The organism is Brucella ciceri, assembly GCF_041930145.1.
GTDB lineage: Bacteria > Pseudomonadota > Alphaproteobacteria > Rhizobiales > Rhizobiaceae > Brucella > Brucella intermedia.
This window is the reverse complement of the sequence record NZ_JBHEEV010000003.1, coordinates 172,663-229,415: the sequence shown is the minus strand read 5'-3', so window position 1 is coordinate 229,415 and position 56,753 is coordinate 172,663. Positions and strand designations below refer to the sequence as shown.

Sequence of the window (56,753 nt, the reverse complement as noted above, 5' to 3'; positions counted from 1 at the left end):
CGACACGCCGCACAAAAGGAGAATCATACTGGCCGATCAGGATCATGGGTATAGCTCGCCGCGAACGTTAAACGTCCTGCCATGCTACTCCATGCCAATTCCGCCGCAAGAGCAGCAAGAATGAATTGTGGTGACGCTTCCATTCAATCCGTTGAATGGAAGCGACGACTTAATGTTTCAGCAATTCGGGCAGGCCGGCCACGCTATCCAGCACGATATCGGCGTGGGGTTCCAGTGCTTCGCGAGGACTGTTGCCCGATAGAACGCCGACTGCCAGTCCCGCACCGGCTGCGTGGGCTGTCTCCAGGTCATGAAGATTGTCGCCGACCATGGCGATCTCATGCGGAGCAAGCCCCAGCTTTTCTGCAAAATAAAGCAGGGGATCGGGATAGGGTTTTGGACGCGCCGCCGTGTTGTAGCCGATCACGACGTCGAAAAAACCGTCGACACCCAGCGCTTTGGCCGTGGCGTGCGCGCCAGCCTCGGAATCGTTGGTGGCGATACCTAGCCGGAACCCCATGGTGCGAAGCGTTTCGAGCGTTTCATGCAAAGCTTCTACGGCCACAGCAGAACGTGCGCCTTCGGTGACGCAGTAAGCGTCATATTCTTCGATAAGCTCGCGCGATTGCTCGGACACCACATCAGGGTGCCAAAGCGAAACAATGTCTTCGACCGTACCGGCCGCGATGACTGAATTGGCCCGGAAACGCTCGGTCAGCCAGTCATAGCCCCCAGCGTCGAGCAATGCGCGGGCCCGCAGTTCATCCCCCTTTGCGGCTCGCTGCGCAAGCTGCCAGGAGATTGAAAACCAGGTCCGGTCGAAGTCGATCAAGGTGCCGTCCTTGTCGAAGAGGACGGCACGGATTGATCTGATGCGTTCTTCGGAAAGCTTTTCGCTCATGCTTCAAGCGCGCCGGCACGCTTCTTGACGGCAGAAGGCTTCACCCCCAGCAATTTGAGAAGATCATCGCCACGGCGCACATAGCGCAGCGAACGACGGGTCAAAATGCGCCCGTCCTGCGGTGCCGTGAGCGTAATGTCGCCTTCCGGTTCACCCGGTTTCGTAACCACCGTGACGAGCTTCGCGCCTGCTTTGACTTCATCGCCGGGCGCTACATGATAGAGCACCATGCCGCCCTCCGGCGCCCGCAGCATCTCGACATGCGAGAGCGGCGTGACAAGGCCCTTATACTCGGTTTCGAGCTTCACATTGTCGTCGCGAACGACACCGCGATGTACGAGGAATTTATACAAGCCCTCGGCGTCGCCCTTGCCCATATCGGGATAAACATCGCTCAAGCCGCGAAATTCGACTGTCGTCACCGCGCGGCGCTTCATGTTGCGCTTGTCCGCTGGCAATTGCAGGACAGGATGCGCGCAGGCTTCCTCAAAAGCTGCGTCGGCAGTCGTATCCCATGCGAGGATCGCCGTCGAATTGAGCGCGATGGCCAGATCTTTCATGTCCTCGGCAAATTCTTCAGCGATGTAGACGTAGTTTTCGCTCTCGTCGTCGCAATGCAGATCGAGAACGATGTCGTTCGGCAGAGCCAGCTTCAAAAGCGTCGCCTTCAGGCGCTGTGCCAGTGAGATCGGCGCATCCGGCTCCGGCAGTTCAGACGTGTTGAAATCCGGCAGCAGCGGGAAGGCGCGGTTGAAATTGGTCAGCGAGAAAGTTTCGAAGCGACCGAGATGCTGATGGGCCTGCCACTGATTGGAGCCGATCGGATTTGCCTGTGGAACAACGGTGATATTGCCGAGAACGCGCCCTTCCTCGGCCGCTTTCTTCAACATCGGAACCAGGAAATGAAGAGCCGCCTGCCCCGGAAGTTCGGCACCGTGAAGCGACGATTGCAAATAGGCGGAAGGCACATCGCTGTCCTTGCCGGCAAAGCGCAGCACGCGCAACTCGATGGCATTTCCCGGTACATCGCCGGCAAATTTCACAATCTCGGTTTTCATTTCATGTCCCATTCTATTCCTCATGAAGAGAGCCGGATTACGAACCCGGCTCTCTTTCATTTCTAATTGTGCAGAGAATGCCGTCAAGCTTTCCTTCGCGCATGCAGATGGGCGACAAGCCCTTGTGTGGAAGCGTCGCGACCATCGCTGGTTTGCTCGCCTGAGACAACCGGCAAGAGTTCGGTGGCAAGTTCCTTGCCAAGCTCGACGCCCCATTGATCGAAAGCGTTGATGCCGAAAATCTGCGCCTCGACGAAAACACGATGCTCATAGAGCGCGACCAGACGCCCGAAAGCGAACGGGTCAAGCTTGTCGTGAACCAGCGTCAACGAAGGACGGTTGCCCGAGAAGACGCGATGGGGCGCAATGCGTTCCACTTCGCTTTCGGCAAGGTTCTTCGCCTTCAACTGCGCCCGCGCTTCGTCCAGCGTGCGGCCCTTCATCAAAGCTTCCGACTGCGCAAGGCAGTTTGCGAGCAGCATTTCATGCTGGTGGTCAAGGTGCTTTTCATGACCTTTCGCCGCAACGATGAATTCAAGCGGGATGGTGTCGGTACCCTGATGCAGAAGCTGGAAGAAGGCGTGCTGGCCGTTGGTGCCGGGCTCGCCCCATACGACCGGGCCGGTCGGGCCGGAAACCGGCTTGCCATCGACCGTGACGCTCTTGCCATTCGATTCCATATCCAGTTGCTGCAGATAGGCAGGCAGGCGGGCCAGACGCTGATCGTAGGGAATGATCGCACGGCTGCCATAGCCGCAGATGGCGCGGTGCCAGTAACCGATGAGGCCCAGCCAAATGGGCAGGTTTTTTTCCAGCGGCGCATCGCGGAAATGCACATCCATCGAATGTGCGCCTGCCAGAAACTTGCGGAAGTTGTCCGGTCCAATCGCGATCATGACCGGCAGGCCGATGGCCGACCACACCGAATATCGTCCGCCGACCCAGTCCCAGAAACCAAAAACCCGATCTTCGGCTATGCCAAAGGCGGCTACCTTGTCCAGCGCCGTCGAGACTGCGGCGAAATGGGCGCCTACGGCTGCTTCGCCAAGCGCTTCGGCTATCCATTTGCGCGCGGTCTGCGCATTGGTCATGGTTTCGATGGTCGTGAACGTCTTGGAAGCGATAATGACGAGCGTCGTCGCGGGATCAAGGATGCCGAGCGTATCGGCAATATGAGCGCCGTCGATATTGGAGACGAAATGCGCGCGCGGGCCATCATGATAGGGAGAAAGCGCGAGCGTCGCCATGACGGGACCGAGATCGGAGCCGCCAATGCCGATATTGACGATATCGGTGATCTTCTTGCCGGTTGCGCCCTTGATAGCGCCCGACCGGATGCCATCCGAAAATGCCGCCATACGGTCCAGCACTTCCTTCACGTCCGGCAGGACATTGTGTCCGTCGACGAGCACTTCCTTCGAGGAAGTATCGCGCAGAGCGACGTGGAGAACGGCACGATCCTCGGTATTGTTGATATGCTCGCCTGCAAACATCGCCGCGCGACGGCCTTCAACATCGGCAGCACCGGCCAGCTCCTTGAGGAGCCCGATCGTTTCGTCATTGACCCGGCATTTCGACCAGTCGAACAGAAGGTCATCCAGGGACAACGAATACCGCTCGAACCGACCCGGATCCGATTTGAACGCTGCCCGCATGTCCTGCGGAGCCGAATCTGCCCAATGCTTTTTCAGCTTTGCGACCGTTGCTTCAAGCTTCGTCGCGTCTCTTGCCATGATGCTACTCCCGAATCAAATCGATTTAATTGCGGACATTAAGCGCTTTAGAGAGGATTTGCGGCAAATAAATTACCGAACTTCCAATTTGGACAGGGTGTCATATACACCATATTGATCAATTTAGGGTGATCCACCTCGGAGTGAACCATGGACCTGACTGGAGAAGAGCGGATAGCGGCACCGAGACAAGCAGTCTGGGATGCGCTGAACGACATTGAGACGCTGAAATCCTGCATTCCGGGCTGTGAAGATATCGAGCGAATTTCGGACACGGAAATACGGGCTGCGCTCAAGGTGAGTTTCGGAATCCTGAAGGTTCGCTTTCACGGGATTCTGGAATTGTCGAATATGAAACCGCCGATCTCCTATACGATCTCCGGCCACGGTGAAGGTTCCATAGCCGGATTTGCGCATGGGGCGACCGATGTGCGGCTGGACGAAGATGGCGAGGATACTATTCTGTCCTACGCCATACGTGGCGATGCGGGCGGCAAGGTAGCGCAGATCGGCACTAAACTGCTCGGTTCGGTCGCACGCAAGATCGCAGACCGCTTCTTCGCCAATATCGCAGAAGCGGCGTCGAACGCCGCCGCAAAAACGACCTGATCAGGCTTCATTCTTGTAAAGCTGTAACGTTCTTCCTTAACAACCAAGTATTCAAAGTTTCGAATACTTCCTGAAAGTCCGCTGGCATGAAACCCAGAGATATCGCGACCTATGTTTTTCTTTCCGTAGCATGGGGGTTATCGTTCCTCGTGGTCTTGCGCGTCGTAGAAGCCTTTGGCTGGGTCGGCGCGGTGGCTTTCCGTTCCTTCATTGCGGCCGGAACGCTCTTTGCAATTGCGAAACTCTCCGGCCGCAGGCTGGATTTTCATGCTGGCTGGAAACCTTTCGCCGTGGTTGGCGCAACCACGGTTGCGGGCCAGCTGATCGGCCTTTCTTACGGCACCCCGCTGATCGGAACGGCGATGGCCGCGATCTGCGTGGCATCCATTCCGCTCTTCTCGATGATCATCAGCCAGTTCTGGGGGCTTGAGCGCATTACGTCGCGCGGGCTTGTCGGGCTGCTGCTTGGCGTTACCGGCATCGTGCTCTTGGTTGGTTTCCCGGCTGTTGCCGTCACGCCCGCCTTCATCATGGGCTGTGTCGCCGTGCTTTTCTCCTGCTTTTCCGCAGCTTTCGGCAGCAACTATGCCAGCCGCCGCCTTTCCGGCACCGGTTCGTGGGAAACCACCATCGGTGCATTCGTTTTTGGCGGCATCCTCTCCTTGCCGCTCATTTTCGCGGTGCCTGTGCCAGCCATGCCGGGGTTGGCTGATTTTGGATATCTGCTCATCTCGGCCTGCGTGATGAGCGCCCTCACCTATGTGCTCTATTTCAAGCTGGTCGGAAGTGTCGGGCCGACGAAGGCCATCAGCGTCGAGTTCGTCGTGACGGTCATCGCGGTTCTGGTAGGCGCCGTCTTCCTGAAGGAGCAGCTTTCCCTGATCCAGTTCGTCGGTGCCGCCGTCATCATCGGTGGTTGCGCCCTGGTGCTAAGCTCTCGCCCTGCACTTCCCAAGGAGACGGAAATTCTCCCTGAGCAGACAAGCGCGATAGAGGCAAGAAGCGGCCTCAAGTCCGACCCGTTGTGATCCCGCATTTCTGCCGAACATTGAAGGCCCGTGCTTCCAAAGCCGGGCCTTCCGTCCTGAACGCGCCCATTTCCATAAATTGACCAGATGATAAAAAATTTGACCTTCCGAGAAAATCTGTCATCCTGTCCTTAACGGGCATCATGCGGCGGCAAAGATCGCGGCCCGGTACATAGTTGCGGCGCGCAAAGGGAACCCGCGCCTGAACAAGCAAAAATGGGAGATGCGGTCGATGAGATCAGCAGAGAATTCGCCTATTGATGCAATAGATAATCCGGGACACGCAAACGGGCCTGACATCCGTGGGGCAAGGCTTGACAAGGCCGACTATGCGCATGTTTTCGACGATCTGCATCCACCGCTTACCAAGCACGAAGCCCTGGTCGAGTCCGATCGCTGCTATTTCTGCTACGACGCTCCGTGCATGAATGCCTGCCCGACGGGCATCGATATTCCGATGTTCATTCGACAGATCAATGCGGGCAATCCGGTTGGGGCAGCGAAGACCATCCTTTCGGAAAACATTCTGGGCGGCATGTGCGCTCGCGTATGCCCGACAGAAACGCTCTGCGAAGAAGTGTGCGTTCGCGAAATTTCGGAAGGCAAGCCGGTCAAGATCGGTGAATTGCAGCGCTATGCCACCGACGTTTTGATGGAAACCGGCAATCATCCATTCAAGCGCGCGCCTGAAACCGGCAAGCACATTGCCGTGGTTGGCGCGGGTCCGGCAGGTATCTCCGCTGCCCATCGCCTTGCCATGCATGGCCATAAGGTGACCATCTTCGAAGCCCGGCCCAAAGGCGGCGGCCTCAACGAATATGGTATCGCGGCCTACAAGACGGTCAATAATTTCGCGCAGCGCGAACTCGAATTCGTGCTCAAGATCGGTGCGATCAATGTCGAATATAACCAGACGCTCGGTCAGGACATCACTATCGAGGCGCTGAAAGCTGGCTATGACGCGGTCTTCCTCGGAATGGGCATGCCGGGCGTCAATGATCTGGGCCTTTCTGGCGAAGACGCGCCAAACGTTATCGATGCGGTCGACTACATCGCCAATCTGCGCCAGGCAAAAGACCTCTCATCCCTGCCCGTCGGCCGCAACGTGGTGGTCATCGGCGGCGGCATGACCGCAGTGGACGTAGCGATCCAGACCAAGAAGCTCGGCGCTGAAAACGTGACCATCGTCTATCGCCGCGGTCAGGAGAACATGAATGCCAGCGCCTATGAACAGGAACTGGCACAGATTCACGGCGTGGTCATTCGCCACTGGCTGCAGCCCCACGCGCTTGAACGGAACGAAGACGGCACCGTCAATGCCGTGGTGTTTGAATATACCGCTATCGAAGACGGCAGGCTTTCCGGCACCGGGGAATATCTCATTCTTGAAGCCGATCAGGTCTTCAAGGCTATCGGCCAGAAGTTCGAACCGGAACCGCTGGCGGGTTCGGGCATCGGGCTTTCCAGGGGACGGATCAGCGTGGACGACGAACGTCGCACGTCGGTCGAGGGCATATGGGCAGGCGGTGATTGCGTGGCAGGCGGCAAGGACCTGACCGTCGCATCGGTGGAAGATGGCAAGGTCGCCGCTGAATCGATCCATGCAACGCTGATCAAACGCCCCCAGGCAATCGAAGGCTTTGCCGATGCAGTGCTTTCAGGAGGCGCGCTCCATGCCCCGGCATCGGCTGTGCGGGACCGCGGCGTTCATCTGGGCCAGGAACAGGGCTGAGGAGATAGAAAATGGCTGATCTTTCAACGAATTTCCTCGGCATCAAGTCTCCCAATCCCTTCTGGCTGGCTTCTGCCCCGCCGACCGACAAAGCCTATAATGTGGAGCGTGCCTTCAAGGCCGGCTGGGGCGGCGTGGTCTGGAAGACGCTTGGCGCGGAAGGCCCGCCGGTGGTCAATGTCAATGGGCCGCGCTATGGCGCGATCCATGGTGCCGACCGGCGCCTGCTCGGTCTTAACAATATCGAGCTGATTACCGACAGGCCGCTCGAAGTCAATCTGCGTGAAATGAAGGAAGTGAAGATGCGCTGGCCCGACCGCGCATTGATCGCTTCGATCATGGTGCCATGCGAGGAAGAGGCATGGAAGGCCATCCTGCCTCTGGTGGAAGAAACCGGCGCTGACGGCATCGAACTGAACTTCGGCTGTCCGCACGGCATGAGCGAACGCGGCATGGGTGCGGCTGTCGGTCAGGTGCCGGAATATGTCGCCATGGTCGTCAAATGGTGCAAGCAGTATAGCCGGATGCCGGTGATCACCAAGCTGACGCCGAACATCACCGATATTCGCAAGCCTGCCCGTGGCGCCCATGCGGCGGGGACCGATGCGGTGTCGCTGATCAACACGATCAATTCCATCGTGTCGGTCGATCTGGACAGCATGTCGCCGGTCCCGTCCATTGACGGTCGCGGCAGCCACGGCGGCTATTGCGGCCCTGCGGTCAAGCCGATTGCGCTGAACATGGTGGCGGAAATCGCACGCGATCCTGAAACGCGCGGCCTGCCGATTTCAGGCATCGGCGGCATCACCACCTGGCGCGATGCGGCAGAATTCATCGCGCTCGGCTGCGGCACGGTGCAGGTCTGCACGGCGGCGATGACCTATGGCTTCAAGGTCGTTCAGGAAATGATCGACGGTCTTTCCGACTGGATGGACAGCAAGGGTTATCAGACGCTGGATGATTTCCGCGGCATGGCCGTTGGCCACGTCAGCGACTGGCAATATCTCAACCTCAACTACGTCACCAAGGCGCGGATCAATCAGGATCTCTGCATCAAATGCGGGCGTTGCCATATCGCCTGCGAGGATACCTCGCACCAGGCGATCACCAATCTGGTCAATGGCGCGCGGCACTTTGAGGTGATCGACGAGGAATGCGTTGGCTGCAATCTTTGCGTCAATGTCTGCCCGGTCGAGGACTGCATCACGATGGAGCAGATCGGCGGTTTCGATCCGCGCACCAAGGCGCCGATCCCGGCGCAATATGCCAACTGGACGACTCATCCGAACAATCCGATGGCGGTGAAAGAGGCTGCGGAATAAAACAAAACGCCGGGCAAAAGCCCGGCGTTTTCATTTTGATATTTGGTTTTTAGCTGCTGACGCGCATTCCCTTTTCCGGCTCGAACACATGGCTCGTGGCCGGATCAATGGCAATGGTCAGCACATCGCCGGGGCGCACCGTCAGCCGCTCGCGGAACAGGCAGGTAACCGGCTGGTCGCCGAGCTTGCCCATCACCATGATTTCCGAGCCCGTCGGCTCGACGATTTCGACCGTGACCGGCACGCCCTTATCGGCGATCTTCATATGCTCGGGGCGCATGCCATAAACGGCCTTGCCCGAAAGGCTTGCATAATCGCCTTCAGGAAGCGGCATACGGAAGCCGCCATCGGCCACAAACGAGCCTTCCTCGATCTTGCCGTTGACGAAGTTCATCGATGGAGACCCTATGAAGCCCGCGACAAACATATTGGCCGGACGGTCATAAAGATCGAGCGGTGCGCCGATCTGCTCCACCAGACCATCGCGCATGACGACGATCTTGTCCGCCATGGTCATCGCTTCGATCTGATCGTGGGTCACGTAGATCGTGGTGGTCTTCAGGCGCTGATGCAGACCTTTGATCTCACCGCGCATCTGCACACGCAGCTTGGCGTCGAGATTGGACAGCGGCTCATCGAACAGAAACACTTGCGGGTCACGAACAATCGCACGGCCCATGGCCACGCGCTGGCGCTGGCCGCCGGAAAGCTGGCGCGGGAAGCGGTCGAGCAGCTTGTTGAGGCCGAGGATTTCAGCGGCGCGCGCCACACGGCTGTCGCGTTCTTCCTTCGGTGCATTCTTCAGCATGAGCGCGAAGCCCATATTGTCGGCCACCGTCATATGCGGATAGAGCGCATAATTCTGGAACACCATGGCGATATCGCGTTCCTTGGCGCGCAGGTCGTTGACCACGCGGGGACCGATGGCGATTTCGCCGTCGCTAATTTCCTCAAGCCCTGCGATCATGCGCAGAAGCGTCGATTTTCCGCAGCCCGACGGGCCGACCAGCACGACGAATTCACCGTCCTGGATATCCACTGACACGCCATGCAGCACGCCGACATTGCCATATTTCTTGATTGCATTTCGGATGGATACAGATGCCATCTTGAACCTCGACTCTTATTTGACGGCGCCTGCGGTCAGACCTGCAACGATCTGGCGCTGTGCGAAAACGGTTAGCAGCAGGACCGGCAATGTGACCACGAGGGCGGCGGCTGCAAGCGGACCCCAGCTGACCTGTTCAAAGGACAGCATGTTATAAACTGCGACCGGCAGGGTACGTGTCTCGCGGCTTGCGAGCACGATGCCGAAGACGAAATTGTTCCACGAGAAGATCACCGCCAGAATGAGCGAAACCACGATGCCGGGCTTGGCAATCGGCAGGGCGACTTTCATGAACACCTGCCACGAGGAAGCACCGTCGATAATGGCGGCTTCTTCCAGTTCCATAGGTGTCGTCTCGAAATAGCCGATCATGATCCAGATCACGATTGGAACGGTGACGACCAGATGGATGATGATCTGCGGCCAGAGCGTGCCGAGCAGACCGAGCGTCTGGAACAGAAGGAACAGCGGGATCAGGTAGGACAGACCCGGCGTCATGCGGGCAATCATGATAACGATCGCCGATTTGTGCGCCTTGAGCCGCGCAATGCCATATCCCGCCGGAACACCGACCAGCAGCGCAAGCAGGGTCGCCATGCCGGTCACAATAAGGCTGTTCCAGAAATAGAGCAGAAAGTCGTTCGCGGCGAAGATCTCGGTATAGTTCGACCAGGCGAAACGCTCCGGGATCAGGATTGGCGGATAAGCGCCATTGTCGATTTCATATTTCAGCGAAAGCGACAGCATCCAGACGAAGAAGAAGATCGCAGGCGACACGATGATGAAGACCAGAAGTGCCGTGCCAAGCTTCGAAAGAATTGATTTGCGTGCCATGGTCGGTCCTCAGGCGTTCCACTTGGTCCGCTGACGAAGAGCCAGGAGGACCAGCGACATGGCGATAATGACAATGAAAAACACCACGGCAATCGCCGATGCATAGCCTATGTCGTAATAGGAGAACGCCACATTATAGAGATAGATATTGATGGTTTCCGACGCGGTGCCCGGACCGCCCTGCGTCATCGCATAGATGATGTCGAAGCTTTTCAGCGCATCGATCGAGCGGATGATGACAGCCACCATGATGAAGGGCAGGATCATCGGGAGGGTGATGTAGCGGAATTTCTGCCAGCCATTGGCGCCATCGATTTCCGCGCTTTCAAAGGGATCGCGCGGCATGGAAGCAAGGCCACCGAGCACGATCAGCATGACAAGCGGCGTCCACTGCCAGGTTTCAACAGCCACCAGCGAGGGGATGACCGTGTTCTGGTTGAATATCCACTCCTGGGGCGGAATGCCGACCAGCGACAGAAGATAGTTCAGAACGCCGAGCTGCGGGTGATACATCATCGTCCAGACCAGAGCGACGGCAACCGGTGTGGCCATCATCGGCATGACGAAGATGCCGCGCAGGAGCCCGCGCATCGGCAGCTTGCTGTCAAAGACCAGCGCTGCGATCGTGCCCAGAACCATCGGGGCCACGACCGACAGAACCGTATAGACAACCGTATGCCACATGGATTCCCAGAAGCGCATATCGGCGGCAAGACGCAGATAATTGTCGAAGCCGACAAAGCTCTGCTCGCCGCCCAGCTGCCACTGGTTGGTACTCATCCAGAGCGTAAACACCCATGGGAAGACGATCACCGCCCCGACGGTGATCAAGGCTGGAAGAACAAACGGCCAGTAGCTTGGCCGCAAGCGGCTCTTGCCAGTCTTGGTGGGGGAAGCTGCCGCAGCAACTCCCGTTTTTGCTCCTGTCGGGGCGGCAGATGTCATTTTCCTTCGCTCCGTGCGAGGACCGGACGGAATTCTTCCGTCGCGCGTTTCATTTCAGCTTCCGCGTCGGCGCCGTTCAGCAGATTGGTGAGGCCCACGCCGATGATGTCGCGGAATTCCGTGACAGGCACGATGACCGGCAGGCAGAGCTGGCTGATCGGGGCTGACTTCGACAGGGCTTCCACCCAGCCTTCCGGCATGGTGACGCCCTTGCGCACGGCTTCATCGTCGATGACCGACTTGCGGAACGGAACGCCCGACCCCGACTGCAACAGGCGAGCGCCCATTTCCTTGGAAATGGCCCACTGGCAGTAGAGATATGCGGCTTCCTTGTTCTTGGAGGCTTCGGTCACGCCGATGCCGTCGCCGGTCGTCGGTGCTGCCTGTGCATTCGGGCCTGCCGGCATGACGCCATAGCCGACCTTGCCGACGACGCGCGACTTGTTCGGATCTTCGAGCGGCGGGGCAAAACCGATACCGTCGAGCCACATGCCGACGCGACCCTGCAGGAAGTTCGACTGGCATTCTGCCCAGTTGAAGCCCGCAACGCCGGGAGGTGCCGATTTGGTCATCAGGCGCTGATAGAGCTTTGCGGCTTCGATGCCTTCAGCCGAATCCGTCTGGAGGTTGCCATCGGCGTCAACCGACTGCTTGCCATAGCCGAGCAGGAGGCTGGTATAGACCGGCGCATTGGCATTCTTCATGCCACGCGCGACGAAACCATAGGTGTTGGTCGATGGATCGGTGAGCGCTTCGGCGGCTGCGACCAGTTCTTCGAAGGTCTTCGGAAATTCGATGCCCTTGGCGGCAAAGAGTTCCTTGTTCCAGTAGATGATCCAGTAATCGACCGAGAATGGCAGCGCGCCGAAACGGCCATTGGCGTCCTTGGCGAAGGTCAGGCCGGCACTTGCGAAATCATCTTCCGTGAGCGATGCGTCCGTCAGCGTCGGGTCTTTCAGGAATGGATTGAGGTCGGCAAGCCAGCCGCCCTTTTCGAACTGGCGCTTCTGGACGTGATAGCTGATATGGATGACGTCGAAGCTCGGGCGGCCGGACGTCAGCTCGATCACCGCCTTCTGGCGCTGCTGCTGTTCGGGCATCTGTTCGGAATGCACCTTGATGCCGGTCAGTTCCTCGAATTCCTTCTGGTATTTCTGAAGGATTTCACCACGCGGGCTCTTGATGAGGTTTACTTCAAGCGTGGTACCGGCAAACTTTTTCCAGTCGACTTTCGACTGGGCGAAAGACGGGCTGATGCCCGTCATGCCCGATGCAGCGATTGCCGCCGAGCCCGCCAGGAACTGGCGACGTGTTGGACGTAATAGATTCATTGCATGCTCCTCCCCAAATTTCCGTCGGCCCGGCAACTCCTCTTGCCCGGGCTCTGGTCGTTAAATCTGCAAAGCCAGTTTCCGTGCATTGTTGATGTGAACGGCAATGGCATCCATGGCTGTCTGCGGATCGCGTGTTTCGATTGCAGCCAGGACGGCCAGATGCTCCTGCATGACCGGAATGACGCGACCGGTGATGCGGAAACGTTCCTGATTGATCAGGCGCATCTTGATCGTGTTGGTCTGATAGGCGCGCCAGATGATTTCATTATCGAGCGAGCCGACAATCGTATCGTGCAGGCTCCAGTCGATAGTCTGCGCCCGCGCCTCCAGTTCCGGTGTTTCACCTTCCGCCATCGCGCGTTCCAGAGTTTCCTCATGTTCCGCACGCAATGCGCGCAGCAATTCGTCGGACGCTGATTGGCAAAAAATCGCCACCGACTCTTTCTCGATAAAGAGGCGGAACTGAAACGCTTCGCGGATCAGATTGAGATCAATATGCGCGATCTGAAGCCCGCGCTGCGGCACGGTCTTGATAAGGCCTTCCGCTTCAAGGCGCGGGATCAGTTCGCGGATAGCGCCGAGCGGCAAGCCCGTCATGGTGACGAGCTGGCGCTGCGAAACGAACTGGCCCGGATGAAAATCACGCGCCAGCAAATGCTGGGTGAAGCTCTGATAAGCCTTGTCCCGCAATTTTACCGGTTCGTTGTGATCTTCCGCCAAATCCGTTCCCCCTCTATCCTTTCAGGCTTATGCCGCCTTCAGGCCGCTTTTGCCATATGCAAACGGTCGAATACACTACCAATTGCATCACAGTCCGCATCATTGAGTGAAACGAGCGGTGCGCGGACACGCCGCCATTCCTTGTCACCCGTATGGCGCGCCACCATGGCCTTGACCGCTGGCGTTACCGGATAGTTCAGCAATTGCTGTACTGCAGCCACCAGTTCGGCATCGTCCTGTCCGTCATTGATCATGCGCAGAAGACGGTCGGGGAACAGATTGGCCATGCCGGAAATCGCGCCCTGCCCGCCGAGACGCACACCGGCTGCAAGGTCACGCTCGTCGCCGATCAGGATCGCGATGTCCTTATGCGCAGCAAGCAGTTTTTCGGTATAGGCCCAATTGCCGGAAGAATCCTTCACGCCAATGATGATGCCACCAAAAGCTGCACGCAGGCGGCTGATAAGATCGACGGAAAGCTCGACCGCTGTAACCGACGGGATATTGTAGAGAATGATGCCGCGAGCATCTTCACCCAAACCTTTGAAGACGGACGAGAACCAGTTGAACAGGCCTTCATCGGAGAGGTTCTTGAAATAGGAAGGCGGCGCGAGAAGAATGGCCTTGCAGCCGCGGCGCAGCGCGTCGCCAGCCTGGAGGACAGCGTCGGCAACCGAGTTTTCCATCACGCCCACGACAATGCTGAAGGCCGGAAAACCGCCTACCACAAATGCATCCAGAAGAGCGGCGCGCTCGGCATCAGCAATCGACGACCCTTCGCCGGTGGTGCCAAACAGGGTCACGCTCGAGCAGCCATTATCGAGCCGCGCGCGGGCATGCTTCAGCGCACGGCTGACATCGATCTTGCCATCTGCGTCGAATGGCGTGGTGAGCGCTGCAGAGAGACCGAAACGCTCCTGCCCGGAATGATTATGTGCCAAGACTGGCTCCTCCCAAATTTGAACTTTAAGCTGGCACATACTAACATGTTAGTAAAGAGTCAATTCGTGTTCAGTGCGTAATTGCATGATTTTCGGAGAACGGGAGAGAAAGCAAATTACCTGAACCGCGAGCCAGTTCAGCGCGCTGACATCTCCCTCCCTCATCCTGAGGAGCTGTTGAAAACAGCGTCTCGAAGGACGAGGGCGAGGTCCGGAGACGGTCAACTTATCGGGTCGGAACAATACCGGTTTCGATGAAGGAAAGCACTTCCTGTGGGCGCGGCGAACCGGCCCGCCCGCCGAAGCGCGCGCATTTGATCGCCGCAGACGCATTGGCAAAGCGAATGATGTCCGTCATCGGCTTGCCTTCCACCAGACCCCATGCAAAAGCGCCATGGAACACGTCGCCTGCGGCCAGCGTATCCACTGCATCGACCTTGAAACCGGGCAGGTGAGAAACCGGTTTGCCAGCGCCTTCGCTCCAATAGCAGCCTTCCGCTCCGGCGGTGACCGCTGTGAACACATCATGGCGGTCAGCTAAAATGCGGACACATTCACGCAAATCCGTCGTGCCCGCGACGCTGATTGCAGCGGGTTCCGATGCAACGATATGGGTTGCAAGCGGCAGCAGCGTTTCGAGCAATTCAACCGGCGCGGTATCCGCGTCCAGTATGGCCGGAATACCGGCATCGCGCGCGGCACGCAGCGCAGTCTCAGCAGCCCATGGCCAGCGCACATCGGTCATCACGGCGGCATAGGCCCCCGCTGCGATGGGCGGCACCACATCGGACGGGCTTGCCAGCCTACGATCATAAAAAGGCACGATGATGCGTTCGCCGCTCGCATCAACGAGGATTGACGAAAATGCCGTGCGGGCGTCTTCCAGCCGCCGGATATAGGCACAATCGACGCCTTCGGCTTGAAGCTCCGCGACGGCACGATCCCCAACGGGATCAATCCCCGCAGAAGCCCAGAGCGCCACATCGCCGCCAAGCCGGGCAATCGCCGCGGCTGCGCTCGAAGCCATGCCGGCTGCTATTTCGACGGCCTCGCGCGGCAGGTATTTGCCTGCCGCATGAGGAAGCGCATCGAGGCGCAAGATGGTGTCCATGGTAAGGGCACCGACACAGAGAATTCTGGATGCCATGATTACGAAATGAGACCTTCCGAGCGAAGCATCGTCCAGAATTCCTCGGGGATCGACTGCTCGAACCAGACCACGTTCTGCCTGATCTGTTCCGGCGAGCGGACACCGATCAGAATGGAGCTGACGGCCTCATGTCTCATCGGGAACTGCATGGCGGCGGCGGCGAGCGGCACATGATACTCATCGCAAATATCGTGCAGGCGATTGGTGCGCGCGATGATTTCGGCAGGCGCATCGGCATAGTCGAACTTCTGTTCGCCGCCGCGCGGTGCCGCGAGAATACCGGAATTGAAAACACCGGCAATCACCAGCGCCATGCCACGCTTCTGCGCCAATGGCAGGAATTCCTTTTCCGAAACCTGATCGAGCAGCGAATAACGGCCAGCCAGAAGCGAGCAGTCGAGATCGGCTTCTTCAAGCGCATCGCGAATGATCTGCCATTCGTTTACGCCAAGACCGAAGCCCTTGATATTTCCCGCCTCGCGCAATTCGGTGAGCGCGCGGAAACCGCCGCCCTTGGTAAGCGCGTTCCAGTGGATTTCTTGCCGGTCGCCATGGGTCACACGGCCAATATCGTGGACATAGAGCAAATCGATTTCAGGAAAGCCGAGACGCTGCTGGCTGTCATCGAAGCTCCGCATGATGCCATCATAGCTGTAATCAAAGACCTCACGAAAATTGAGGCCATTGTGCCAGCCGGAATCGAACGGGTTTTTCGGCAGCGCAGGCGGCAATGTGCGGCCCGCACGCTCATTGGCCATCAGGCGCCCCACCTTGGTCGAAACAACTGCGCGCTCGCTCTTTTCACGCAGCATATCGCCGAGAATGTGCTCGCTGCGGCCATAGCCATACATCGGCGCACTGTCATAATAGCGGATGCCGCTATTCCAGCCGGCTTCCAGCAAAGCGTCGGCGTCAGAGCGGGAAACGGGCGCATAAAGCCCACCCAGAGGTGCAGTTCCCAGACCAAGCGCCGTCACAGTCAAGCCGGTACGGCCAAGCGTTCGCTTTTCGGATGCCTTCAAATGCATGGATATCTCCTCAACAACGCGACGAACGCCGCACTCCTTGTTCAGCGCCTCGTGATCCAAAAACCGCTCGCACTTTTTGGGATGCGCTTCCTCTTTCACCGCATCTTACCCAAAAACCGCTTCGCACTTTTTGGGATGCGCTGCCTCTTCCAGCGATTGATAGGAGCAAGCTTGCCGAAGCGCAATCGGAAAAGCATGCGCATGCGAACAGTCTATTCACTTGCGAATAAACCATCCTTGACAGCTGCAAATTTCCTGCCGATATTACTATGATGTCAGACCAATTTTAAAACCAAAAAGGGAACGGGGTCTGGACGGATTGCGCTGCGATTGTCTGGGGGCAGTCCGGAAAATGGAGGCAGAATGAAAGATCGCAGGCTGTTGCAGATCGCGCCGCTACCACCGATGGATCGCGCCCGGCAGGTAACCGATGCGCTCGCCAATTACATCGCGACCGCGCATCTTCAGGCCGGAGACCGCCTTCCCGCTGAACGCGAACTGATGACCGCTCTCGCTGTCGGCCGCTCCACCATTCGTGAAGCAATCCGCCACTTTCAAGCCCTCGGGGTGATCGAAGCGCGCAAGGGTAGCGGCACCTATCTGCTCAAGCCGATTTCGGCTGCAACCATCCATATGCCGCTTTCATTCGATCCTGCGCAGTTGCGCGATGCATTGCTGCAATCGCTTGAAGTGCGCCGTGGCATCGAAGCCGAGGCCAGCATGGTCGCTGCCCGCAAACGCACGGCTGAGGACCTCGTCATCATCGAACGCAATCTCGATGAGATGGAGCGCGTTCACATCGCGGAAGGCACGTCCGGACCCGAGGATCTGGCGTTCCATCTCGCCATTTACGACGCGACCCACAACCCGCTTTTCAGGCAATTGCTCGAACAGATGCGCGAAGCCTTCCTGCGTTTCTGGGATCATCCGTTCGAGCGGGTAGACTTCGCGCGGCGGACCTTTCCGTTCCACCGCACCCTCTTCAACGCCATCGTGGCTCAGGACCCTGAAACCGCGCGGCAGGAAACACTCAAAATCCTCGACATTGTCGAGGAAGACATCAAGGAAATGTCCAAATGACTGACGGGATGGACCCGCTGGATTTCGCAGCGCTTACAGTCGCCCATGATGAAGGCAATGCTTTCGACGCCGTGGTTCCGCCCATCGTGCAGACTTCGCTTTTCACCTTCCCAAGCTATGACGACATGGTCGCCTCCTATCGGGGCGAAAAGGTTCGGCCCATCTACACGCGCGGCCTCAACCCGACCGTGCGCGCATTTGAAGAAATGCTGGCAAAACTTGAAGGCGGCGAAGATGCGCTCGGCTTTGCCAGCGGTATGGCGGCGATCTCTTCAAGCGTGCTGGCTTTCGTCAATCCGGGTGATCGCATCGTTGCGGTGCGCCATGTCTATCCGGATGCGTTCCGGCTTTTCGGCACTATCCTGAAACGCATGCAGGTGCAGGTCGACTATGTCGATGGCCGCGACGAAGAGGCGGTTGCAAAGGCCCTGCCCGGCGCAAAGCTCTTCTACATGGAAAGCCCGACAAGCTGGATCATGGAAGCCCATGATGTCGGGGCCCTCGCCCAGATCGCCCGGCAGCATGGCGTTCTGACCATCATCGACAACAGCTGGGCCAGCCCGATCTTCCAGCGTCCGCTGTCGCTGGGCGTCGATCTCGTCGTGCATTCGGCATCGAAATATCTTGGCGGCCATAGCGATGTCGTGGCCGGCGTCGTGACCGGCTCGAAAGTGCTTATCAACGCGATCCGCGCGGAAACCTATCCATATCTCGGCGGCAAGCTTTCGCCCTTTGATGCCTGGCTTCTGGTGCGTGGCATGCGCACCTTGCCGACGCGCATGAAGGCGCATGAGGCATCGGCGCTGGAAATCGCAAAGCGGCTTCAGGCGCTGGATGTGGTTGAAACCGTGTGCCATCCCGCCCTTGCCAACCGCTTGCCTGCGGGCCTGCATGGCACCTCCGGCCTGTTCTCGGTCATCTTCCGCGAAGGCGTGAACATTCGCGAATTCTGCAATCATCTCGATCTGTTCAAGCTCGGCGTGAGCTGGGGTGGACATGAAAGCCTGATCGTGCCGGGCGAAGTCGTGCTGCAGCAGAAGGCGCAGCCCAATTCGGCGCATACGTTCGGCATCGACCCGCGCTCCGTGCGCCTGCATGTCGGACTGGAAGGAACGGAAGCGCTGTGGCGGGATATTGAAGGAGCGCTCGCAGCATCGGCCGTATGAATAAAACAGTGAGGAGCAATAAGGGGAACTGCAATGAAAAAACTAATAGCAGCCGCATTCGCAACCATGCTTTTGAGCGGTACGGCGCTTGCCGATACGACCTTGAAGCTTGTTGAAGTCATCACCAGCCCCGAGCGCACCAAGACGCTTGAATCCATCGTCGCCAAGTTCGAGGCGGCCAATCCGGGCACCAAGGTGGAAATCATTTCGCTGCCATGGGGCGAATCCTTCCAGAAATTCGCCACCATGGTTTCGGCGGGCGAAATCCCGGACGTCATGGAAATGCCGGACACCTGGGTTTCGCTCTATGGCAATAACGGCATGCTGGAGAATCTCGAGCCTTATCTCGAAAAATGGGAAACCACATCCGACCTGACCGAGCGCGCGCTTGAGCTTGGCCGCAGCGTCAACAACACAGCCTATACGCTGCCTTACGGCTTCTATCTGAACGCGATGTTCTACAACAAGAAGCTGCTGAGCGAGGCAGGCGTATCCGAACCGCCGAAGACGCTGGATGAATTTGTCGAAGCGTCCAAGAAGATCGCCGCCCTTCCCGGCAAATCCGGCTATTGCATGCGCGGTGGTCCCGGTGGGCTGAATGGCTGGGTGATCTTTGCCGCTTCCATGGCGGGCAACAACAAGTTCTTCAATGAAGACGGCACCTCGACCATGAACAGCGAAGGCTGGAAAAAGGGCATCACCTGGATGGTCGATCTCTACAAGAACGGCCTTGCACCGAAGGACAGCGTCAACTGGGGCTTCAATGAAACCGTGGCCGGTTTCTACAGCGGCACCTGCGCCTTCCTCAATCAGGACCCGGATGCGCTGATCGCCATTGCCGAACGCATGAAGCCGGAAGATTTCGGCGTCGCCATCATGCCGAAGGGCCCGGATGGCAAGACCTTCCCGACCATCGGCTTCGCCGGCTGGTCGATGATGAGCGCGAGCAAGAACAAGGATCTTTCCTGGAAACTGATCTCGATGCTCGAAGGCCCGGAAGGCAACATCGAGTGGAACAAGCGGACCGGCGCGTTGCCGGTTCTCAAATCGGCGCAGAACGATCCGTTCTATAGCGGCGAGCAGTTCAAGGGCTGGTTCGATGAACTGGCCGACAAGAACGTCGTTCCAACCATGATGCCGACCTATCTGGAAGAATTTGCCTTCTTCAAGGATTCGCTCGTCATCAAGACCTCGCAGGAAGCGCTTCTCGGCGACATCACGCCGGACCAGCTGGCCGACCAGTGGGCAGAATATCTGACCAAGGCGCAGCAGAAGCACCTCGCCAAGCAATAGCACCACGAACGGTTGGCAGGCGCGGAGTTTTCGCGCCTGCTCATCCTCTTCATGCAATCCCCGCGAAGGGAAAAATGATGACCGACACCGCTTCCATAAAGGCCCCGGTGCGCAACGAAGTGCCAAGGCAGGACCAGCGCAGCTTTTTGCAGCGGCTTGCGCACGCCTCCGAACCTTATCTCTACAGCGCCCCTGCGCTCATCCTCATCGGCGCCATCATGCTGGTTCCGCTGATCCTCGGCGTCTCCTATGCCTTTCGCGACATTCAGTTGCTCAACCCGTTTTCGGGCGGCTTCGTGGGGCTTGATCATTTCCGTGAACTTGCGACCGATCAGGCGTTCTATCGTTCCCTGAAGAATACGCTCTGGTGGACCGGCTGCTCCGTTCTGCTGCAATTCGTGTTCGGACTTATTCTGGCCCTGCTGCTCGACAAGCCGTTTGCGGGGCGTGGGCTGGCACAGGCGCTGATCTTCCTGCCATGGGCCGTGCCGACATTTCTCACCGGTCTCAACTGGGCCTGGCTGTTCAATCCGGTGATCGGCCCGCTGCCGCACTGGCTGCATGCAATCGGCATACTGAGCGCGCCAAACAATATCCTGTCCGATCCCAATCTTGCCATGTGGGGCATCATCACCGCAGGTGTGTGGTGGGGCATTCCGTTCTTCGCCATCACCATGCTGGCCGCCTTGCAGGCCATCCCGCGCGATCTTTATGAAGCGGCGGCGATCGATGGCGCAGGCCCCGTGCAGCGTTTTCTGTCGATCACGCTTCCTTACCTCGCGCCGACCATGGCCATCACCATTCTGCTGCGCACCGTCTGGATCGCCAACAGCGCCGACCTGATCGTCGTGATGACGGGCGGCGGCCCTGCCGACCGGACGCAGATCGTTGCAAGCTACATCTTCACGCAGGCCTTCAAGCGGCTCGATTTCGGTTACGCCTCGGCCATCGCGATGGTCCTGCTTGTCCTGCTGATGGTCTATTCGATGCTCATCGTGCTGTTGCGCCAGACGCTTCTGAACAAGGATTGAGCCATGCCCAACCGTAAAATCTACCTTGCCGGCGCGCATCGCATTGCCATTCTCCTGTTCGTCCTGTTTGCACTGTTTCCGATCTTCTGGCTGGTGAAGGTATCCGTCACGCCCAATGATCTGCTTTACAGCGAGGGCGTGCGGCTCTGGCCATCGCGCATGACCTTCGACCACTTCAGCCATGTATTGAACAACAGTTCGTTTCCGCTGTTCTTCTGCAACAGCCTGATCGTGTCCGGATCGACCGCCATCATCGTCACGCTGCTGGCATCGCTTTCCGGCTATGCGCTGTCGCGGTTCAACTTCCGCGCCAAATACTGGATCGTGGCGCTGATGCTGCTGACGCAGATGTTTCCGCTCGTGATGCTGATTGCGCCGATCTACAAGATCATGGCGCCGCTCGGCCTTACCAACAGCCTGCTCGGCCTCGTCATCGTCTACTCGGCCTTCAACGTGCCCTTCGCCACCTTCCTGATGCAGTCGTTTTTCGATGGCATTCCGAAGGATCTGGAAGAAGCCGCGAAGATCGATGGCGCAACGCAGTTCATGGCCTTCCGCCAGATCATCCTGCCGCTGACCCTGCCCGGCATTGCCGCGACGCTCGGCTTTGTCTTCACCGCTGCGTGGAGCGAGCTTCTCTTCGCGCTGATGCTGATTTCCGGCAATGATTCAGCCACCTTCCCGGTTGGGCTGTTGAGCTTCGTCTCAAAGTTCTCGGTCGATTTCGGACAGATGATGGCAGCGGGCGTGCTAGCGCTCATCCCGGCCTGCGTCTTCTTCTTCCTCATTCAACGGTATCTCGTGCAGGGCCTCACGGCTGGCGCGGTAAAAGGCTGAAAGGATTTTTCCCTATGGCTTCCATCGATATTCAGTCGGTCCGCAAAAGCTATGGCGAACATGCAGTTCTGCATGGTGTCGACCTTGAGATCAAAGATGGCGAATTCATCGTGCTGGTCGGCCCGTCCGGCTGCGGCAAGTCCACGCTTCTGCGCATGATCGCCGGGCTTGAAGACATCACCTCGGGTCAGGTGCAGATCAGCGGCAAGCGCGTCAATGAACTGGCCCCCAAGGATCGCGACATCGCGATGGTGTTCCAGTCCTATGCGCTCTATCCGCATATGAGTGTGGCCGACAATATGAGCTACAGCATGCGGCTGCGTAAAACGCCAAAGGAGAAGATCGCGAGCGCCATCCAGTCGACCGCCGCCAAGCTCGGCCTTGAGCCTTTGCTGGAACGCCGTCCGAAGGCGCTTTCCGGTGGCCAGCGTCAGCGTGTCGCCATGGGCCGCGCCATCGTGCGCCAGCCCAAGGCCTTCCTCTTCGACGAGCCGCTCTCCAATCTCGATGCGAGACTGCGCGAGCAGATGCGCGCTGAAATCAAGAAGCTGCACGGTGAACTGAAAGCCACGTCGATCTATGTGACACATGACCAGATCGAAGCCATGACACTGGCCGACCGCATCGTGGCTATGCATGGTGGTGTGGTGCAGCAGGTTGGCTCGCCGCTGGAGCTTTACGACCGTCCGGCCAATCTTTTCGTGGCGGGCTTCATCGGCTCACCGGCCATGAACTTTCTCGATGTGACCTATCTCGAACAGGATGGCGACCCGCGTCTGAAACTCAAGGACGGCACGCTCATCGCATTGCCGCAGCCCTTGAACCTCAGGGACGGCGCCAAAGCGACGCTTGGCATTCGTCCCGAGCATGTCCATATCGAGAAGTCCGCGGGCCTTCCTGCCGATGTCGATCTGGTGGAGCCGACCGGTTTCGGCATCATCCTGCATCTCGGCCTGCATGGATTGCCGTTCAAGATTTTCACGCTGGACCGCGATGCGCTGCACATGCAGGGCTCAATTCAGGTGAGCTTTCCGGCTCAGCACCTCCACCTTTTCGATGGCGACGGAAACCGGGTGGAGCCGCGAGCGGTTCAGTAATCCGTGGCGAAGCGCGCCTGGATGCTCTGCGACAACAGGGCGACCGGGCGCGTCGTGTCGCCCGGCGGGTTCCACAGAAGCTCCTCGATCTCGCTTGAGGCAACCGGAACCTGACCGTCTTTCAAAGTGAGGTGAAACAGTTCCGCCTCGACCGTCGCGTCGGCCTCATTGGCGGCAGGCGCTGCCATTTTTGCAGCATAACGCAACTGGCTCTCGTCAATGAGAATGCCAAGCTCTTCCTCGATCTCGCGGATGAGCGCGATTTCAGGTTGCTCGCCTGCGTCGATCTTGCCGCCGGGCTGGAAGAAAATCTCGCTGCCGCGCTTGCGTACGAGAAGGAAACGGCCCGCCTCATCGCGGACGATGGCTGCTGAAATTCGAATCGTCTTCATGAGGGCGGACTTTCGTCTCGCGGGCGAATGCCGTCAAGAATGATGGCACTCACCGCCCGGGCTGTTTCGTCGTAAAATCCGGCTTCTTCCGAACGGCGTCCGAGAACCGCTGCGACCTGAACGGAAAAATCCGAATAGTGCTGCGTTACCGCCCATATGGTGAAAATCAGATGGTACGGGTCCACCGGAGCCAGGCGCTTTTCCGCAATCCATCGGTGGATGACCGCCGCCTTTTCATCGACCAGTTGCTTCAGATGCCCCTTCAGAAAATCGGAAATCGCCGGTGCGCCGTGCAATATCTCATTGGCAAAGAGGCGCGAAGCCTCCGGTTTCTTCGCCGACATTTCGAGCTTCAGCCGGATGTAACGCCGCAATTCTTCCAGCGGATCGCCGTCAGGGTCGATGTGCTCGAAAGGCTCCAGCCAGCTCGCCAGCGTGTCTTCCAGCACGGTTACATAAATATTCTGCTTGCGCGGGAAATAATAAAGCAGGTTTGGTTTCGACATTCCCGCCTTCTCGGCGATCTGGTCGACCGTCGAGCCGCGAAAGCCGTAAGCAGAAAAAACCTCCAGCGCTGCATCAAGGATAAGCCTGCGATTTATGCCCTGAATGCGCGTCGCGCCTTCCGACCTGTCGTTCGACGTCCTGTCGTTTTCGACCGCCTCGGTGCGTGAGTCTGAAGGAGCTGTGGCCATTTGACACCTTTCAGCAGCATAGAATTTTTCAAAAGCGCTTGACCATGTTCAAAGGCTCTTCTAGCCTGCAATTTGACCAACTAGTCAAGTTTTTGCGCAAGGCAAGAATATTGTGGCCAAAGAGCCGGGTCACGGGAACATATATTGGCGGGTGAATGTGGGCCAGAAATATAATGGCCCGGATTTGAACGCCCATACATAATGCGGAGGCAGAGCGCATGGTGCTCACCAGCAATCTTAGAGTCAATGGCGATCGCCTTTGGGACAGTCTGATGGACATGGCCCGGATCGGTCCCGGTGTGCGCGGTGGCAACAATCGCCAGACCCTGACCGATGAGGATGGCGAAGGCCGCAAGCTGTTTCAGAGCTGGTGCGAAAAATCCGGGCTTTCGATGGGCGTCGACACGATGGGGAACATGTTCTTCATGCGTCCCGGCGAAGATGCCGATGCCGATCCCGTTTATATGGGCAGCCATCTGGACACACAGCCGACGGGCGGCAAGTTCGACGGCGTGCTGGGCGTACTCGGCGGGCTCGAAGTCATGCGCACGCTCAACGATATGAACATCAAGACGAAACGACCCATCGTCGTCGTCAACTGGACGAATGAGGAAGGCACGCGCTTTGCGCCCGCCATGCTCTCGTCCGGTGTGTTTGCCGGCGTGCACGAACAGGAGTGGGCCTACCAGCGCACCGACGCCCAGGGCAAGAAATTCGGCGATGAGCTGGAGCGCATCGGCTGGAAAGGCGATGAACCGGTCGGCAGCCGCAAGATCCATGCGATGTTCGAGCTTCATATCGAACAGGGGCCGATCCTCGAAGCCGAACACAAGGATATCGGCGTCGTCACCCATGGCCAGGGGCTGTGGTGGCTGCAAGTGACGTTGACGGGCAAGGAAGCGCATACCGGCTCCACGCCGATGAAGATGCGCAAGAATGCAAGCCTCGGCCTTGGGCGGATGCTGCAACTCGTCAACGAGATCGCCATGTCGCACCAGCCGGACGCGGTGGGGGGTGTCGGCCATATCGACGTATCGCCCAATTCGCGCAATGTGCTCCCCGGCCAGATCGTTTTCACCGTCGATTTCCGCTCGCCCAACCAGGCCGTGCTGGACGACATGAAAGCGCGTTTTGAAAAGGAAGCGCCGAAGATCGCGGCGGAACTGGGCATCGGCATCGAGATCGAAGTGGCGGGGCATTTCGACCCCGTGACATTCGACAATGGCTGCGTGGAGGCTATCCGCAATGCGGCGGAACGGCTTGGCTACAGCCACCGCAATATCGTTTCGGGCGCAGGCCATGATGCCTGCTGGGTCAATCGCGTGGCACCGACCGCCATGGTCATGTGCCCCTGCGTCGATGGCCTCAGCCATAACGAGGACGAGGACATTTCGAAAGAATGGGCGTCGGCGGGAACCGACGTGCTTCTGCATGCAGTATTGGAGACCGCTGAAATTGTGAGTTGATTTCGGGCTTCTCCGATACTGCTACTGTTCGCAACAAAACCAAAAGGGGAACGACGAACAATGGCAAAGGTCATCAAAGGCGGAACCGTCATCACGGCTGACCGCACCTTTAAAGCCGATGTTCTCATCGAAGGCGAGAAGATCGTTGCCGTCGGCGACAATCTCTCCGGCGATGAAGTGATCGATGCATCCGGCTGCTATATCATGCCCGGCGGCATCGACCCGCACACCCATTTGCAGATGCCCTTCATGGGCACCTATTCCTCCGACGATTTCGATACCGGCACCGCAGCCGCGCTTGCGGGCGGCACCACGATGGTGGTCGATTTCGTCCTGCCCGGCTCCGAGGGCAATCTTCTGGAAGCGTTGCAGGAATGGTTCCAGAAAGCGGGCAAGGCGCGCACCGACTATTCGTTCCACATGGCCATCACCGGCTGGAACGAGCGAACCTTCAACGAAATGGCCGAAGTGGTGAAGCGCGGCATCAACACCTTCAAGCATTTCATGGCCTACAAGGGCGCGCTGATGGTGAACGATGACGAGATGTTCGCTTCTTTCCAGCGCTGCGCGGAACTTGGCGCCATGCCGCTCGTCCATGCCGAAAACGGCGATATCGTCGCACAATTGCAGGCGAAGCTGATGGCCGAAGGCAATGACGGGCCGGAAGCGCATGCCTATTCCCGCCCGCCGGAAGTCGAAGGCGAAGCCACCAACCGCGCCATCATGATTGCCGATCAGGCAGGCGTGCCGCTCTATGTCGTGCATGTGTCCTGCGAACAAAGCCATGAGGCGATCCGCCGTGCGCGCCAGAAGGGAATGCGCGTTTTCGGCGAGCCCCTGATCCAGCATCTGACGCTCGATGAAAGCGAATATCACAACCGGGACTGGGACTATGCGGCCCGCCGGGTCATGTCTCCACCGTTCCGTGACAAGGTCAATCAGGACAGTCTTTGGGCTGGCCTTGCGGCAGGAAGCCTGCAATGCGTTGCGACTGACCATTGCGCTTTCACCACCGAGCAGAAGCGCTACGGCATCGGCAATTTCACCAAGATTCCAAACGGAACGGGTGGGCTGGAAGAACGCATGCCGGTGCTGTGGTCGCGCGGCGTGCGCACCGGGCGCCTGACGCCAAACGAATTCGTGGCTGTCACATCGACCAACATCGCCAAGATCTTGAACATCTATCCGCAGAAAGGCGCCGTTCTGCCGGGTGCGGATGCCGATCTTGTCATCTGGGACCCGGAGGCCACCAGGAAGGTTTCCGCAAAGACCCAGCATTCCTCCATCGATTACAACGTGTTCGAGGGCTTTGAGCTCAAGGGCCTGCCGAAGATGACGCTTTCCCGCGGGCGGGTTGCTTTCGACAAGGGTAACGTCACGGCGGAACCCGGCGACGGACGCTTCATCGAGCGCGAGCCGAATGGCGCCGTCAATCGGGCGCTGTCGCAATGGAAGGAAATCGTTGCGCCGCGCAAGGTGGAACGCAGCGCCGAACATATGCCGATAGGGGTCTGACACATGGCCATCGTCCAGCTTCGGGAACCGCGCATGAGTTTGAATGACAGCATGGCCCCGAAGGGGGGCGAGGCAAATGCGCAGACCGTGATCGATATCAAAGACCTGTCGCTCGTTTTCGAGACGAATGACGGGCCGGTCCATGCGCTGTCGAATATCGATCTCGCCGTCAGGCGCGGCGAGTTCGTTTCCTTCATCGGTCCTTCGGGATGCGGCAAGACGACGTTGATGCGTGTCGTCGCCGATCTCGAACGGCCGACCTCCGGCTCCGTCACCGTGAACGGGAAAACACCGGAACAGGCCCGCCTCGCCCGGTCCTATGGCTATGTGTTTCAGGCGGCTGCCCTGTTTCCGTGGCGCACCATCGAAGACAATATCAGCCTGCCGCTGGAGATCATGGGCTTCTCCAGGACCGAAAGGCGCGAGCGGATCGAAAAGAACCTCGCGCTCGTCAATCTCTCGGGCTTCGGCAAGAAATATCCGTGGCAGCTTTCCGGCGGCATGCAACAGCGCGCATCGATCGCACGCGCCCTCTCCTTCGATCCCGACATGCTGCTGATGGACGAGCCTTTCGGCGCGCTCGACGAAATCGTGCGCGATCACCTCAACGAACAGCTTCTCAAGCTATGGGCCGCGACGCGCAAGACCGTGATTTTCGTCACGCACTCGATTCCGGAAGCGGTGTTTCTTTCCACGAAGATCGTCGTCATGAGCCCGCGCCCGGGGCGAATACATGAAATCATCGATTGCGACCTTGGCCCCGACAGGCCGCTGGAAATCAGGGAATCGGAAGCATTCCTTAAAATTGCCCACCGGGTCCGTGAAGGTCTGCGTCTGGGGCATATTCATGAGTGAGCGCGCGCCTCAACCGCATTGTGCCGGAGATCGCCCATGAAAGGTTTTCTGCGCGACAGATTCATTCCGGTGACGACCATACTCGCCGTCATCATTGCGCTCTGGTATGGGCTGGCGATTGTGCTCAATGCGCCGTTCGAACGGGATCAGGCTACCCGTGCGGGGACGGAAATCACCTTCTCAACGCTCGTCGCCAATACGATGCATCAGGAGCGACCGGTCCTGCCCGCGCCGCATCAGGTGGCCGAGGAAATCTGGAAGACCGTCTTCGGGGTCAAGCCCAGCTCCAAGCGCAGCCTCGTCTATCACGGATGGGTGACATTATCCTCCACCTTGCTGGGTTTCGTGCTGGGGTCGGCGCTAGGCGTCCTCCTTGCTGTCGGCATTGTCCATTCCCGCACGCTCGACAAGAGCCTGATGCCGTGGATCATCACCTCACAGACGATCCCGATCCTCGCCATCGCGCCAATGATCATCGTGGTGCTGAATGCAGTCGGCATATCGGGCCTGCTGCCCAAGGCGATCATCTCGACCTATCTCTCCTTCTTTCCGGTAGCTGTCGGCATGGTGAAGGGGCTGAGATCGCCCGACGTGATGCATCTCGACCTTATGCGCACCTATAATGCATCGAGATCGCAGGTGTTCTGGAAGCTGCGCTGGCCTGCGGCCATGCCGTTTCTTTTCACGTCGATGCAGATCGCGGTCGCCATCAGCCTCGTCGGCGCCATCGTGGGTGAGTTGCCGACCGGAGCGGTTGCGGGACTGGGTGCGCGGCTGCTTGCAGGTTCTTATTACGGCCAGACCGTGCAGATATGGGCTGCCCTCGTTGCCGCTGCCCTGATGGCCGCCGTGCTGGTTGCGCTGATCGGCATCGCAGCGCAGCTCGTGAACCGGCGCATGGGCGCGAAGCCGGAAAGGGCGGCAGCATGATGACAGGCATTCTTTCCGTCATGGCGCTCATTGCCGGTTCCTGGCTGCTCGTGGGTTGGGTGGCAAGCCTGAAGACCCGCAATCCCGTAGGCCAGAAGATGCTGGATATCGCCGTGCCGGCGCTGTTCGGCATCGCGATGCTGCTGCTCTGGGAAGTAACGGTCCGGCTCTTCGCCATCCCGCAGGTTCTCCTGCCTGCACCTTCGGCTATCTGGGCGCGCATCGCCGCGTCCGTACCGATCCTCTGGGCGGATTTCAGGCAGACTTTCCTCAAGGCCGTCATCATCGGCTATGCCGCGGGGTGCGGCCTTGGTTTCATCACCGCCATCATCGCGGACCGGATTCCGTTCCTGCGCAAGGGGCTGCTGCCGCTCGGCAATCTGGCCGCAGCGCTTCCCATCGTTGGTGTCGCACCGATCATGGTGATGTGGTTCGGTTTCGACTGGCAGTCAAAGGCAGCGGTCGTCATCATCATGACCTTTTTCCCGATGCTGGTGAATACGGTCGCGGGCCTTGCCAGTGCCGGGGCGATGGAACGGGACATGATGGAAACCTACGGCTCCAGCTACTGGCAGACATTGTTCAAGCTGCGCCTGCCAGCGGCCATGCCCTTCATATTCAACGCTCTCAAGATCAATTCCACCCTGGCGCTGATCGGCGCGATCGTGGCGGAATTTTTCGGCACGCCGATCGTCGGCATGGGCTTCCGCATCTCGGCGGAAATCGGGCGCATGAATGTAGACATGGTCTGGGCGGAAATCTTCGTAGCCGCGCTTGCCGGTTCGCTCTCTTACGGGCTGATCGCGCTGATCGAGCGCAGACTGACATTCTGGCACCCTTCATACAGGAGGACCTAGGCCCGAATATTTGGCATCTGCAAACATAAGGCAGACCAAAGCGCATTCAGAAAAGTGGAAACCGGTTTTCGGAATACGCCTGATAAAAAGAACCAGAGGAGAACGGAAATGAAAAAGGCAATTTCTTTATGCCTTGGGACTGCGGGGCTGGCGCTCGCTCTTATGAGCAGTTCGGCAATGGCTGCCGACAAGCTGACCTTGCAGCTCAAATGGGTGACGCAGGGGCAGTTCGCCGGCTACTATGTGGCCAAGGACAAGGGCTTCTACGAGGAAGAAAATCTCGACGTCGATATCAAGCCGGGCGGGCCGGACGTCGCTCCGCCGCAGGTGATTGCCGGTGGCGGCGCAGATGTCGTGGTCGACTGGATGCCTTCGGCGCTTGCGACCCGCGAAAAAGGCGTCCCGCTCGTCAACATCGCCCAGCCCTTCAAGAAGTCCGGCATGATGCTGACCTGCCGCAAGGACACCAACATCACCAAGCCGGAAGATTTTCGGGGCCGCACCCTTGGCGTCTGGTTTGGCGGGAATGAATATCCATTCCTGTCGTGGATGAGCCATCTGAAAATCCCGACCGAGGGCGGCAAGGACGGCGTGACCGTGCTGAAGCAGGGCTTCAATGTCGACCCGCTGATCCAGAAGCAGGCCGACTGCATTTCCACCATGACCTATAATGAATACTGGCAGGTGATCGATGCGGGCATTCCAGCCGATCAGCTTGTCGTCTTCCCTTATGAAGAACAGGGTGTCGCGACACTGGAAGACGGGCTTTACGTGCTGGAAAAGAGCCTCGACGATCCGGCGATGGTCGACAAGCTGGCCCGCTTTGTCCGCGCCTCGATGAAGGGCTGGAAATATGCCTCCGAAAACCCGGGGGAAGCCGCCGATATCGTGCTCGACAATGATGCCTCCGGCGCGCAGACCAAGGAAGTGCAGGAGCGTATGGTCAAGGAAATCGGCAAGCTGGTCGATGGTTCCGATGGCACTCTCGACGTGGCAGCTGCCGACCGCACGGTGGAAACCCTGCTCGGCGGCGGTTCCGATCCGGTCATCACCAAGAAGCCGGAAGGCGCGTGGACCGCGAAGATCACCGACGCCATGAAGAAGTGATCGCGTTCGGAGCGCCTTTCATTCTGATTGGATCATGCTCTGAAATGAGAAAAGAAAACCGGCCCCAAAGGCCGGTTTTCTGTTTTTGATTTGCGTTTTCGCAACCTGATCCCGCCGGTTTCCACCTTTGGGGACGTGCTCAAGCCTATTCCGCCGGTTCAGCCGCCCCGCCTCTTTGCGGCTTTCCCTTGAGCGCCTGATTGAGTTCCCGTTCAAGCCGCGCTTCTTCCTCTGCCTTGGGCTGCGTGAAGCGTCCAAGCAGCAGATAGGCGACCGGCGTCACATAGAGCGTCGCGATGGTTGCAAGACCAAGACCGCCGACAATGACCCAGCCCAGAGCCACGCGGGCTTCCGCACCGGCACCGCTCGCCAAAATCAGGGGCACGCCGCCCAGAACCGCGCAGATCATGGTCATGCAGACGGGACGGAGACGAATATTGGATGCTTCCTCGATTGCCTCGCGAACGCTCAAGCCCTTGTCACGCAACTGATCCGCAAACTCGACGATCAGGATACCGTTCTTGGCCATGATGCCGACCAGAAGCACAAGGCCGATCTGGCTATAGACGTTCAGGCTGGTGCCGGTAAGCAGCATGGCGAAAACGGCGCAGCCCAGCCCAAGCGGAACGGTGGCCATCACAATCAGGGCGCTGACAAAGCTTTCGAACTGTGCCGCCAGCACCAGAAGAATGATGATGATGGCAAAGCCGAACACCATGGCGAGACCGCTCGACGTTTCGCTGAGTGTGGAAGCTTCGGCCAGCGGAATGATGTGACTGCCCGGCGGCAACAGAGGCGCTGCGATCTCCTGCGCGGCCTTGTAGGCGTCGCCCAGGGCAAAATCGTCGCGCAGGTTTGTCGTGATCGAGACCGAACGCTGGCGCGTCTCGCGATCAAGCTGCGGTGGAACCGCCTTCTCGACAACCGAAGCGATGGACGACATAGGCACATAACGGCCGTCCGTCGTCTTCATGAAAATGTTTTCAAGATCGGTTGGATCGTTGATCGGATTGGTGGTGGCGACGAGTTTCACATCGAAACTGCGATCCCCGACATAGACCGATCCTATCTTGCGGCCGTCCAGCACGGATTGCACGGCATTGGCGAGCCCGGTGATGTCGATACCCAGATCCGAGGCCCGCTCGCGATTGATCTCGACGGACAATTGCGGCTGGGTCGGTTCCACGGAAAGGCGTGGCTGCACGAAGCGCGGGTCCTTTTCCAGCGCGGCGACAACCGCCTGCGCCGCAGGCTGCAGCTTGGCATAGTCGCTGCCCACAATGGCGAACTGCAAGCCGTTGCCCGCGCCGCGAATACCAAGGCTGTTGGGCTGGGTGGTGAATATGCGCACCGCCGTTATGCCTTTGATGCGCTGGGTAATATCAGCCATGATCTCCTGCTGGCTGCGCGCGCGTTCCTTCCACGGCGCCAGCGTCAGGACGACGAAGCCGTTATTGGCCGATCCGCCGGAACCCGCAATGGCATAGGTGGTGGTGATTTCACCACTGTCGCGCAGCGGCTGGATCGCTTCCTCGATCCGGTCGAGCTGTGACTGAAGGAACTCCACGCTGATGCCTTGCGGCCCGTTGATGCGCAGCAACGCGACGGCACGATCTTCCGACGGTGTCAGTTCCTGACGGATCAGGCCATAGCCGACAAAGGATGCACCGGCGAAAAGCAGGGCGACGAGCACAACCACGAACGGCGCCGACAGGCAGAGATGCAGCGTCTTCTTGTAAAACGCAGCAAGTCCACCACCGATCCGGCGCAGGAAAAGCGGGCCGTGGCCGCCATCCTCGCCATTGCCTTCCTTGAGAAAGCGGGAGGCGAGCATCGGGCAAAGCGTCAGCGCCACCACGGAAGACAGAAGCACCGCAATCGCCAGAACGAAGCCGAATTCGCGGAACAGACCGCCCGCCTGCCCCGGCAGGAATGAAATCGGCACGAAGACCGCCGCCAGCGTGAGCGTGGTGGCGATGACGGCAAAGAAGACTTCCTGCGTGCCGAGCACGGCAGCAGCGCGCGGCCCCATGCCCTGATTGCGCCGCCGGACCACGTTTTCCAGCACCACGATGGCGTCATCGACCACGAGGCCTGTCGCCAGCACCAGCGCCAGCAGGGTGAGGATATTGACGGAAAACCCTGCCAGATAGATGGCCGCGATCGTGCCTATGAGGGCGACGGGCATGGACAAGGCCGGAATGAGCGTCGCGCGTATATCCCACAGGAACATGAAGATAATTGCCACGACGATGATCACCGACGCGATCAGCGCGATTTCCACCTCGTGGATAGCGCCATTGATGAAGTTCGCATCGTCACTGGTGACGGCAATATTGACGCCCGCAGGCAAGGTCTTCTGCAGATTGGCGACCGCTGCGCGAATGCCTTCCGAAATGTCGAGCGTGTTCGACTGCGCCTGACGGACGATGCCGAGACCGATTGCCGTCTTGCCGTTGGAGCGAACGGCGGAGCTTTCGATATCGGGCCCCAGCGTGACGGTCGCGACATCGCGAATCTGCGTGCGTCCGCTGATATAGACGTTTTCGAAATCTTCCGGCTTTTCCAGATTGGCCGTGGCGCGAACCACGATGGACTGATCGGCGCTGCGCAGCGAACCGGCAGGGGCGTCCAGCCCCATGGAGGAAAGCGCCTTGGTTATATCGGCAATGGTCAGGCCGTAGCTTGCAAGGCGCGCCTGATTGATATCGATGCGGAAGATCTTGTCGCGGTCACCGTTGATCTGAACGTCGGCAACGCCCGGAACGGCGGACAGGATATCCTGAATCTGGTCTTCGACCAGCACCGTCATGTCATCGACGGACATGGTGTCGGACGTAACCGCCAGACGCATCACCGCATCGGCATTGGAGTCCGCCTTGATGATGCGGGACGGGTCCGCCTCTTCCGGCACGTCATTGGCAACGCGGGAGATCGCATCCCGCATGTCGGCGGCGGCGACATTGAGGTCCACGCCGTCATTGAATTCCACCGTGACGCGGCTTCGCTCAAAAGACGATGTGGAGGAAATGGATTTCACGCCGGAGACGCGCGCCACCGCGTTTTCAAGGACCTGCGTCAACTGGCGGTCGATGGTTTCAGCGGACGCACCCTTGAAATCCGTGCTGATCGTCACGACGGGCCGGTCTACGTCCGGCAGTTCGCGGATATCGACGCCCGTGAAAGCGGCCAGACCCGCAACAACGATCAGAACATTGATAACGAATGCAAAGACGGGACGGCGGATGAACAGCGCCGTCGATCCGCCTTTGTCGGATGAGGAATTGTGACCGGTCACGTTGTCATCCTCATCCTGCGGTCCGCTTTGCCGAGGCCGGGTCCGCCAGCGCCGTACCCTGCTCGTCCTTCACGCGTACGGGCGCGTCGTCCCGCACGGTCTGGACGCCCTGCGTGACGATCAGGTCGCCCTGCTTCACCGGACCGTCGATGAGGATATTTGTTGAATTGCGCTGAACGATACGCGCGTCGATCTTGCGGGCTACGCCGTCCTCGACGCGCCAGACATAGGAACCGTCTGCGCCCCACTGGATGGCCAGCGGATCGACCGAGGGATAGCGGTCGCCCGGGAAAAGAACGGTGACGGAAAACGACATGCCGGCGCGCAGGCGATCCTGCGTGTTGGGGACTTCTGCCCGGACGTGCAGCGTGCGGCTGGCTTCGTCCAGCATGTTGTCCACGGCGTTGATTTCGCCAATATAGGTCTCGCCAGGGAAAGCGGTCGATTCCGCCATCAAGGGCTGGCCGACCTTGATCTGCGGCGCGAACCGTTCCGGCACCCAGATATCGATCAGCACTTTCGACCGGTCATCGATGCGGCCGATGGACGTCTGTGCGGTGATGTAATTACCCACATTGACGGGCAGGATGCCGACGATGCCGGAAATGGGCGCACGGACCGTGCGGCGGCTCAGGGCGAGCTGCGCGTCCTGCAAGGCAAGCTGCGCATTGGCGACCGCCAGTTCCGTTTCGACCACCTGAACTTCCGTTGCCGTGTTCGTCGCCCGCAATTTTGCGATGCGCTGGCGGGTCGTCTGCGCATCCTTCAATGCGGTTTCCGCCTTGGCGACGGCGATCTTCTCCGTCTCGGCATCAAGTTCTGCGACCGGATCGCCTTCCTTCACCATGTCGCCAGCCTTGACGTAAAGCTTCGTCATGTAGCCGCTGGAATATGGGGTTATCGAAACGGTGCTGAGAGCCCGTGCCGAGCCGATAGCCGTCAACCGGTTGTTGATGGTCTCTTCGCCCGCCGCTTCCACGACGACCAGCGGCGCAGACCGCCCGCCCCCGTTTCTGGGCGCTTCGCCCGTTGCGGCGGCCTTCACCACATCGGACTTGTTCTTATATGCATACCAGCCGCCGATGGCGGCCGCGGCGATGAGCAGGCACAAGGCAATCTGCTTCCAGGATTTCATTCAGCTCTCCGGCGAGGTGTACCGTCGCCCGGACGGACCTCGTATTCGAAACCATTATGTCGGGCGCGGAAAATGCCAGCAAATAGTATCAGAATGATGATTGCCTTCACATTGCGCAAATCACGCATTCTCCGGGCAGGACCAGAAGAAGTACGGATTTTTCCGACTACGATTTTGCATAGAGGCCTCGCACCGTCGAGTTAAATTTCGGTAATGCTGCGCATGAAGAGCGCGGAACCGGGGGCGTTTTTAACCGATTGAACAAAGGCTGTTGGATTTATCGGCCGGCTCCATATATAGGAGGCTACCTTTATGAATTGCGTTTCGACGGCAGACCGGTTTAGGCACCGCGGCAATTGGGCCGGTTCGCCTTGAATTGGAAGCAGGCTATGGCGGTTGTTGAAAAGACCACGGAAACGGGCGCGCTTTCCCCCGAAGCGGCCTCTCGGACTGCGACCGTCGAGCGGCTCTCCCCAACCCAGTTTACACGACTGCCCTGGCGCAACCGGCTTTCAAGCAAGCTCCTGCTGCTGACCGCGCTCGCAGTGCTGATCACCGAAGTTCTGATCTTCGTCCCGTCCGTGGCCAATATGCGCGTGCGCTGGATGAGTTCCCGGCTCGATACGGTGGGCGCCGTCAGCGAAGTGCTGGCGGCCAGCGGCAACATGGATGTGCCGCGCGAAATCCAGGACAAGGTGCTTCTGGCCACCGGCACCAAGGCGATCGCCATGCGTGAGGCCGGGGCGTCGCGCCTGCTCGCCATGTCGGAAGTTCCCGGCAAGATCGATCAGATCATCGATCTGAACAATATCAGCGAAGCGGCGGCCATTTGGGATGCATTCGGCACCTTGTTCAACGGCGGGGAGAGAACGCTGCGAATCTTCGGTTCGGTTTCATCCTCCGGTTCGCCGGACCGTGTCATCGAAATTGTCACCTCCGATGCGCCGCTTCGCCACGCCATGCTCGTCTATGCGCGCAACGTCACTTTCATATCCCTCATCATTTCCGTGATAGCGGCAAGCCTGATCTACCTGATCATCCATGAAATGCTGTTGCGGCCAGTGCGCATCATGCATCGCAACATGATCGATTTCGCATCGTCTCCCGACAATCCCGCGCTCATTCTCGTTCCGGAAAATCGCAAGGACGAATTCGGCATCGCCCAGCGCCAGATATCCCATATTCAGAGCGACCTCCAGCGCACGCTGAAGGAACAGAAACACCTGGCCGATCTCGGCCTCGCCGTTTCCAAGATCAACCACGACATGCGCAATATCCTGGCTTCGGCGCAGTTGATGTCGGACAGGCTTGCCGATACCGAAGACCCGATGGTGCAGCGGTTCGCTCCCAAGCTCATTCGCACGCTCAGCCGTGCGATCAGCTATTCCGAAAGCGTGATGGCCTATGGCCGTTCGCAGGAAGCGCCGCCGCGTCCGCGCCGCGTCCTGCTGCACACCATCATCGCGGACGTGCAGGAAACCTTGAGTCCCAGCTCCGAAAGCAGCATCGAGTTCGAGAATCTAGTTCCGGAAGATTTCGAGCTGAATGTCGATTCGGAGCAGTTGTTCCGGGTCCTGAGCAATCTCTGCCGAAATTCCGTTCAGGCCATGGAGCGTGACCAGACGACTGATGTCGCGACGGTCAAGCGACTAACGATTTCGGCGGGAAGAATCGGGACGACGACGATCATCGGCGTCGAGGATACCGGCCCCGGCCTGCCGCAAAAGGCGCGCGACAATCTTTTCACGGCGTTCCGTGGCTCGACGCGCAGCGACGGCACCGGCCTCGGGCTTGCCATTGCGCAGGAACTGGTTCGTGCGCATGGCGGCACAATCGAGCTTCGCGAGGACCGCCCTGTTGGCGCGCATTTCGAGATTCGCATTCCTGATTTGCAGATGCGCCGCGAAGACCGCAGCAACCAGCGCACCGAAGAGAACGCCTAGACAATCTGCCGTTGCACCGGCTCCGGCCGAAAAGCCCGGAAATGCGAGGCCTGACAAGAAATCTTCACAGAACCACATTTTTTTCTAAGAAGACGCTTGCATTTAGCGATTTGTCCGATTATCAACCGCCCATCGCCGCAGCGAGCGGCACACAGGCAAGCACCCGTAGCTCAGCTGGATAGAGCACCAGACTACGAATCTGGGGGTCAGAGGTTCGAATCCTTTCGGGTGCGCCATTCCCTTACTGGTTGATTTTATGCACAATCCGGCGTTGGCGCTGCCAGCGCGGGTCTGGCATGTTCTGGTCCCCGGCGGCACAAAAGCACGCTGAAACATCTCCCACTTTGGAAGACATGATCCCTTAACGAGCTGCGCTCAACGCAGCTCCAGCCCGCCATTCTCGACGATGAAGTCGATAATCTCCGGCACGCCCTTGCCGCGATGGAGATCGGTGAAACCGAACGGACGTGAGCCGCGCATCCGCGCCGCATCCCCCTGCATGACCTCGAGATCAACGTGCACATGAGGGGCGAGATCGCTCTTGTTGATCACCAGGAAATCCGACCGCGTGATGCCCGGTCCGCCCTTGCGCGGAATTTCCTCACCCTGACAAACCGAGATGACATAAAGCGTCAGGTCCGCCAGATCGGGCGAGAACGTGGCCGCCAGATTGTCGCCGCCGGATTCGATGAAGACGATATCCAGATCCGGAATCCGCCGGTTCATTTCGGCGATTGCCTGCAGATTGATGGAGGCGTCCTCGCGGATCGCCGTGTGCGGGCATCCGCCCGTCTCGACACCCATGATCCGTTCCTCGGGCAAGGCCTGAGAGCGAGCCAGAATAAGGGCGTCCTCCTGCGTGTAGATATCGTTGGTAATCACGGCGACCGAATATTTATCGCGCATCGCCTTGCAGAGCTTTTCGGTCAGCGTCGTCTTTCCCGATCCCACCGGCCCGCCAATGCCGATGCGCAAGGGTCCGTTTTTCTGTGTCATGTGCGAAAAAGCCTCGAATGTTGGGGTTCGTGTTTCATGGCCGTGATGTCACTAACGCCAGTAAATATCAGTCGTGGTGATGATGATGGTCATGGTCATGGTCGTGGTGACCATGATGATGTCCGTGGTCATGATGCGAATGGCCACCCGCATATGCACCGCGCAGCGGACTGAAAATTGCCGTTACATCCGTCACCTTGGCGCCAAGCCCCTCGAGCATCGCCTTGATGACATGGTCGCGAAGAATGAAGATACGGTCATTCTCGATCTGTGCCGCCAGATGCCGGTTGCCGATATGCCAAGCGAGTTCGGCTATGTGGAGCGGATCGCGCCCGCGAATTTCGTAGAGTTCCTCGCTTGCAGCGCGGATTTCAATTTCGCGCCCGTCGTCCAGAACGAGCCTGTCTCCGTGACCCAGCACAACCGGCTCCGCGAAATCGACAAGCACCTTCTCGCCGCCTTCCAGAGCAATGGCTTTGCGCCGCAGATGGCGTTCATCGCGTTCAAGAACGGCGTGGCCCGCAGGCACAGCATCGATCACCTCATCCGCACGAATAATGGCAGTGGCACGAAACATTTGTTTGCCTCTCAAGCTCAAAACAAGAAGTAACGCGGCGCCACGGGCGCGACGCCAATACGGCACAACACTATTGGGAACTATGAAGTGCTACCAATGCCGTCTCTTATATTGGCCACTGCAAATATCCGTTTGTCCAGCCCAATCGTATTTCGGAGTTCCACGACAGGTTACTTTTGGTCTTCGGCCCTCCGATCCGTCCTATCATCCGGCGCGCGCCAACGCCGGCTGCGCAACCGTCTTTCGATAGAGGTGCCACGTCGCATGTCCGAGGATGGGCAGCACCACAGCCAGTCCGGCAAACATGGTGGCGAAGCCCACGACCAGCATAGCGGTTACAATTGCCGCCCAAAGCAGCGCTTCGAGTGGATTGCGCCAGACGACACGCAATGATGTCGCGATAGCCGCCGCAGCCCCGCAATCCTGATCGAGCAGCATCGGAAAGGTGACAATCGTCAAGCACAGGACGACGATTGCAAAAAGGAAGCCAATGCCACAACCGGCGAAAATAAGACTGCGCCCCTCTTCCGTCGATGACACCTGATTGATCAACATCGAGAAGCTCTCGGGCGGCATGGGGCCGAAATAATGAACATAGAGATTCTGAGCCACCAACAGCCACGCAATGAAGATTGCGAAAAGGAAGGAGCCGACGGCCACGATCGACGGCAATGCCGGGGAGCGGCTGACATCGAAAGCGCGCCTCCAGCTCGTGTCCATTTTCTCCTCGCGGCGCCTGCTCATTTCATAAAGCGGCAAGGCGGCAACCGGCCCGATCAACGCGAAGCCGGACATGAGGGGGAACAGGAGCGGCAGCGCATTTGCGTTGGTGCTCCAATAGGTGATGAACAACCCGGCCAGCGGATATATGAGACAAAGAAAAACGTAATGCGATGGCTTCGCCCAGAAGTCGTCGAAACCCAAACGCAGGGCATCGATTACATCCGCCATCTGGATGCGCTTGACTTCCGGATAAAAGGCAGTCTGGTCCCGACCTGCAATTACATGAAACTGTGCCATGACGCTCCTCCTGCGGGTTAGGCAGTCCTGACGGCAAGGGCGGCGGTCAGGACAGGCCTGCACGCAATTTCCGGCTTCACATGGTCAGCGGATAATCCGCGTGAAGCCTGACGATCAGGCAGGCAGTATACATCGAAAAGAGCGGCTGCGAAAGAAAGGCGGCCTGACAGGATTGAGCCCGCCTGAACGAATATCGCATTTGCACGACACAGTGCTTTTCCAAACGTCAGCGAGATCAACCAAATATGATCTGTTCATCGAACCGCGATGTGCTAGTGCCAGTCACGGAAAATAGCAGCTCGGGAATGCGGTTAAATGGAATGGATCCCTATAGGCTTGATGGCATTCAAGGTCATCGTGTTGGGCGTGGCCATGTTCTTTGCCATCAAATTTCATTATGATGAGGGCAAGAAGAAGAAAAACAAGGAAGGCGGCACGTGAACAACCTGCCGCGGAACGAGTGCCCCGCTGAAGCGGGGCCGGCGTGAACTGCGCCGACAGCATTAAAGCTGCAAATGCCGAGCGTCTTGCAAAGAATGTGAACAGGCGGTGCCGGTTGCGTAGCTGGTCCGGTCGGCTATCCAATGCGGGATGGGTGCACACCGATGCGCATCTGCTCTCCTGCCCTACGAGGGATGAAGCCAAATTTGCGTTGAATATCAGGAGGAAATGGTGCTGCGAGAGAGGATTGAACTCTCGACCTCTCCCTTACCAAGGGAGTGCTCTACCACTGAGCTACCGCAGCAATCTCTTGAGTGCGGCGGACTTCTGCCACATCATTACGCAAATCGCAAGCAAGCAATTGCATTTCTTTTCACATAATGTGGAAATCTGCCGAACACGCATCTGAAACCCGCTTTTCCGGCCCTTTTTCCCGTAGTAGAAGACCGTCATGAGCGACACGACCACCAACAAAGAGAAACAAATCCAATCCGACCAGCGCAAAAAGCGCCGGGCCGAGGAACTGCGCGCGAATCTCATGCGCCGCAAAGCGCAATTGAGATCGCGGCGCGCAGGCGAAGCCGATGAACGAAACGACGGCATCACCGCTGCCAGCGACGACACCGACTGAGAATCACGACGACAAAGCCTTTCTTGAAGATAGGGAGGCTCTGCGGTAAAAGCTCATTTCTGTTCTTCGCAGCGATATCGTCCTTTTGTGATTCGTATTTGACGTAATTTGGCCGCAAGACTCGTAATTTCATCACGCAACGCCTCCGCGCCGTAACGGCCGCTGGATTTGGTGCAAATTTATCGGGCAAGGTATCGGCCCAGAAGGTGACAAAGCATGGATCGCATCAAAATCGTCGGCGGTAACAAGCTCAACGGCATCATTCCAATCTCCGGCGCCAAGAACGCCGCCCTGCCCTTGATGATCGCCTCGCTTCTGACCGACGATACGCTGACGCTCGAAAACGTGCCGCATCTGGCCGATGTCGAGCAGTTGATACGCATCCTGAGCAACCACGGCGTCGACTATTCGGTGAATGGGCGTCGCGAGCACCAGAACGGCGCCTATTCGCGCACCATTCACTTCACCGCCCGCAATATCGTCGACACGACCGCGCCTTATGAGCTTGTGTCGAAGATGCGCGCCAGCTTCTGGGTCATCGGGCCGCTTCTGGCGCGCACCGGGGAGGCAACCGTCTCGCTGCCGGGCGGTTGCGCCATCGGAACCCGCCCCGTGGACCTGCTGCTGGAATCGCTTCAGGCACTGGGAGCGCAAATCGACATCGAAAACGGTTATGCCAAGGCGCGCGCGCCGAAGGGCGGCCTTGTCGGCGCCCGCTACAGCTTCCCGAAAGTATCCGTCGGCGCGACCCATGTCATGCTGATGGCAGCGGCTCTCGCCAAGGGAGAGACGATCATCGAGAATGCGGCCCGCGAGCCGGAAGTCGTCAATCTCGCCGACTGCCTCAACGCAATGGGCGCAAAAATCACCGGTGCGGGCACCAGCACCATCCAGGTGGAAGGCGTGACCAGCCTTTCGGGCGCGCGCGTTCGCGTCATTCCCGACCGTATCGAGACCGGCACCTACGCGATGGCCGTTGCGATGACCGGCGGCGACGTGCTTCTGGAAGGCGCGCAGGAAAGCCTGCTGTCGTCGGCGCTGGACACGCTGCGTCAGGCGGGTGCCGAGATCACCGAGACGAATAGCGGCCTGCGCGTGGTGCGCAATGGCCATGGCATCCAGCCGGTCGACGTCACCACCGACCCCTTCCCCGGCTTCCCGACCGACTTGCAGGCGCAGTTCATGGGCCTGATGACCAAGGCGAAGGGAACTTCGCGCATCACGGAAACCATTTTTGAAAATCGCTTCATGCACGTGCAGGAGCTGGCGCGTCTCGGCGCAAAAATCTCCCTGTCCGGCCAGACGGCAACCGTCGAAGGCGTGGAGCGCCTGAAAGGCGCTCAGGTGATGGCGACGGACCTGCGCGCATCGGTTTCCCTGGTGATCGCGGGCCTAGCCGCCGAGGGCGAAACCATGGTCAACCGCGTCTATCACCTGGATCGCGGCTTCGAGCGGCTGGAAGAAAAACTGTCCCGCTGCGGCGCGTTGGTGGAACGCATCAGTGGTTGATAGGGCCGAGCGGAGCGACTTTCATTGCTCCGCTCTTTTCTTATTCTCCTTGAAGAAGCCAATGAACAGCGACAGGCTTGAAAAGCCTGTCGATTTTTTTGTTTCGACATGCCAAGTTGATAATCGGCCAGGTGAATATCGGGCCAGCTGATCAACAATCAGGCGGGTGGTTGATTTCCCCGCCGCCGGGAACAGTTATTAACCGATAACGGGAAAGTGGTGTTGGAGTATGGATATGCTGAAGCTCGTGGCGCTGGATGAGGAGGATTTGCAGGTCCTGTCGGCTCATCTTCAGGACGCGGTTTTGAAAGTATCCGACCTTCAATATCTCGCCAATGAAAAGCGCTTCATCCTGACGGCTAACCGGTTCGTCTGGGAAGAAAGCAAGCCGCGATTCCTGCGCAAGCCGCAATATCAGCGCCGCCGCACCGCCCTGCACTTCAACCGCGTGATTGCCGCCCGGGCAACCGGGATAGACCGCCAGAAGCCGGATGAGGTGCTTTCCCTCATGGCCGTTCAGTTCACCGCCGGTGAAACACCTGCCGGAACAATAGAACTGACTTTTTCGGCAAATGCGGCTATCCGTCTTGAAGTGGAATGCATTGAGGCGCAAATGACGGACCTTGGCGCGGCATGGGAAACAGAATCGCTTCCTCGCCATAACGTCTGAAAGAAGGTCACACGAGACCGTCTTTCGTCAGCCGGACGCCGGTCTGGCGAGCAGATTTGGCTGGCAAGCAGATTTGGCAGATTTGAAGGAACAGAAGCGTGGTCAAGACGCTCAGACAAACCGATCCCGATTTCGAGAATAATTTCGCGACATTTCTGGCAAGCAAGCGCGAAGCATCCGAAGATGTGGACCGGGCAGCGCGGGAAATCGTCGCCCGGGTGCGCCGCGAAGGCGACAGCGCGCTCATCGATTATTCCCGCCGTTTCGACCGGATCGATCTTGAAAAAATCGGCATTGCGGTAACCGAAGCCGAAGTCGATGTGGCTTTCGAGACAGCGCCCGCCTCGACAATCGAGGCGCTGAAACTTGCCCATGAGCGCATCGAGAAGCATCATGCGCGGCAATTGCCGAAGGATGACCGTTACACCGATGCGCTTGGGGTCGAGCTTGGCTCGCGCTGGACGGCCATCGAGGCCGTGGGGCTTTATGTTCCGGGCGGCACGGCAAGCTATCCCAGTTCCGTCCTGATGAATGCCGTTCCTGCCAAGGTGGCCGGCGTGGAACGCATCGTCATGGTCGTCCCCGCGCCCGATGGCATTCTCAATCCACTTGTTCTGGTGGCCGCACGTCTGGCCGGCGTTTCCGAAATCTACCGCGTCGGCGGGGCGCAGGCTATCGCGGCGCTTGCCTATGGCACCGAAACAATCAAGCCCGTCGCCAAGATCGTCGGCCCCGGCAACGCCTATGTTGCTGCCGCCAAGCGCATCGTCTTCGGCACGGTCGGCATCGACATGATCGCAGGCCCATCGGAAGTTCTGGTCGTTGCCGACAAGGACAACAATCCCGACTGGATCGCCGCTGACCTGCTTGCCCAGGCAGAGCACGATACTGCCGCGCAGTCGATCCTCATGACCAATGATGAAGCGCTGGCGATAGCGGTGGAGGAAGCTGTCGAACGCCAGCTCCGCAACCTGCCGCGCGCGCAAACCGCAGCCGCGAGCTGGCGCGATTTCGGCGCCGTCATTCTGGTCGAGGATTTTGAAGCGGCCATTCCGCTTGCCAATCGCATTGCAGCCGAGCATCTGGAAATCGCCACCGCCGACCCGGAAGCCTTGCTGCCAAAAATCCGCAATGCCGGATCGATCTTCATCGGCGGGTATACGCCGGAAGTGATCGGCGATTATGTCGGCGGCTGCAACCACGTTCTGCCGACGGCGCGCTCGGCGCGTTTTTCGTCCGGACTTTCGGTTCTCGACTACATGAAACGCACGTCGCTTCTCAAACTCGGCCCCGATCAGCTGCGCGTACTCGGGCCTGCGGCAATCGAAATTGCCCGCGCCGAAGGCCTCGATGCCCACGCCCAGTCCGTCGCCATCCGGTTGAACCTATGAGGTGACATGACTGCCGGTGTTCCAAATGCCCGCCTTATTGACGTCGAGCTCGATGAATCCATCGGGCGTTCGACGCCTGACGTCGAGCATGAACGCGCGGTGGCCATCTTCGATCTCATCGAGGAAAACTCCTTCCACCCGATCGGGGACGATACGGGCGGACCTTACCGCCTGAAGCTCTCGCTGATGGAATCACGGCTGATTTTCGCCATCGCACGGGAAACCGGCGAGGACGTCGCAACTCATATTCTCTCACTCACGCCCCTGCGCCGCGTCGTGCGAGACTATTTCATGATTTGCGAAAGCTATTACCAGGCGATCCGCTCGGCGACGCCAAGCAAGATCGAGGCAATCGACATGGGGCGGCGCGGCCTGCACAATGAAGGGTCGCAAACGCTCCAGGCGCGGCTGAAGGGCAAGATCGAGGTTGACTTCAACACGGCGCGGCGGCTTTTCACCCTTGTCTGCGTCCTGCACTGGAGGGGCTGATCACTGATGGTCATCACTGATGTCCCTCCCCGAAAATCCAGCGCCGACGGCAATGAAGATCATAAACCACGCCTGCCCAAGTCTCTGCTTTTCGTCTGCGGCAAGAATTCAATTCGCTCGCCGATGGCGGAATTACTTGCAAGACAGGCCCTTCCCCCCAATATTTATGTAGCGTCCGCAGGCGTGAAGCGGGGCGAGCGCGATCCGTTTGTCGATGCAGTCCTTCAGGAAGAAGGCCTGTCGCTCGACAATCGGCAGCCACGTGGCCTCGAAGAACTGGCGGATGGTTATTTCGATCTGATCGTAACGCTGACGCCGCTTGCCCACCACACCGTGCTGGAACGGATGCGCGGTTTCTCGGTCGATGTGGAATATTGGCCGACGCCGGACCCGACATTGGTAACGGGCAGCAGAAGCCAGATCATGGCGGCCTATCGCGATGTGCGTGACCGTCTGAAACGCCAGATCATGCACCGTTTTGACGAGCAATAAGTTCGCCGAATTCCGTTGTTCACAAATGCCGCCTAATCATATAGGTTCCGCGCAAATTCCGACCTACCGCATCGGCCCGAAAATCGGAATCGATTTCGGAAAGCACGATGCGTAGATTCAATAAATCAGAGCGTCCTTTGTGCGTCCCAGGGACGCACGGCGTTCTAAAGACCGCTCAAGAGCGCATTTTATCGAAGAAAGAAACAGGTATCGCATGGCGAAAGAAGAAGTCCTAGAATTTCCGGGTGTTGTTACGGAACTGCTGCCCAATGCTATGTTCCGGGTGAAGCTCGAGAACGAACATGAAATCATCGCCCATACGGCAGGCCGCATGCGCAAGAATCGCATCCGCGTTCTGGCCGGTGACAAGGTGCTGGTTGAAATGACCCCTTACGACCTGACCAAGGGCCGCATCACCTACCGCTTCAAGTAAGCAATCCGTTCCAGGAAATGTCTAGTCGATGAGCGCGCAACACAAGCTGGTTCTAGCCTCCGGTTCTCCACGCAGGATCGAGCTTCTGGGGCAGGCAGGCATCGAACCGGACCATATTTATCCGGCCGATATAGATGAAACGCCGCAGCGCGCGGAACACCCGCGCTCGCTGGCGCGACGTCTGTCGCGGGAAAAGGCGCGCAAGGCACAGGAATTGTTGAAGGACGATGCGAATTTCGCACATGCCTTCATTCTTGCCGCCGATACAGTCGTGGCCGTTGGCCGGCGCATTCTCCCCAAGACCGAGATTGCCGACGAGGCGAGAGAATGCCTGCGCCTGCTTTCCGGGCGCACGCACAAGGTATTCACCGGCGTGAGCCTTGTCTTGCCAAATGGAAATCTGCGCCACACACTGGTGGAAACGCGGCTTCGCTTCGAGCGGCTCTCCCGCCAGCAGATGGATGCCTATCTTTCATCCGGCGAATGGCGCGGGAAAGCCGGCGGCTACGCCATCCAGGGACTGGCAGGCAGCTTCGTCGTGAAGCTGGTCGGGTCCTATACGAACGTGGTGGGATTGCCGCTGCAGGAAACCGTAAGCCTGCTGAACGATGTCGATTATCCGGTTTACGCCAACTGGGGCAGCGGGAAAGTCTGAGAGCAGACATGAGTGACAAGAAGGACATATCGGCAGCAGCAGGCGCACGCGTGACGCCATTGCGTCCGACGCGCCCCTGCCCGGAATGCGGAAAACCTTCCACGCGCGAATCCTATCCCTTCTGTTCGCCCCGGTGCAAGAGCATCGACCTCAATCGCTGGCTGTCCGGCAGCTATGTGCTGCCGGGAAAGCCCATTGATGAAGAGGAAGAAGAAGGCAACTAGCCTCTTCCAAATCAGCTTCCGCCAATAAAATCAGTTATTTAACAAAGATGTGAGAAAAGCTGATAAAAATTGCGATACGGTGCTGGACAGCGCGCAATTTAATGCTATAACCCACCCACTTCCGGCGGGAACCAACACCGCCCAGAACAAGCAGATCGCTTGTTACGGATGCCCGGATAGCTCAGTTGGTAGAGCAGCGGATTGAAAATCCGCGTGTCGGTGGTTCGAATCCGCCTCCGGGCACCACTCCAAAATCAAATAAATTTAAAGAGCTATTCCGGATCAAGGCTCATATTCGCCCGGAATATGGGTTACAACATTGTCCATGCAACATTCGGTGCAACACGTTGACAGGTGATTCCTGCCGCGCGCCATGTAACCTACAAATCACGTTTATATTGACCAGATCGGCGATGTGATCTATAGGTTACGCATGATCGAAGTCCGCCAAACCACCTTTTTCACCAAGTGGCTTGATGAGCTCCGTGATACCAATGCACGGTTGCGGATTGTCACTCGGATCCGCCGCATGGAACTGGGCAATCCCGGCGATGTGAAATCTGTCGGCGAAGGCGTGAGCGAAATGCGCATTACGTACGGCCCCGGCTATCGGGTTTATTTCGTATCCATGGGATCAACTATCGTTGTTCTGCTGTGTGGTGGCGACAAGTCATCACAGAGCCGGGATATCGCGCTGGCGAAACAAATGGCGAAGGAGATTTAGAATGGTCCTTGAAACCACCCGTTTTGATGTTCTTGATCACCTCAAGACGCCGGAAGAGCGTGTTGCCTATCTGGAAGCGGCATTTGAAGATGGCGACCCTTCCCTTATTGCGCATGCTCTTGGTGACGTAGCCCGTTCCATTGGCATGACTACTGTCGCTAAAGAAGCCGGAATTACCCGTGAAGCCCTTTACCGCTCCCTGAGCGAGAACGGCGATCCAAAACTATCGACCTTGCTCGGCGTCATGAAGGCCCTTGGCCTGCACCTGTCTGTCACAGCCACGGATAAACGCGCCGCTTGACACTACGGTTGTAAAGTCGTCACGCCGTGGCGAAAAGTGTGATTTTCGCACACCAGAAGCTTCGCATAGTCCCGAAAAGTTGCAGGCTTTTCAGGATTATGCGAATGCAAATTGCTCTTTGCAGTCCTGCATCCCGAAGAATGCAACTGTAGTGCCAAGTTTCAGCCGGTTCTCCATATAAGGAAATTTCCATGCTCTGGACATTGTTCGGCATCCTTTCAGGTGCCTGTATTGCTATTCAGGCCCCCATCAATGCAGCATTGGCTCGGGGTCTTGGGTCGCCGGTAACGGCTGCCGCGATTTCGTTCCTTTCCGGCGCTGTGATCCTTGCGATCATTGCCGGGATTACCGCGCGCGCGACCGGCGCAATGCCGGCCTTCAACGTGCCTGCGGGCTGGCTGTTCGTGGCTGGCGGTGCGCTTGGCTGTATCTATGTGACCGCATCGGTGCTGCTGACGCCACGCATCGGCGCTGCCGCCGTGATGGGTCTGGCGGTCGCCGGACAGTTGATGGCCGGGCTCGCCGCCGACCGTATCGGCTTCATGGGCGTTGCCGTGCGTGAAATCACCGCCGGACGCGTCGCCGGTGCCGTTTTGCTGCTGACCGGCGCGCTGATGATCCGCTTCCTATAAGCAGAAAGGCCGCGCTTTTCAGCGCGGCCTTTTGTTTCCGGTGCAGAAACCGATCTCAGCCCCTGAACGTATATTCCGCAATCGACTGCGGCTTCATCTCGATGGAGAAACCCGGCAGCGACGGCGGCATATAGGCCGCGTTCCTGATGACGCACGGATCGATGAAGTGTTCATGCAGATGATCGACATATTCGATCACGCGGCCTTCCTTGGTGCCTGAAACGGCCACATAGTCGATCATCGACAGGTGCTGCACATATTCGCACAGGCCGACGCCGCCCGCATGCGGCCAGACCGGCTTGCCAAACTTGGCGGCAATCAGCAACACCGCCAGAACTTCGTTCAGGCCACCCATGCGGCACGAATCGATCTGGACGATGTCGATGGCGCCTTCCGCGATGAACTGCTTGAACATGATGCGGTTCTGGCACATTTCGCCGGTCGCGACCTTCACGTCGCCAATGGCTTCGCGAATCTTGCGATGGCCGGCAACATCGTCCGGGCTGGTCGGTTCCTCGATGAAGAACGGCTTGGAGAAGGCCAGCTTGTTGACCCACTCGATTGCCTGATCGACTTCCCACACCTGATTGGCGTCGATCATCAGGTAACGGTCCGGGCCGATCACTTCGCGGGCAATGGTGAGGCGGCGAATATCGTCCTCGAGATCGCGGCCGACCTTCATCTTGACGTGGTTGAAGCCCTCGTCGATGGCTTCCTGGCACAGACGGCGCAGCTTGTCGTCGTCATAGCCGAGCCAGCCAGCCGAGGTCGTGTAACAGGCATAGCCTTCCGCTTCGAGCGTGGCGATGCGCCCGGCCTTGCCAGCTTCGGCCTTGCGCAGGATTTCGACAGCCTCGTCGCGCGTCAGCGCATCGGTGAGGTAGCGGTAATCGACGATATCGGCGATTTCCTCCGGCGACATGTCGGCGACAAGCCGCCATACGGGCTTTCCAGCCTGCTTCGCAGCGAGATCCCAGAAGGCGTTGACGACAGCGCCGGTTGCAAGATGCATGGCGCCCTTGTCCGGGCCGATCCAGCGCAACTGGCTGTCACCGGTCAAGTAGCGCCAGAATTTTCCAGGCGCCGCCCGGAAATCCTCCAGCGAGGCACCGACCACCAGATGCCGCATGGCGAGAATCGCCTGGCAGCAGATATCGTTGCCGCGACCGATGGTGAAGGTGAGACCGTGCCCCTTCAGCGCCTCGTCATCCGTGTCGAGAATGACATAGGCCGCGGAGTAATCCGGGTCCGGGTTCATCGCGTCGGAACCGTCCAGACTTTGGGAAGTCGGGAAACGCAGATCGAAGACGCGCAGATCAGTGATTTTTGTCATGATTTATCCGTGATCAGGGCGTGGTCCCGAAACAGGACGCCGGTTCGGGACCATGCTCAAACAAAGCCTAGATGTCGGCGCGCACGTTCTGCTTCTGGCTGCCGAGGCCTTCGATGCCAAGTTCCACGACGTCGCCAGCCTTGAGATAGCGAGGCGGCTTCATACCCATGCCGACGCCGGGAGGCGTGCCGGTGGAGATGATATCGCCCGGCTGCAAGGACATGAACTGCGACAGGTAGGAAACGAGGTGGCGAATGCCGTAGATCATCGTCTTCGACGAACCGTTCTGCATGGTCTCGCCATTGACCTTGAGCCACATGCCGAGGTTTTCCGGGTCTTCGATTTCATCCTTCGTCACCAGCCATGGGCCGGTCGGGCCGAACGTGTCGCAGGACTTGCCCTTCGTCCACTGGCCCTGACGCTCGATCTGGAAGGCGCGTTCCGACACATCATGGATGGTGCAATAGCCGGCCACGTAGTCGAGGGCGTCTTCTTCCGAGACATATTTCGCGGTCTTGCCGATGACGATGCCAAGTTCGACTTCCCAGTCGGTCTTTTCCGAACCGCGCGGGATGACGAGATCGTCATTCGGGCCGACGATGGCGGACGTTGCCTTCATGAAGATGATCGGTTCCGGCGGGACCGCCGCGCCGGTTTCGGCAGCGTGATCGGAATAGTTGAGGCCGATGCAGATGAACTTGCCGGTGCCTGCAACGCAAGGACCAAGGCGCGGATTGCCGTCGACCTTCGGCAGCGAATTGACGTCGATCGCGCCGAGCTTGGCCAGTGCATCAGGGGCAAGCGCCGCGCCGGAGAGGTCGCCTACATGGGCGGAGAGATCGCGGATCGCACCATCGGCATCGAGAATGCCCGGCTTTTCCTGACCGGCTTCACCGTAACGAAGAAATTTCATGAGTTTACTCCTTTGAGGGGATGAAAGAGAGGGCGTCAGGGTGGTCGACGCTATGGCTGCGCCATTTGCAGGCCGTCAGAGACTGAATGTCGACCGCCCTAGATCGTCCAGCCTCCGTCGATGTTGTAGGCCTGGCCGGTGGTGTAGGTGGCACCGGCGAGATAAACGGCGAGATCGGCGATTTCTTCCGGCTGGCCAATGCGGCCGATCGGCTGGCGGGCGATGAAGGCTGCGCGCTGCTCTTCATAATCGCCCTGCGCGCGCAAGCGGTCCTGCAGGGACGGGCTTTCCACCGTACCGGGGCAAATGGCGTTGCAGCGGATGCCCCTGGCAACATAATCGGCAGCGACGGCCTTCGTCAGGCCGATAACTGCGGCCTTGGTGACGCCATAGGCAAAGCGGTTCGGCACGCCCTTCACGCTGGAAGCGACCGAGGCCATGTTGACGATGGCGCCGTCCTTGCGTTCCAGCATGCCCGGCAGCACGGCGCGGATAGTGCGGATCATCGAACGAATGTTGAGATTGACCGCAAAATCGAGGTCTTCGTCCTTCATTTCGAGGATCGAGCCGCCATGGACGACACCGGCGCAGTTGAACAGGATATCCACCTGCCCGATTTCGGCGACGAGCGCCTTCACCTGCTCATCGTCAAGCACGTTGAGCTTGCGGGTGATGATGCCGTTGACGCCTTCGATCTCCTTGAGAGCATCGGTATTGATGTCGGTCGCGTAGACCTTCGCGCCCGCCTCCGCAAAGGCCAGTGCGCTTGCACGGCCGATCCCTTGCGCTGCGGCTGTCACCAGCGCGGTCTTTCCATCAAAACGTATCGTCATTTCCAAGCCTTCCGTTCGACAAGCAGGATGTGGTCGTCCCGCTGATTAAGCGTATTTCCGATATGAACCGCAGACGATCATAACCATGGGAAAAAGCAACCGGGTTGATGAACATCGCCGTGTCGCCGACGCCGCTTGCAAGGATCGGGGTGCCGTGGGCAAGATCGCAGACGCGACGGCGTGAATCATATCCGTCGCAGCGCGCTATTCCACGCTCCGCGCCAACAGGGCGGCTCCCGCCCGGCAGCACGCCTCGAAACTCACCTTGCATCCTGGCCTCCCGGCGGCGCTCCTCAACTCGCCCCCAATTGTAAATCATTTATTTATATGCAAACATATTACGCAAATCCGGTCAAGGCTTTCTCTGCCTGTTTGCACCTTTCGAATCCGCGGCCCTTCGTATATGAAGAATGATATTCACAAGGGGAGTTCACTTGGAAACAGAGGATCGCTATCGCGCCCCGGCGCTGGACAAGGGGCTGGATATTCTGGAACTGCTTGCAAGCGTGGATGGCGGCCTGACGCAGGCAGAGATTGCCAAACACCTCGACCGCAGCCCCAATGAATTCTACCGGATGCTGGACCGGCTGGTGAAGCGCGGTTATGTGACGAAGCTTGAAGGCGACCGCTATTCGCTGACCCTCAAGCTGTTCGGTCTGGCGCATCTTCATGCTCCGGTGCGCAGGCTTGCTTCCTTTGCCACGCCCTTCATGCGTGAACTCGCGGACCGCTCCAGACAGGCCAACCAGCTTGCGGTGTTCGACCGCGGGTCTGTCGTTGTCATCGCACAGCAGGAAGCCCCGGATTACTGGGGAATTTCGATCCGCGTCGGCTCGCATATCAGCCTGTTCGACACCGGTTCCGGCCATGTGCTTCTCGCCTTCCGTTCTCCCGAAGAACGCAAGATGATGATTGCCGAATATGCAAGGGACGTTGAAAGCGTAAAGCTTGATCAAGACTTCTACGAGCGCCTCGACCAGATTCGCGAACGCGGTTATGAAATGATGCCGAGCGCCCAGGTGGCGGGCGTCTATAATCTCTCGGCGCCCATCCTCGGCCCGGACGGTACCTGCATAGCCTCGCTGACCTGCCCCTATGTGACGCTCGTCAACTCGGCTTCCGCCCCCGACATCACACAGACCATCGGCCTGCTGCAAAAGACTGTCCAGGATCTGTCGAAACTGGTGGGCTCCGATATCGGAGCTGCCGAGTAGAGCGCCTTCCGAAAAGCGGAAGACCCCAATTCTTATTTGAAAACTCTCTTCTTTTTTGAAACTATGCGGGAGGAGGACGTTTTCATGATTATCGATACCCATCTGCATCTGATCGACAAAAGCGCGCTGAACTATCCATGGCTCGACGGCGTTCCGGCCCTCAATCGCGACTTCCTGTTCGAGACCTATCGGAAGCAGGCAGAGCGCTGCGGCATCGAGGCGGCGCTGCATATGGAAGTGGATGTGGCAGCCGCTGCCATTCAGGCTGAAACGGACCATATTCAGGAGATTTCCAGACGATCGGGTGATTTCATCAAGGGCGCAATCGCCTCCTGCCGCCCGGAGGAACCGGGCTTTGCGGAATATCTGGAACGCCAGCGCAGCAATCCCTTTGTCAAAGGCTTTCGCCGCGTGTTGCATGTCGTGCCGGACGATGTTTCCGAGGGCGCGCTTTTCCGCGAGAATATCAAGCGACTCGAAGGCACCGGCCTGACCTTCGATCTCTGCACCCTTCCCCACCAGATCGACAAGGTGCTGGCACTGGCCGACCTCGCGCCCGGCGTGCAATTCGTGCTCGATCACTGCGGCGTGCCGGATATCAGGTCGGGCGGGCTGGAAAGCTGGCAGAAGGGCATCAGCGAGGTTTCGCAGCGCGACAATGTGACGGCGAAGATTTCCGGCGTGGTGGCCTATGCGGACGCGGAAAACTGGACCGTCGATACGGTGCGGCCGTATGTGGAGCATGTCATCCAGTCATTCGGCTGGGACCGTGTGGTGTGGGGCAGCGACTGGCCCGTCTGCACATTGGCAACCAATGCCGATGCAGGGCTTTCCACATGGGTGGCGACAACCCATGCGCTTCTTGAAGGATGCAGCAACGACGAAAAAACGCGCCTGTTGTCCGCGAATGCAATCCGTCTCTGGAAGCTCTAGGGTCCAGACTCGATTGATCCGGAGCCGGTGCGAAGCATCGTGTCAAAGAGAGGCGGATACCGGAGCGTTTTCCCTCAGCCCTTCGAGACGCCGTTTTCAACGGCTCCTCAGGATGAGGGAAGGAGATGTCGCATCAAGCCCTCAAGGCAAAAACGCCGCCCGGTGGGGCGGCGTCTTTCGATCAGATTGCGAGTTCGACCTCGTTGCTGGCCAGTTCCAGCAAGGTCCACACATGATCGGCGAATGAGTTCCACACTTCGATGCGGTAATGATCCGCATTCCATTTCAGCAGGATGATCTGGGCCCGGTCGAAGATGGTGCGCGCAGCGCCCGGTGTCTGCATTTCAGCCAGATTGAGCGGAGACGCGGCATTGAGCAGCCATTCAGCCTGCGGGCCGGTAATGTCGATGCCGGTTTCGCGATGGCTCACTTCCGTCAGGCTGTGCGGCTCTGTTTCATAAAGCCCGGCGAAAGCCTGCGTGATGGCGGCACCCCTGGCTTCATCAGCCCAGATATACCATTCATCCGGTCCGATGCAGGCAACGGCAATATCATCCGTGCGGACAAGATCGCCGATCTTCGCCGGGATTTTTGCGCCCAGCGCCTTTTCAGCCAGGGCCAGCTTTGCCGGACCGATGCGCAGGACGAAGCGGGCGGCATCGTCCGCCGCGTGGATTTCCAGACGACCGGGAATGACGACCTTGCGGTTCGAATAAGGTTTGGTTTCAACGAGCATGGTTCAATCCTTATCCGTTCAGTTTCTTTCCTTCGGGGTCATAGAAGACCATGCCCGATACAGTGGCCTCATGCACGCTGCCATCCGGCATCGGCATATAAAGCGTTTCACCCATGCGAGCCTTGCCGCCCGACACCAACGCCATGGCGATGGACCGCCCGAGCGTCTCGCTCCAATAGGACGAGGTGACATGGCCAAGCATGGTCATCGGCAACGGCTGTTTTGGGTCGGCGACAATCTGCGCGCCTTCTTCCAGCACCAGCTTCGGATCATTGGTGAGCAGCCCCACGAGATGCTTGCGATCCGATTTCAGCATGTCCGGACGGGTGAGCGAACGCTTGCCGACGAAATCCGGCTTCTGCTTGCCGACGGCCCAGCCAAGGCTTGCATCGTCCGGCGTCACGGTGCCATCCGTGTCCTGACCGACAATGATATAGCCCTTTTCGGCGCGCAGGACGTGCATGGTTTCGGTGCCGTAAGGCGTGATGTCATATTGCTGGCCGGCCTCATAAAGCGCCTTCCACAGTGACAGGCCATAGCGCGCAGGCACGTTGATTTCATAGCCCAGTTCGCCGGTGAAGCTCATGCGGAACAGACGCGCAGGCACGCCGAGGAATTTGCATTCCGCAACCGACATATGCGGAAAGGCTTCGTCGGAAATATCCAGCCCTTCAACCATCGGCTCGATGAGCTTGCGCGCATTGGGGCCATTGATCGCGACCACGGCCCATTGCTCGGTGGTCGAGGTCAATGAGACTTTCAGCTCCGGCCATTCGGTCTGGAGATAGTCTTCCATCATGTTGAGAACACGCGCGGCACCGCCGGTCGTGGTGGTCACATGGAAGCGATCCTGCGTCAGGCGACCGACGACACCGTCATCGCGGATGAAGCCGTCTTCGCCGAGCAGCAGGCCATAGCGGCAGCGCCCGACGCCAAGCTTCGTCCATGGATTGGTGTACATGCGGTTCATGAATTCGGCTGCATCCGGGCCGACAACTTCGATCTTGCCGAGCGTGGAGGCATCGAACATGCCGAGCGACTGGCGGGTCGCCTTGCATTCACGCGCCACGGCCTGATGCATGTCTTCGCCGGTTTTCGGGAAGTACCATGCGCGCCGCCACAGCGACACCGGCTCGAAAGCCGCGCCATGCTGTTCGGCCCAGCTATCGATTGGCGTCTTGCGCGTCACGTCGAACAGCGGCCCACGGTTGTAGCCGCAGAAGGCGCCGAAGGTCGTCGGCGTATAGGGCGGGCGGAAGGTGGTGAGACCCACCTGCGGCGTCGGGCGCTTGAGCGCATCGGCTGCAACGGCCAGACCGTTGATGTTGGACGTCTTGCCCTGATCGGTCGCCATGCCGTTGGTGGTATAGCGCTTGACGTGCTCGATGGAGTGGAAGCCCTCGCGCACGGCCAGACGAATATCCTTGGCGGTCACATCGTTCTGGAAATCGATGAAAGCCTTGGCCTTGCCCGGATCGCGATCGGTCGGCAGTTCGCGACAGCTTACGCCGTCGCAGATGAAATCACCGGCCACAGCATAGTCTGATGGCTTGGCCTTGTGCCCGGCATCACTGGCTGCCGCGGCACCCGCTTCCGCACCCTCACGCAATGCGGCAGCCAAATCGAAATTGCCATTGCCCGCACCGGCACAGCGGCTTTCCTCGGTCGGCTTGCCCGGCAGATAGATCTGCCGTGCGTCGTCCCAGACCAGCGAGCCTTTCGTGTGCGAGAACAGGTGCACGCTCGGATTCCAGCCGCCGGACATCAGCAGCACGTCGCAGGCAATCGTGCGGGCAGCGCCGACAGAGCCATTGGAAACCGGATTGACCCGCACGGACGACACGCGGTGGCGTCCGCCCGTATCCGTCACCGTCCAGCCGGTCAGCGTCTCGATGCCGAGCATCTTCGCGCGGTTGACGAGGCTGTCGGCAACGCTTGAACGCACATCGATGATGGCCGGAACCTTGACGCCTGCGACCGCGAGATCGAAGGCCGCAAGCCATGCGCTGTCATGCGAGGTGACGACGACGGCCTGATTGCCGACCTTGACGCCATAGCGGTTGAGATAGGTGCGTGCGGCGGATGCCAGCATCACGCCCGGACGGTCGTTGCCAGCAAAGACCAGCGGCTTTTCGATGGAACCCTGCGCCAGCACGACCTGCTTTGCGCGCACCCGCCACATGCGTTCACGCGGCGCATTGGAGGCGGGTCTGGCCTGATGATCGGTCAGGCGCTCGCAAAGGCCGACCATGTTCTGGTGGTAATAGCCGATGGCCGTGGTGCGCGGCAGAAGCGTGACATTCGGATTGGCCTTGAGCGCGGCAATGGTTTCGCTGAGCCAGTCCCAGCTTGCACGGCCATTGATGACCGGCTCCGGCTCGGACAGAAGCGAGCCGCCAAATTCCGCCTGCTCGTCGCAGATGATTACCTTCGCACCGCTTTTCGCGGCCTCCAGCGCGGCGGCAA

56 protein-coding genes, 3 tRNA genes and 1 pseudogene (2 of these 60 only partly in view) are annotated in these 56,753 nt (G+C 58.8%); 34 read left to right on the top strand and 26 right to left on the bottom strand.

Annotated features, from left to right (window positions below; all coding sequences use genetic code 11):
* The 4 genes from JNC63_RS07435 to pgi all read right to left on the bottom strand — a co-directional run.
* Positions 1-46, bottom strand: partial view of a glutathione S-transferase family protein gene (locus JNC63_RS07435; protein ID WP_021586279.1) — the 5' end (the start) only. 584 nt of this gene lie to the left of the window's left edge; 46 of the gene's 630 nt are visible here — the first part of the coding sequence; its start codon is at positions 44-46; the stop codon falls past the left edge of the window.
* 123 nt (positions 47-169) lie between these two features.
* Entirely contained in the window at positions 170-901 is a 732-nt protein-coding gene (locus JNC63_RS07430) for an HAD family hydrolase (RefSeq protein WP_374846192.1), read from the bottom strand.
* Positions 898-1,959, bottom strand: a complete 1,062-nt coding sequence (locus JNC63_RS07425; protein WP_025089717.1) for a succinylglutamate desuccinylase/aspartoacylase family protein — start codon at positions 1,957-1,959, stop codon at positions 898-900. Before JNC63_RS07425 ends, JNC63_RS07430 begins: the two co-directional genes overlap by 4 nt.
* Before the next feature lie 83 nt (positions 1,960-2,042).
* The gene (pgi, locus tag JNC63_RS07420; protein WP_021586282.1) at positions 2,043-3,692 is read right to left on the bottom strand and encodes a glucose-6-phosphate isomerase; all 1,650 of its coding nucleotides are present in this window, start codon (positions 3,690-3,692) and stop codon (positions 2,043-2,045) included.
* A gap of 150 nt (positions 3,693-3,842) precedes the next feature.
* On the opposite strand from pgi, the gene JNC63_RS07415 reads away from it, so the two are divergent.
* The 4 genes from JNC63_RS07415 (at position 3,843) to preA (ending at position 8,383) form a co-directional block, all read left to right on the top strand.
* Positions 3,843-4,301 carry an SRPBCC family protein gene (locus JNC63_RS07415; RefSeq protein ID WP_006466016.1) on the top strand — a complete coding sequence of 153 codons (459 nt, stop codon included), beginning with the start codon at positions 3,843-3,845 and terminating at the stop codon, positions 4,299-4,301.
* Positions 4,302-4,387: 86 nt separating this feature from the next.
* Positions 4,388-5,329, top strand: coding sequence for a DMT family transporter (locus tag JNC63_RS07410; protein ID WP_021586283.1), 942 nt, complete (start codon positions 4,388-4,390; stop codon positions 5,327-5,329).
* Positions 5,330-5,552: 223 nt separating this feature from the next.
* A complete protein-coding gene (locus JNC63_RS07405) occupies positions 5,553-7,061 on the top strand; it encodes an NAD(P)-dependent oxidoreductase (RefSeq protein ID WP_025089718.1) in 1,509 nt (502 codons plus the stop codon).
* Between the two features lie 11 nt (positions 7,062-7,072).
* Positions 7,073-8,383, top strand: coding sequence for an NAD-dependent dihydropyrimidine dehydrogenase subunit PreA (preA, locus tag JNC63_RS07400; protein ID WP_021586285.1), 1,311 nt, complete (start codon positions 7,073-7,075; stop codon positions 8,381-8,383).
* A gap of 49 nt (positions 8,384-8,432) precedes the next feature.
* Here preA and JNC63_RS07395 read toward each other — a convergent pair whose 3' ends face one another.
* The 8 genes from JNC63_RS07395 to JNC63_RS07360 all read right to left on the bottom strand — a co-directional run bounded on the left by JNC63_RS07395 (position 8,433) and on the right by JNC63_RS07360 (position 16,443).
* The gene (locus tag JNC63_RS07395) at positions 8,433-9,491 is read right to left on the bottom strand and encodes an ABC transporter ATP-binding protein (protein ID WP_021586286.1); all 1,059 of its coding nucleotides are present in this window, start codon (positions 9,489-9,491) and stop codon (positions 8,433-8,435) included.
* A 15-nt stretch (positions 9,492-9,506) separates the two neighbouring features.
* Positions 9,507-10,325, bottom strand: a complete 819-nt coding sequence (locus tag JNC63_RS07390) for a carbohydrate ABC transporter permease (protein WP_006466011.1) — start codon at positions 10,323-10,325, stop codon at positions 9,507-9,509.
* A 9-nt stretch (positions 10,326-10,334) separates the two neighbouring features.
* A complete protein-coding gene (locus tag JNC63_RS07385; RefSeq protein ID WP_006466010.1) occupies positions 10,335-11,270 on the bottom strand; it encodes a carbohydrate ABC transporter permease in 936 nt (311 codons plus the stop codon).
* Positions 11,267-12,601: an ABC transporter substrate-binding protein gene (locus JNC63_RS07380; RefSeq protein ID WP_006471080.1), complete on the bottom strand. Its 1,335-nt coding sequence runs from the start codon at positions 12,599-12,601 to the stop codon at positions 11,267-11,269. The genes JNC63_RS07385 and JNC63_RS07380 overlap by 4 nt, the downstream gene beginning before the upstream one ends.
* 60 nt (positions 12,602-12,661) lie before the next feature.
* Positions 12,662-13,324, bottom strand: a complete 663-nt coding sequence (locus tag JNC63_RS07375) for a GntR family transcriptional regulator (protein ID WP_006466008.1) — start codon at positions 13,322-13,324, stop codon at positions 12,662-12,664.
* A gap of 38 nt (positions 13,325-13,362) precedes the next feature.
* A complete protein-coding gene (locus tag JNC63_RS07370; RefSeq protein ID WP_021586287.1) occupies positions 13,363-14,265 on the bottom strand; it encodes a dihydrodipicolinate synthase family protein in 903 nt (300 codons plus the stop codon).
* Positions 14,266-14,491: 226 nt separating this feature from the next.
* Positions 14,492-15,412, bottom strand: coding sequence for a PfkB family carbohydrate kinase (locus JNC63_RS07365; protein ID WP_021586288.1), 921 nt, complete (start codon positions 15,410-15,412; stop codon positions 14,492-14,494).
* 2 nt (positions 15,413-15,414) lie between these two features.
* Positions 15,415-16,443, bottom strand: a complete 1,029-nt coding sequence (locus tag JNC63_RS07360) for an aldo/keto reductase (protein WP_021586289.1) — start codon at positions 16,441-16,443, stop codon at positions 15,415-15,417.
* Positions 16,444-16,806: 363 nt separating this feature from the next.
* Here JNC63_RS07360 and JNC63_RS07355 point away from each other — a divergent pair, with 363 nt between their 5' ends.
* From JNC63_RS07355 to JNC63_RS07330, 6 genes are all read left to right on the top strand, one after another.
* On the top strand, positions 16,807-17,523 hold the full coding sequence (locus JNC63_RS07355; RefSeq protein WP_021586291.1) for a FadR/GntR family transcriptional regulator: 717 nt from the start codon (positions 16,807-16,809) through the stop codon (positions 17,521-17,523).
* Positions 17,520-18,689, top strand: coding sequence for a PLP-dependent transferase (locus tag JNC63_RS07350; protein ID WP_021586292.1), 1,170 nt, complete (start codon positions 17,520-17,522; stop codon positions 18,687-18,689). The genes JNC63_RS07355 and JNC63_RS07350 overlap by 4 nt, the downstream gene beginning before the upstream one ends.
* Positions 18,690-18,722: 33 nt before the next feature.
* Complete coding sequence (locus JNC63_RS07345; protein WP_021586293.1) at positions 18,723-19,982, top strand: ABC transporter substrate-binding protein; 1,260 nt, start codon at positions 18,723-18,725, stop codon at positions 19,980-19,982.
* A gap of 77 nt (positions 19,983-20,059) precedes the next feature.
* Positions 20,060-21,013, top strand: a complete 954-nt coding sequence (locus JNC63_RS07340) for a carbohydrate ABC transporter permease (protein WP_021586294.1) — start codon at positions 20,060-20,062, stop codon at positions 21,011-21,013.
* 3 nt (positions 21,014-21,016) lie between these two features.
* Positions 21,017-21,850 (top strand): carbohydrate ABC transporter permease, encoded by an 834-nt coding sequence (locus JNC63_RS07335; protein ID WP_021586295.1) that lies wholly within the window; start codon positions 21,017-21,019, stop codon positions 21,848-21,850.
* 14 nt (positions 21,851-21,864) lie between these two features.
* Positions 21,865-22,947: an ABC transporter ATP-binding protein gene (locus tag JNC63_RS07330; RefSeq protein ID WP_021586296.1), complete on the top strand. Its 1,083-nt coding sequence runs from the start codon at positions 21,865-21,867 to the stop codon at positions 22,945-22,947.
* Here the strand turns inward: JNC63_RS07330 and JNC63_RS07325 are convergent.
* Both JNC63_RS07325 and rutR read right to left on the bottom strand, forming a co-directional pair.
* Complete coding sequence (locus JNC63_RS07325; RefSeq protein ID WP_006465997.1) at positions 22,941-23,339, bottom strand: NUDIX hydrolase; 399 nt, start codon at positions 23,337-23,339, stop codon at positions 22,941-22,943. The two genes, JNC63_RS07330 and JNC63_RS07325, sit on opposite strands and share 7 nt — an antisense overlap.
* Positions 23,336-24,034, bottom strand: coding sequence for an HTH-type transcriptional regulator RutR (rutR, locus tag JNC63_RS07320; protein WP_006465996.1), 699 nt, complete (start codon positions 24,032-24,034; stop codon positions 23,336-23,338). Before rutR ends, JNC63_RS07325 begins: the two co-directional genes overlap by 4 nt.
* A gap of 218 nt (positions 24,035-24,252) precedes the next feature.
* Between rutR and JNC63_RS07315 the strand changes: the two genes are divergently transcribed.
* The 6 genes from JNC63_RS07315 (at position 24,253) to JNC63_RS07290 (ending at position 30,764) form a co-directional block, all read left to right on the top strand.
* Positions 24,253-25,500, top strand: coding sequence for a Zn-dependent hydrolase (locus JNC63_RS07315; protein WP_021586297.1), 1,248 nt, complete (start codon positions 24,253-24,255; stop codon positions 25,498-25,500).
* Between the two features lie 60 nt (positions 25,501-25,560).
* On the top strand, positions 25,561-27,015 hold the full coding sequence (gene hydA / locus JNC63_RS07310) for a dihydropyrimidinase (RefSeq protein WP_006465994.1): 1,455 nt from the start codon (positions 25,561-25,563) through the stop codon (positions 27,013-27,015).
* 33 nt (positions 27,016-27,048) lie between these two features.
* The gene (locus JNC63_RS07305; RefSeq protein ID WP_075041788.1) at positions 27,049-27,870 is read left to right on the top strand and encodes an ABC transporter ATP-binding protein; all 822 of its coding nucleotides are present in this window, start codon (positions 27,049-27,051) and stop codon (positions 27,868-27,870) included.
* A gap of 36 nt (positions 27,871-27,906) precedes the next feature.
* Positions 27,907-28,800 carry an ABC transporter permease gene (locus JNC63_RS07300; protein ID WP_021586299.1) on the top strand — a complete coding sequence of 298 codons (894 nt, stop codon included), beginning with the start codon at positions 27,907-27,909 and terminating at the stop codon, positions 28,798-28,800.
* Positions 28,797-29,657: an ABC transporter permease gene (locus JNC63_RS07295; RefSeq protein WP_021586300.1), complete on the top strand. Its 861-nt coding sequence runs from the start codon at positions 28,797-28,799 to the stop codon at positions 29,655-29,657. The genes JNC63_RS07300 and JNC63_RS07295 overlap by 4 nt, the downstream gene beginning before the upstream one ends.
* 108 nt (positions 29,658-29,765) lie before the next feature.
* Positions 29,766-30,764, top strand: a complete 999-nt coding sequence (locus JNC63_RS07290) for an ABC transporter substrate-binding protein (RefSeq protein WP_021586301.1) — start codon at positions 29,766-29,768, stop codon at positions 30,762-30,764.
* Positions 30,765-30,909: 145 nt separating this feature from the next.
* On the opposite strand, the gene JNC63_RS07285 is transcribed toward JNC63_RS07290, so the two are convergent.
* Together JNC63_RS07285 and JNC63_RS07280 are read right to left on the bottom strand one after the other, a co-directional pair.
* On the bottom strand, positions 30,910-34,062 hold the full coding sequence (locus JNC63_RS07285) for an efflux RND transporter permease subunit (protein WP_006465986.1): 3,153 nt from the start codon (positions 34,060-34,062) through the stop codon (positions 30,910-30,912).
* Between the two features lie 10 nt (positions 34,063-34,072).
* On the bottom strand, positions 34,073-35,197 hold the full coding sequence (locus JNC63_RS07280; protein WP_374846187.1) for an efflux RND transporter periplasmic adaptor subunit: 1,125 nt from the start codon (positions 35,195-35,197) through the stop codon (positions 34,073-34,075).
* A 389-nt stretch (positions 35,198-35,586) separates the two neighbouring features.
* Between JNC63_RS07280 and JNC63_RS07275 the strand changes: the two genes are divergently transcribed.
* Both JNC63_RS07275 and JNC63_RS07270 read left to right on the top strand, forming a co-directional pair.
* Positions 35,587-37,140, top strand: coding sequence for a sensor histidine kinase (locus JNC63_RS07275; RefSeq protein ID WP_021586304.1), 1,554 nt, complete (start codon positions 35,587-35,589; stop codon positions 37,138-37,140).
* Positions 37,141-37,299: 159 nt separating this feature from the next.
* Positions 37,300-37,376, top strand: a tRNA-Arg gene (locus tag JNC63_RS07270).
* A 139-nt stretch (positions 37,377-37,515) separates the two neighbouring features.
* Here JNC63_RS07270 and ureG read toward each other — a convergent pair.
* From ureG to JNC63_RS07255, 3 genes are all read right to left on the bottom strand, one after another.
* Complete coding sequence (gene ureG / locus JNC63_RS07265; protein WP_021586305.1) at positions 37,516-38,136, bottom strand: urease accessory protein UreG; 621 nt, start codon at positions 38,134-38,136, stop codon at positions 37,516-37,518.
* Between the two features lie 67 nt (positions 38,137-38,203).
* Positions 38,204-38,713, bottom strand: coding sequence for an urease accessory protein UreE (ureE, locus tag JNC63_RS07260; protein WP_021586306.1), 510 nt, complete (start codon positions 38,711-38,713; stop codon positions 38,204-38,206).
* 204 nt (positions 38,714-38,917) lie between these two features.
* Complete coding sequence (locus JNC63_RS07255) at positions 38,918-39,733, bottom strand: DUF2189 domain-containing protein (protein WP_021586307.1); 816 nt, start codon at positions 39,731-39,733, stop codon at positions 38,918-38,920.
* A 315-nt stretch (positions 39,734-40,048) separates the two neighbouring features.
* Here JNC63_RS07255 and JNC63_RS07250 point away from each other — a divergent pair, with 315 nt between their 5' ends.
* A complete protein-coding gene (locus JNC63_RS07250; RefSeq protein ID WP_006465979.1) occupies positions 40,049-40,174 on the top strand; it encodes a hypothetical protein in 126 nt (41 codons plus the stop codon).
* Positions 40,175-40,403: 229 nt separating this feature from the next.
* Here JNC63_RS07250 and JNC63_RS07245 read toward each other — a convergent pair.
* Positions 40,404-40,478 (bottom strand) — tRNA-Thr (locus JNC63_RS07245).
* Between the two features lie 147 nt (positions 40,479-40,625).
* Between JNC63_RS07245 and JNC63_RS07240 the strand changes: the two genes are divergently transcribed.
* From JNC63_RS07240 to JNC63_RS07180, 13 genes are all read left to right on the top strand, one after another.
* Positions 40,626-40,805, top strand: a complete 180-nt coding sequence (locus tag JNC63_RS07240; protein ID WP_006465978.1) for a hypothetical protein — start codon at positions 40,626-40,628, stop codon at positions 40,803-40,805.
* 216 nt (positions 40,806-41,021) lie between these two features.
* The gene (gene murA, locus JNC63_RS07235; RefSeq protein WP_006465977.1) at positions 41,022-42,314 is read left to right on the top strand and encodes a UDP-N-acetylglucosamine 1-carboxyvinyltransferase; all 1,293 of its coding nucleotides are present in this window, start codon (positions 41,022-41,024) and stop codon (positions 42,312-42,314) included.
* Positions 42,315-42,543: 229 nt separating this feature from the next.
* Entirely contained in the window at positions 42,544-42,984 is a 441-nt protein-coding gene (locus tag JNC63_RS07230) for a DUF2948 family protein (protein WP_021586309.1), read from the top strand.
* Between the two features lie 98 nt (positions 42,985-43,082).
* Positions 43,083-44,375 (top strand): histidinol dehydrogenase, encoded by a 1,293-nt coding sequence (gene hisD, locus JNC63_RS07225; protein WP_021586310.1) that lies wholly within the window; start codon positions 43,083-43,085, stop codon positions 44,373-44,375.
* Positions 44,376-44,381: 6 nt separating this feature from the next.
* Positions 44,382-44,864, top strand: coding sequence for a UPF0262 family protein (locus JNC63_RS07220; RefSeq protein ID WP_006465974.1), 483 nt, complete (start codon positions 44,382-44,384; stop codon positions 44,862-44,864).
* Positions 44,865-44,870: 6 nt separating this feature from the next.
* The gene (locus tag JNC63_RS07215) at positions 44,871-45,356 is read left to right on the top strand and encodes an arsenate-mycothiol transferase ArsC (RefSeq protein ID WP_021586311.1); all 486 of its coding nucleotides are present in this window, start codon (positions 44,871-44,873) and stop codon (positions 45,354-45,356) included.
* Positions 45,357-45,570: 214 nt separating this feature from the next.
* Positions 45,571-45,789, top strand: a complete 219-nt coding sequence (gene infA, locus JNC63_RS07210) for a translation initiation factor IF-1 (protein WP_002965531.1) — start codon at positions 45,571-45,573, stop codon at positions 45,787-45,789.
* 28 nt (positions 45,790-45,817) lie between these two features.
* Complete coding sequence (locus JNC63_RS07205) at positions 45,818-46,444, top strand: Maf-like protein (RefSeq protein WP_006465971.1); 627 nt, start codon at positions 45,818-45,820, stop codon at positions 46,442-46,444.
* Between the two features lie 8 nt (positions 46,445-46,452).
* Positions 46,453-46,668: a DNA gyrase inhibitor YacG gene (gene yacG / locus JNC63_RS07200; protein WP_006465970.1), complete on the top strand. Its 216-nt coding sequence runs from the start codon at positions 46,453-46,455 to the stop codon at positions 46,666-46,668.
* A gap of 170 nt (positions 46,669-46,838) precedes the next feature.
* A tRNA-Phe gene (locus tag JNC63_RS07195) sits at positions 46,839-46,914 on the top strand.
* A 187-nt stretch (positions 46,915-47,101) separates the two neighbouring features.
* Positions 47,102-47,392 (top strand): type II toxin-antitoxin system RelE/ParE family toxin, encoded by a 291-nt coding sequence (locus JNC63_RS07190; RefSeq protein WP_021586313.1) that lies wholly within the window; start codon positions 47,102-47,104, stop codon positions 47,390-47,392.
* Between the two features lies 1 nt (position 47,393).
* A complete protein-coding gene (locus tag JNC63_RS07185) occupies positions 47,394-47,693 on the top strand; it encodes an addiction module antidote protein (protein WP_006470801.1) in 300 nt (99 codons plus the stop codon).
* A 191-nt stretch (positions 47,694-47,884) separates the two neighbouring features.
* Positions 47,885-48,325, top strand: coding sequence for a DMT family transporter (locus JNC63_RS07180; protein ID WP_006465968.1), 441 nt, complete (start codon positions 47,885-47,887; stop codon positions 48,323-48,325).
* Between the two features lie 55 nt (positions 48,326-48,380).
* Here the strand turns inward: JNC63_RS07180 and JNC63_RS07175 are convergent, their stop codons facing one another.
* The 4 genes and pseudogenes from JNC63_RS07175 to JNC63_RS07160 form a co-directional block, all read right to left on the bottom strand.
* Positions 48,381-49,658: an L-fuconate dehydratase gene (locus JNC63_RS07175; RefSeq protein WP_021586314.1), complete on the bottom strand. Its 1,278-nt coding sequence runs from the start codon at positions 49,656-49,658 to the stop codon at positions 48,381-48,383.
* A 67-nt stretch (positions 49,659-49,725) separates the two neighbouring features.
* Complete coding sequence (locus JNC63_RS07170; protein WP_021586315.1) at positions 49,726-50,571, bottom strand: fumarylacetoacetate hydrolase family protein; 846 nt, start codon at positions 50,569-50,571, stop codon at positions 49,726-49,728.
* 98 nt (positions 50,572-50,669) lie between these two features.
* Complete coding sequence (locus tag JNC63_RS07165; protein ID WP_021586316.1) at positions 50,670-51,404, bottom strand: SDR family oxidoreductase; 735 nt, start codon at positions 51,402-51,404, stop codon at positions 50,670-50,672.
* A 46-nt stretch (positions 51,405-51,450) separates the two neighbouring features.
* Positions 51,451-51,723 (bottom strand): annotated as a pseudogene (locus JNC63_RS07160) (hypothetical protein); the annotation flags it as partial.
* A gap of 91 nt (positions 51,724-51,814) precedes the next feature.
* On the opposite strand from JNC63_RS07160, the gene JNC63_RS07155 reads away from it, so the two are divergent.
* Positions 51,815-52,618, top strand: a complete 804-nt coding sequence (locus JNC63_RS07155; RefSeq protein WP_051556896.1) for an IclR family transcriptional regulator — start codon at positions 51,815-51,817, stop codon at positions 52,616-52,618.
* An 84-nt stretch (positions 52,619-52,702) separates the two neighbouring features.
* Positions 52,703-53,551, top strand: a complete 849-nt coding sequence (locus tag JNC63_RS07150) for an amidohydrolase family protein (protein ID WP_025089720.1) — start codon at positions 52,703-52,705, stop codon at positions 53,549-53,551.
* A 181-nt stretch (positions 53,552-53,732) separates the two neighbouring features.
* On the opposite strand, the gene JNC63_RS07145 is transcribed toward JNC63_RS07150, so the two are convergent.
* A complete protein-coding gene (locus JNC63_RS07145; RefSeq protein ID WP_021586320.1) occupies positions 53,733-54,287 on the bottom strand; it encodes a sarcosine oxidase subunit gamma in 555 nt (184 codons plus the stop codon).
* 10 nt (positions 54,288-54,297) lie between these two features.
* Positions 54,298-56,753, bottom strand: the 3' portion of a protein-coding gene (locus tag JNC63_RS07140) for a sarcosine oxidase subunit alpha (protein ID WP_021586321.1). Its footprint extends 544 nt past the window's final position; only the last 2,456 of its 3,000 coding nucleotides appear in the window; its start codon lies off the right edge, out of view — the gene reads right to left on this strand; the stop codon is at positions 54,298-54,300.

Bases quoted from the DNA above. Each gene is read 5' to 3' on its own strand.
- JNC63_RS07430 (WP_374846192.1), bottom strand. From the start codon at position 901: ATGAGCGAAAAGCTTTCCGAAGAACGCATCAGATCAATCCGTGCCGTC.
- JNC63_RS07425 (WP_025089717.1), bottom strand. From the start codon at position 1,959: ATGAAAACCGAGATTGTGAAATTTGCCGGCGATGTACCGGGAAATGCC.
- pgi (WP_021586282.1), bottom strand. From the start codon at position 3,692: ATGGCAAGAGACGCGACGAAGCTTGAAGCAACGGTCGCAAAGCTGAAA.
- JNC63_RS07415 (WP_006466016.1), top strand. From the start codon at position 3,843: ATGGACCTGACTGGAGAAGAGCGGATAGCGGCACCGAGACAAGCAGTC.
- JNC63_RS07410 (WP_021586283.1), top strand. From the start codon at position 4,388: ATGAAACCCAGAGATATCGCGACCTATGTTTTTCTTTCCGTAGCATGG.
- JNC63_RS07405 (WP_025089718.1), top strand. From the start codon at position 5,553: ATGCGGTCGATGAGATCAGCAGAGAATTCGCCTATTGATGCAATAGAT.
- preA (WP_021586285.1), top strand. From the start codon at position 7,073: ATGGCTGATCTTTCAACGAATTTCCTCGGCATCAAGTCTCCCAATCCC.
- JNC63_RS07395 (WP_021586286.1), bottom strand. From the start codon at position 9,491: ATGGCATCTGTATCCATCCGAAATGCAATCAAGAAATATGGCAATGTC.
- JNC63_RS07390 (WP_006466011.1), bottom strand. From the start codon at position 10,325: ATGGCACGCAAATCAATTCTTTCGAAGCTTGGCACGGCACTTCTGGTC.
- JNC63_RS07385 (WP_006466010.1), bottom strand. From the start codon at position 11,270: ATGACATCTGCCGCCCCGACAGGAGCAAAAACGGGAGTTGCTGCGGCA.
- JNC63_RS07380 (WP_006471080.1), bottom strand. From the start codon at position 12,601: ATGAATCTATTACGTCCAACACGTCGCCAGTTCCTGGCGGGCTCGGCG.
- JNC63_RS07365 (WP_021586288.1), bottom strand. From the start codon at position 15,412: ATGGCATCCAGAATTCTCTGTGTCGGTGCCCTTACCATGGACACCATC.
- JNC63_RS07360 (WP_021586289.1), bottom strand. From the start codon at position 16,443: ATGCATTTGAAGGCATCCGAAAAGCGAACGCTTGGCCGTACCGGCTTG.
- JNC63_RS07355 (WP_021586291.1), top strand. From the start codon at position 16,807: ATGAAAGATCGCAGGCTGTTGCAGATCGCGCCGCTACCACCGATGGAT.
- JNC63_RS07350 (WP_021586292.1), top strand. From the start codon at position 17,520: ATGACTGACGGGATGGACCCGCTGGATTTCGCAGCGCTTACAGTCGCC.
- JNC63_RS07345 (WP_021586293.1), top strand. From the start codon at position 18,723: ATGAAAAAACTAATAGCAGCCGCATTCGCAACCATGCTTTTGAGCGGT.
- JNC63_RS07340 (WP_021586294.1), top strand. From the start codon at position 20,060: ATGACCGACACCGCTTCCATAAAGGCCCCGGTGCGCAACGAAGTGCCA.
- JNC63_RS07335 (WP_021586295.1), top strand. From the start codon at position 21,017: ATGCCCAACCGTAAAATCTACCTTGCCGGCGCGCATCGCATTGCCATT.
- JNC63_RS07330 (WP_021586296.1), top strand. From the start codon at position 21,865: ATGGCTTCCATCGATATTCAGTCGGTCCGCAAAAGCTATGGCGAACAT.
- JNC63_RS07325 (WP_006465997.1), bottom strand. From the start codon at position 23,339: ATGAAGACGATTCGAATTTCAGCAGCCATCGTCCGCGATGAGGCGGGC.
- rutR (WP_006465996.1), bottom strand. From the start codon at position 24,034: ATGGCCACAGCTCCTTCAGACTCACGCACCGAGGCGGTCGAAAACGAC.
- JNC63_RS07315 (WP_021586297.1), top strand. From the start codon at position 24,253: ATGGTGCTCACCAGCAATCTTAGAGTCAATGGCGATCGCCTTTGGGAC.
- hydA (WP_006465994.1), top strand. From the start codon at position 25,561: ATGGCAAAGGTCATCAAAGGCGGAACCGTCATCACGGCTGACCGCACC.
- JNC63_RS07305 (WP_075041788.1), top strand. From the start codon at position 27,049: ATGAGTTTGAATGACAGCATGGCCCCGAAGGGGGGCGAGGCAAATGCG.
- JNC63_RS07300 (WP_021586299.1), top strand. From the start codon at position 27,907: ATGAAAGGTTTTCTGCGCGACAGATTCATTCCGGTGACGACCATACTC.
- JNC63_RS07295 (WP_021586300.1), top strand. From the start codon at position 28,797: ATGATGACAGGCATTCTTTCCGTCATGGCGCTCATTGCCGGTTCCTGG.
- JNC63_RS07290 (WP_021586301.1), top strand. From the start codon at position 29,766: ATGAAAAAGGCAATTTCTTTATGCCTTGGGACTGCGGGGCTGGCGCTC.
- JNC63_RS07280 (WP_374846187.1), bottom strand. From the start codon at position 35,197: ATGAAATCCTGGAAGCAGATTGCCTTGTGCCTGCTCATCGCCGCGGCC.
- JNC63_RS07275 (WP_021586304.1), top strand. From the start codon at position 35,587: ATGGCGGTTGTTGAAAAGACCACGGAAACGGGCGCGCTTTCCCCCGAA.
- ureG (WP_021586305.1), bottom strand. From the start codon at position 38,136: ATGACACAGAAAAACGGACCCTTGCGCATCGGCATTGGCGGGCCGGTG.
- ureE (WP_021586306.1), bottom strand. From the start codon at position 38,713: ATGTTTCGTGCCACTGCCATTATTCGTGCGGATGAGGTGATCGATGCT.
- JNC63_RS07255 (WP_021586307.1), bottom strand. From the start codon at position 39,733: ATGGCACAGTTTCATGTAATTGCAGGTCGGGACCAGACTGCCTTTTAT.
- JNC63_RS07250 (WP_006465979.1), top strand. From the start codon at position 40,049: ATGGAATGGATCCCTATAGGCTTGATGGCATTCAAGGTCATCGTGTTG.
- JNC63_RS07240 (WP_006465978.1), top strand. From the start codon at position 40,626: ATGAGCGACACGACCACCAACAAAGAGAAACAAATCCAATCCGACCAG.
- murA (WP_006465977.1), top strand. From the start codon at position 41,022: ATGGATCGCATCAAAATCGTCGGCGGTAACAAGCTCAACGGCATCATT.
- JNC63_RS07230 (WP_021586309.1), top strand. From the start codon at position 42,544: ATGGATATGCTGAAGCTCGTGGCGCTGGATGAGGAGGATTTGCAGGTC.
- JNC63_RS07220 (WP_006465974.1), top strand. From the start codon at position 44,382: ATGACTGCCGGTGTTCCAAATGCCCGCCTTATTGACGTCGAGCTCGAT.
- JNC63_RS07215 (WP_021586311.1), top strand. From the start codon at position 44,871: ATGGTCATCACTGATGTCCCTCCCCGAAAATCCAGCGCCGACGGCAAT.
- infA (WP_002965531.1), top strand. From the start codon at position 45,571: ATGGCGAAAGAAGAAGTCCTAGAATTTCCGGGTGTTGTTACGGAACTG.
- JNC63_RS07205 (WP_006465971.1), top strand. From the start codon at position 45,818: ATGAGCGCGCAACACAAGCTGGTTCTAGCCTCCGGTTCTCCACGCAGG.
- yacG (WP_006465970.1), top strand. From the start codon at position 46,453: ATGAGTGACAAGAAGGACATATCGGCAGCAGCAGGCGCACGCGTGACG.
- JNC63_RS07190 (WP_021586313.1), top strand. From the start codon at position 47,102: ATGATCGAAGTCCGCCAAACCACCTTTTTCACCAAGTGGCTTGATGAG.
- JNC63_RS07185 (WP_006470801.1), top strand. From the start codon at position 47,394: ATGGTCCTTGAAACCACCCGTTTTGATGTTCTTGATCACCTCAAGACG.
- JNC63_RS07180 (WP_006465968.1), top strand. From the start codon at position 47,885: ATGCTCTGGACATTGTTCGGCATCCTTTCAGGTGCCTGTATTGCTATT.
- JNC63_RS07175 (WP_021586314.1), bottom strand. From the start codon at position 49,658: ATGACAAAAATCACTGATCTGCGCGTCTTCGATCTGCGTTTCCCGACT.
- JNC63_RS07170 (WP_021586315.1), bottom strand. From the start codon at position 50,571: ATGAAATTTCTTCGTTACGGTGAAGCCGGTCAGGAAAAGCCGGGCATT.
- JNC63_RS07165 (WP_021586316.1), bottom strand. From the start codon at position 51,404: ATGACGATACGTTTTGATGGAAAGACCGCGCTGGTGACAGCCGCAGCG.
- JNC63_RS07155 (WP_051556896.1), top strand. From the start codon at position 51,815: ATGATATTCACAAGGGGAGTTCACTTGGAAACAGAGGATCGCTATCGC.
- JNC63_RS07150 (WP_025089720.1), top strand. From the start codon at position 52,703: ATGATTATCGATACCCATCTGCATCTGATCGACAAAAGCGCGCTGAAC.
- JNC63_RS07145 (WP_021586320.1), bottom strand. From the start codon at position 54,287: ATGCTCGTTGAAACCAAACCTTATTCGAACCGCAAGGTCGTCATTCCC.